Raw genomic sequence first — 57,671 nt, forward strand, 5'->3', positions numbered from 1 at the left:
GACTCTTTTTTTTATCGGTGCGGCGTGTCCCTACGGTCGAACCGCCGCCTTGTTTTTAGTGAGGCCCTTCAAGTTGAAGGGCCTCATTTTTTTTATCGGTGCGGCGCAAATGAATTATGAGTTATGAATTATGAGTTATGAGTTATGAGTTTCCATAAAGGAGCAAATAAAATTTACTAAGCTTTTTTAAAACAATTCTAAGGCACGTTCAAGGGCCATGCCACGACTTCCTTTAATCAAGACTACAGCAGGGGGATGGGTTTTAAATTGAGCTTTGAATGCTTCAAAATCAGGGTAAAAGTGAAGGTTTTTTTGGATGGTTTTAACGCTATCAAAGCATTTTCCGATAAAATGACATACTAATTCAGGCGAATCAGGAATTAATTGTACTATTTGTCGGTGTTCCTCTTCACTTTCAGAGCCGAGTTCAAACATGTCGCCTAGTATAGCAATTTTCGGAGTTTTGGTTAATTGCATAAAATTTTCTAAAGCTAATTTCAAACTACTAGGATTCGCATTGTAAGCATCCAATATGATTTCGTAGTTATTCTTTTGAATGATTTGCGAACGATTGTTTTCTGGGATGTACCCTTCAACGGCTTCTTTAATCGCTTCTGTGTCCACTTTAAAGTAGTTTCCTATGGTGATTGCTGCACAGATATTGGTGGCATTGTACAAGCCAATTAAATGAGAATAAATCACAGTGTTTTGATATGCAATGGTCACAAAAGGGTTGGCTTCAATTGGACCAAAAGTAACATTAGCATTGATTTCTTTTGCAGTAAAGATGAAGCGAGGGTGTGTCTTAGATTTTTCCCTTTGTATCACATCATCGCCATTGATGAAGGCCAATTTCTGATGGGTGAATAAATAGGTATACATTTCGCTTTTTCCTTTGATCACCCCTTCAACACCACCAAATCCTTCTAAGTGTGCTTTACCAAAATTAGTGATGTAACCGTAATCAGGTTCAGCAATTTCGCAAAGGAGTTCGATTTCTTTTTGATGGTTAGCTCCCATTTCTACTATGCCTATTTCTGTATCTTGGGTAAAACTAAGAAGCGTTAAGGGAACACCGATATGGTTATTTAAATTTCCTTTGGTAGCTTTAGTGTTGTATTTTTTCGAAAGTACAGCCAATATAAGTTCTTTTGTCGTCGTTTTTCCATTACTACCGGTAAGTGCGACAATGGGTATACCTAATTTCCTGCGATGGAATTGCGCCAATTTTTGTAATGCTACTAAACTATCCTCAACAAGAAGGGTGCGTTCGTCAATATAGTAGTCTGCATTATCGATGATGACATAAGATGCTCCAAGTTTAAGTGCATTTTGGGCAAATGTGTTTGCGTCAAAACGCTCTCCTTTTAAAGCCACAAATAGGCTGTTTTGGCCAATGGTACGCGTATCAATACTAAGAGAAGCACAGCTTAAAAAAGCTTCGTACAAGTTCGCTATATTCATGTTTTAAAAATATAAAAAAAGCCCTAAAAATAGGGCTTCTTTTGTCTAAATGATATTGTGATTAACGCTTTTTATTGCGTGCAGTTTTCTTTTGATCTGATTTGGGTCCAACACGTGACATCGCACAACGGAAACCAATATAATCTGTGGCCATATCCTGAGGGAAATAACGGCGTTGCGCTGGGTCAAGCCAATACGCTCTGTCTCTCCAAGAACCCCCTTTGTAAACACGAACATCATCGTTGATAAGCGTCGAACGCTTGTTAGAACGGTCGAATTTACGAATCATATTCCCTATGGAATCCACACTTACATTATGTTTTGGAGAATCATACATGCGTTGATCATCCTTTAGCTTCGCTTCGGTACCACCTTCAGAGCCAAAATCGAAATAACGTGTCGATTGTTTGTCCCCATCACGGTAGTTTCTGTGATCGCTTTTGTCAAAGTTTTGACGCAAATATGTCTCTTTTTCATCAACCGCTACTTGAGCAATTTGTCCGATAAAGTTTCTAGAGATTACTTTTCCATTTGGTAAGGTGTCAAAACGTTGTGTTTCAGCCGTCACTAATTCTACTTTACCATCTTCACCAATTTTGTTTTTGGTATATACGTTTCCACGATAGTAGTTGAAGTCGTTGGCCTCATCGTCTACAATAGGGCGGTATACATCAGCAACCCATTCGGCTACGTTACCAGCCATATCATACAATCCAAAATCATTTGGAGGGTACGATTTTACTTTGTTGGTAATGTCAGCACCGTCATCAGACCATCCTGCCAATCCACCGTAATCCCCTTTACCTTGCTTGAAGTTAGCCAATTGGTCTCCGCGAATTTGTCGTTTGCTTGAGCGGGTATAACCACCAGACCATGGATATTTTTTCTGTCCTTTGTAGATGTTGTATTCGCGCTGTCCGATATCAGCAGCAGCTGCATATTCCCATTCTGCTTCAGTGGGTAAACGATATTCTGGTAAGATTAACCCAGAGGTACGTTGCGCATACACGTTTTTAGCTTCTTGTGTTTCACCTTTAGCATTGGTAGTAGCTTTAGCTTTGGCTCCACGACGACCTTTTAAAACAACTTCTTCGTTACCCCCAAAAGTTTTGGTAGGTGCTGCTAAATATGTTTCAGTGTCAAAAGTCGCATCTGCTTTGGCTTCAGTCACCTTGGCATCTTTTTTCAAATAACCTTCACGCTCAAGGATAGCCTCGTTTACACGATTGGTTCTCCATTTTGCAAATTCAGTGGCTTGAATCCAATTTACACCCACTACAGGATATTCTGCATAGGAAGGGTGACGAAGATAGTTGTTGGTCATCGTTTCGTTGTAACCCAAACGATCTCTCCAAACAAGCGTATCAGGGATAGCCCCTTCGTAAATGTTTTTATAATTTTCTTCTTCTGGAGGGAAAACGCGTTTTAACCAATCCAAGTACTCCATGTACATGAGATTCGTTACTTCGGTTTCGTCCATATAAAACGATTGCACGTGCTGTTGATTTGGGGTGTTGTTCCAGTCGTGCATCGGATCATCGGCCACTTTACCCATGGTGAAAGTACCGCCTTCCACTAAAACCAATCCGGGACCGGTTTCTTGTTTTTTGAATTTAGAGGCATATTGAAACCCTCCTTTTTTGTCGTTAATTTTCCAGCCTGTGGCTTTCGATCCGGTGTTGGAGCTCGATTTCTTGCTACAACTGGAGAATCCGGCCAGCAAAATTACCGCAAAAAACCATCGCATTGCCATAAATTTGTTTACTTTCATACTCGTTAGTAGGTAATTAATTTTAGTGGCGCAATATAAGCATTAACCTTGATATTGCAACAACTTTTTTAAGAAACTGTATTTTTTTTCGTCTTTAACAAAACGTAACATTTCTTTTGATATTGTATACCTTTGAAAAAATTAATTTTACTTTTTCAAAATAAACCTTTGATTATAACGTTTGCATACTGATGAAAAAAGTTGCTATTCTACTTGGAATTTTCTCCATAGTTTTTTCGTATGCCCAAAATTCAGGGCAGCATACTCTTATTTGGTCGACCAAGCAAAACTATAAACAAGGCTTGAATTCTATTGCAATACCTCATTTTTCCAATGATGGTTTTGAATTTGACGCTGAAAAAAAAGCGGTTTATTTTACCTTTAAATTAAGTTCATCTTCAGGATTGCTCAATGCTGATGTCCTCATTCAAAATCCGGTATATACCCCTATGGCTGAAACTGAATTGGGGATTTTGGATAAATCTGTCATAAAAGAAACATTACAGAAAGAAGTTTTTAGCTACTTCAACAGAACAACTCCAATGGTACAGGTGCGTTTGTCTCCTTTTGTGAAAGTCAACGGGCAATATCAGAAATTACTCTCTTTTAATTATGTGCTTCAAAATTCCAATAAAGCCGCACCACTTCAAACCAATAGTGTTCCCTCTTTAACTAATTCAATGTTGTCTTCGGGATCTATCAGACGTTTTTATGTAGAAAAATCGGGCGTATACAAACTTACCCGCAGTTTCTTGAGTAGTTTGGGTGTGCCTGTGAACACGGATCCGCGAAAAATTAAAATTTTTGGTCATGGGGGTCGAATGGTACCGTTATCCAATCAAGTCGATTTTCCTTTTGATCCCGAGGAAAATGCCATTCAATTTGTAGGAGAAGCCGACGGAAGTTTTGATAATGAAGATTACATCCTCATGTATTGTGAAGGAATGGACAATTGGAGTGCTGAAAACGAAACCCATTTAAATCTTTATGCAGATCGGTCGTATTATTACGTGGTGGTTGGTGCTGATAATGGAAAACGCATGGCTCCAATGACCCAACCTGCTGGAGCGCCTACGCAAGTATTTACCACTTTTGATGATTATCGCTACCATGAAGTCGATTTAAATAACATAGGGCGATTGGGACGGGTTTGGTTTGGTGAAAATTTCAGTACCGATAATGAGCAAGAGTTTGAATTTTCTTTTCCAACTATTGCCCCTTCAGCCATAACCCGTTTAACCATTCATGCAGGGGGTAATTCGTTTGCTACATCCAACTTTAAGGTCGCCGTTAATGGTCAAAATGCAGGTACCCTCAACCTGTCGGCCGTGATACCCGATTCAGGAACCGAAGCTTCTCACAACTATCTAAACACCACTATTGCCACCACTCAAAATTACACGGTGAAACTAACTTACGATAATGAAGGTGTTCCAACAGCTCGTGGATTTTTGGATTATATAATTATAAAGACTCGCTCTAATTTAACGGGAACCGGCAAACAGTTCCGATTTACCGATGAGAATGCAGCGTTCACCACAGGAATTGGCGAGTTTCAAATCAGCAATGCTTCTACGGTACAACAGGTTTGGGACATCAGCGATATCTATAATGTAACGCAAGTTTCCAATACTACTGGAGCTTCGTTTTCATTCAAAACAGCATTGGGTTCACCCAAACGATTCATTGCGGTTTCTGAAGCAGACTATTTCACACCTTTGCGTGAATCTAATCCAGGAGTTGCCAATCAAAACTTGAAAGGCACTTTGTTCTTGGATGATAACGGCACTTTTCGTGATATTGATTACGTCATTGTAACGCCCGAAAATTTAAAGAGTCAGGCCGAAGTTTTGGCCAATTTTCATCGTTCCTACCATAGCTACAATGTTAAAGTCGTAACATTGCCCATGATTTATCAGGAATTTAATAGCGGAAAGCAAGATATTGGGGCTATTCGCAACCTAATGCGCTACATCTATCACAATGCTTCGCAGCCTTCCAATCGGGTAAAATATTTGAATTTATTTGGCGATGCATCGTATGATTTTAAAAATAGAATTTCCAACAACACCAATATAGTTCCTATTTACCATGCGTTAAGTAGTTATTTTTCGGGAGAAACTTCTTTTGCCTCCGATGATTTTTTTGCGTTGATGGATGCAACAGAGGGCGATCCATTGTCAGGTTTTGCGGCTGACTTTGCGGTGGGACGTATGTTGGTGTCTACTCCACAGCAAGCCGCTGAAATGGTGAATAAAGTGATTGAATATCACGATTTACAATCCTATGGGAGTTGGCGAAATAATTATGTTTCCATCTCTGATGACGCCGACAAAGATCCTGATGCTAGCCTTCAAGTGCGTCAAAACATACTCACCGATGCCATTTACACCCAAAAACCGTTTATCAACTTCAGAAAGATATTTTTGGATTCCTATGTGCAACAAACCTCTTCGGGAGGCGATCGATATCCGCAAGCCAAATTGGATTTGAGTAATGCCTTTGAAAAAGGTGCCTTGGTGTTTAATTATTTAGGCCATGGAGGAGAAGACGGTTTAACCGCAGAGCGCTTGTGGGATAAATTTGACGGATTTAATTATCAGAACCGTTTTCGTTACCCTTTATTTATCACAATTACCTGTGAGTTTTCGCGTTTTGACAATCCTTTACGACCCACAGCAGGGGAATATACTTATTGGAATCCTCGAGGGGGGGCGATTTCCTTGATAACAACCATTCGCTCTATTGGGCAGTTTCAGGCTGAAAATTTCAACGATAACTTGTCGAGTAAACTCTTTGCGTACGGTTCGAATACGTATGTGTCAATTGCCGAGGCTTTGCGTCAAGCAAAAAATATGTCCAATAATAATTCGGCGACACGGGTAGTTTTCTATTTGGGCGATCCTGCTTTGAAATTGGCCATCGCCCAACCTAAAGTAGTTTTAACCAAAATTAATGACGTTCCTATAACGCAACCTACCGACGATTTAAAAGCGCTGGCTACCATCAAATTAAGCGGTGAGGTGCAAGATGAAAACGGCCAGCTTTTATCCAGTTACAATGGAGAATTAGCCATCAATGTTTTTGATAAAAACTTTACCAAAAATGCATTAAATAACGATGGATTTACCACTCCGCTCACTTTTGAGAATTTAGGCGAAACCATTTTTCGAGGGAATGTGAGTGTGGTCAATGGCCAGTTTGAGGTCACCTTTGTTGTGCCTCGTGATATTCGTATTCCTTTGGGACCCGGGCGGGTGAGTTTTTATGCCAAAGGTACTCAAGTCAACACCGATCGTACGGGACACAGTTTTGATATTCGAGTGGGTGGTGTCAATACAGCTGCAGTGGCCGATAATTTAGGTCCCCGTGCCCGCTTATATATGAATGATGAAAGTTTTGTCGACGGTGGAATTACTAATGCATCCCCATTTTTATTAGCCTTTTTAGAGGATGAACATGGGATTAATACAGCAAGTGGAATCGGACATGATATCATTGCAATTTTGGATGGCGATGAAATGAATCCATTTGTGCTGAATGATTACTACGAAACGGAGCTGAATGATTTTACCAAAGGAAAAATTCGTTTTCCCTTTCGTGATTTAGCAAAAGGGCCCCATACCATTGTTTTCAAAGCTTGGGATGTGTATAACAACCCTGTAACTGTAGAGATTCATTTTGTGGTGGCAGACGGTAATGGGATTACCTTGACGAATGTCTTAAATTACCCCAACCCTTTTGTGAATTACACCGAGTTTTGGTTCAATCATAACCGCCCTTTTGAACCTTTAGAAGTTCAAGTTCAGATTTTTACCATCACAGGTAAAATTGTAAAAACGATCAACCAAACAGTAACCACAGAAGGTTTTTTAAGTCGCCAAATTCAATGGGATGGACTCGATGATTTTGGTTCAAAAATCGGGAAAGGGGTGTATGTATACAAACTAACGGTACGATCGACCCTCAATGGGAATACTGCGGAAAAAATTGAAAAATTGGTTATACTGTAAAAAATACTATATTTGTTAACTTTTTTAAATTGCAACAATGAAGAAGCTATTATGGGCGCTGAGCCTCCTAAGCATCACAACTACAATAAACGCACAACAACGAGTTATCACTACTGGCGTTCCCTTTTTAATGATTGCCTCCGACGCCCGAGCGGCTGGCTTGGGTGATCAAGGGGTGGCCACTTCTGCGGATGCCTATGCACAACAATGGAATCCTGCCAAGTTTGCCTTTGCTACCGATAAACAAGGGTTCTCGTTAGGGTATACCCCTTATTTGACGCAATTGGTCAACGACATTTCTTTGGGACAAGTGACCTATTACAATCGTATTAATGAGCGAAGTGCTTTTGCCGGTTCCTTACGATTTTTTAGTTTGGGAGAAATCGAGTTGCGCCAAAGTTTTGACGATCCCGCCAATGTGGTCAAACCGAATGAGTTGGCTTTAGATGGGTCGTATGCCCTTAAGTTGAGTGACCGTTTCAGTATGGCGGTGGCCGGACGCTATATTCGCTCCAATTTACGAATTCCTGATGCGACTACAGATGCTCGTGCAGCCAACACTTTTGCCTTCGACGTTGCCGGTTTTTTTCAGTCGGAAGAATTTGCACTAGATGATTTTAACGGGCGCTATCGTTTGGGATTCAATTTCCAAAATTTAGGACCTAAAATCAGTTATGACAATGATCAAAGTGATTTAAATTCCAATTTTATTCCCGCCAACATGCGTTTGGGAGGTGGATTTGATTTCATTTTGGACGAATACAATAAAGTATCTTTGAATGTTGAAGCCCAAAAATTATTGGTTCCTACGCCTCAAGTGGGTTTCGATAATGGAACATACAATGGAACGGATATGAATAATGACGGGACAATAGACTCTGTCGATATGCAATTGGCTACTGAAGAATACAAACGGATCAATTGGGTGTCGGGTATTTTCCGTTCCTTTGGGGATGCCCCTGGAGGGTTTTCCGAAGAATTACGAGAAGTGAGTTATTCGGTAGGTGCCGAGTACAATTACCAAGATGCTTTTGCTATGCGTTTGGGTTATTTCAATGAAAGTAAAGATAAAGGAGGACGTAAGTTTTTTACTCTTGGTGCTGGATTTAAGTACAATATCGTACGCGTAGATGTTTCCTACTTATTTTCCGCCTCCCGCATTCGAAACCCTCTAGAAAATACACTTCGTTTTTCGCTGACGTTTAATTTTGGCGACAAATATGAAGATTATTAATCGTTTTTAATTACCAATGATACAATCCAAATTTCACTTTGAAGTTTGGATTTTTTTTCCGCAATACCTTATGAAAGAACTTACCATTCAAACGGTTTTTACAGTCTACGATGCGCTTGACCAAACGCCGAGCGAAGTGCAAGCTTTGATGGAAAAAGCGATTGCTGCACGAAATACAGCCTATGCCCCTTATTCACGCTTTCGTGTGGGAGCTGCTTTGCTTTTGGATAATGGTGAAGTAGTTGTGGGTTCCAACCAGGAAAATGCAGCCTATCCCTCCGGACTTTGTGCTGAACGTGTCGCTATATTTCAAGCCGGTGCATTATATCCTGATGCCGTGATCACGACGCTGGTTATCACCGCTGCTTCTGAGACCAATCCTACGCTGTCGCCAATTCCGCCGTGTGGGGCATGCCGTCAGTCGATTGCCGAGTACGAGTTTCGACAAGATACACCCATAGCCATTTATTTTATGGGTGAAAAAGGGGTAGTGTATCAATCCGAGTCTATTGCCAATTTGTTGCCGTTGACTTTTGATAAAACCGCCTTGTAAGCTAAAACGATGTAGTTAATATTTCCCCCTCTAAACGGTTGCTAAAAACTATATTTTTAGGGGATTTAATTTTTAGTTCTACAATCATTATTCTATTTTTGCATTCCGATTATTCCGTGATGTAAACAATTTCGCATAATCGTGCCCACAAAATTTTGTAAAACGCAGTAATTCAGTCAAAATGAAAGAAATTACCAAAGAAGTTTACCTGCAATGGTATGAAGATATGCAGTTCTGGAGAAAGTTTGAAGACCGTCTCGCTGCTGTGTATATTCAACAAAAAGTTAGAGGTTTCCTTCACTTATATAACGGACAGGAAGCGGTATTGGCCGGTGCCTTGCACGCGATGGATTTATCCAAAGACAAAATGATTACCGCTTACCGTAACCACGTGCAACCCATTGGAATGGGCGTAGATCCTCGTAAAGTTATGGCAGAGTTGTATGGAAAAGTGACAGGTACATCCAAAGGAATGGGAGGTTCAATGCACATTTTTTCCAAAGAACATGGGTTTTATGGCGGACACGGAATCGTTGGAGCACAAATCCCAGTGGGAGCCGGAATCGCTTTTGCCGACAAATATTTTGAAACAGGTGGGGTAACGCTAACCTATTTTGGAGACGGTGCAGCGCGTCAAGGGTCACTTCATGAGGCTTTTAATATGGCGATGAACTGGAAGTTGCCGGTGGTTTTTATTTGTGAAAATAACGGGTACGCCATGGGAACTTCTGTAGAGCGAACCGCAAATCATACCGATATTTGGAAATTAGGATTAGGGTATGAAATGCCTTGCGGTCCCGTAGATGGGATGAATCCTGTAAAAGTGGCCGAAGCCATGCATGAAGCCATTGAGCGGGCACGTCGCGGCGATGGACCTACGTTTTTAGAAATGAAAACATACCGTTACCGAGGACACTCGATGTCGGATGCGCAATTGTACCGAACCAAAGACGAGGTAGAGGAATACAAAAAAATTGACCCTATCACGCAAGTTTTAGATATTATCAAAGAAAAAGGATACGCTACCGAAGCTGAAATCGAAGCGATTGATGAGCGTGTTAAAAATTTAGTGGACGAGTGCGAACGTTTTGCCGAAGAGTCCCCTTATCCCGAAGTACAACAATTGTACGATGTGGTGTATGAAGAACCGAATTATCCATTTATTCCCCATAAATTATAAGCAATTATGGCAACAGTAGTAACGATGCCCCGCTTGAGTGATACGATGACCGAAGGAACGGTAGCAACATGGTTGAAAAAAGTGGGTGATACGATCAAAGAAGGTGATATTTTAGCTGAAATCGAAACCGATAAAGCCACCATGGAGTTTGAATCTTTCAACGCTGGGGTTCTTTTACATATCGGTATTCAAGAAGGTCAGTCAGCTCCTGTTGACTCGCTATTGGCCATTATTGGTCAGGCTGGGGAAGACATTAGTGCTTTGTTGAATGGGGGAACTGCTGCTCCGGCTTCCAACGGTACTGCCGATGCTCCGGCGGCCTCACCCACTGTTGCGACGGCTCCAGCGGGTATTCAAGTGATTACGATGCCTCGTTTGAGTGATACCATGACTACAGGTACCGTGGCCACTTGGTTGAAAAAGGTAGGCGATACCGTAAAAGAAGGCGATATTTTGGCTGAAATCGAAACCGATAAGGCTACCATGGAGTTTGAATCTTTCCATTCAGGAACGCTATTATACATAGGCATTCAGGAAGGAGAATCAGCTCCCGTAGATAGTGTTTTGGCGATTATTGGGCCTGCGGGCACCGACGTACTTGCTTATGCTGAGTCGTTGAAATCAGGAGGAGTTCCTGCGGCAACTCCGACTTCTGCACCCGCTGAAATCCCAACTTCAGTTTCTGCCACACCTGTAGCTGCTCCGGTAGTTCAGGAAGGAGGTCGCATTTTTGCATCGCCATTAGCGCGTCAAATTGCGAAAGAAAAAGGCATTGATTTAGGTCAAGTTAAAGGGACAGGCGAAAACGGGCGTATTGTGAAAAGTGATGTCGAGCAATTTACAGCGGCTCCTGTTGCCACAGCTTCTGCACCAGTTGCACCAGCACCGGCCGCGGCTCCCGAAGTGAAACCTTTCGTTCCAGCGGGATCCGAATTTGCAGAGCAAATTAAAAATTCCCAAATGCGTAAAACGATTGCACGTCGTTTGTCAGAATCCATATTTACCGCTCCTCATTTTTATTTAACCATCGAGGTTGCCATGGATGAAGCGATGAAGTCGCGCGGAGTGATTAATTCAGTACCCGATACCAAAGTGTCGTTCAACGATATGGTGATTAAAGCGTGTGCGATGGCTTTGAAAAAACATCCAAAAGTAAATTCGCAATGGAGCGATGAAGCCATCACAATCAATCACCACGTGCACATTGGTGTAGCCGTGGCCGTAGAGGATGGATTGGTTGTTCCAGTCGTACGGTTTACCGATCAAATGACGTTGTCACAAATTGGAAATGCGGTTAAAGATTTAGCAGGGAAAGCGCGTAATAAGAAGTTACAACCTTCCGAAATGGAAGGAAGTACATTTACCGTTTCCAATTTAGGTATGTTCGGAATCACGGAGTTCACCTCGATCATCAACCAGCCTAATTCCGCTATTTTGTCGGTAGGAGCCATTATTCAAAAACCTGTTGTTCGTGATGGGCAGATTGTAGTAGGACACACCATGAAAGTAACCTTAGCCTGTGATCATCGAACCGTCGATGGAGCAACAGGAGCTGCGTTTTTACAAACCTTACGCACTTTCTTGGAAAATCCAGTCACTATGTTAGCCTAAAAAATTAATTGATACATACAAAAAATCCTGCTCGATAAAGCAGGATTTTTTTATAGAATCCGATTGCTATTGACTGTTACTTGTAGCAATAACAAACTTGAGTTTGTTTTTCACTCCAATCTGGAGCACATCGACTAAATCTTGTACTTGAAGATTATACGGAATACGAACCACAATGGTTTCGTCTGAACCGGGCGTGATTTTGGACATTAATACCGATTCCAATTGGTCAAATGGAACTTCTTCCTTATCCAAAAAGTATCTCTTTTCCTCGGTAACCGAAAGGCTAATTAATTGTTTGTTCGTTTTCTCATTATTTTTTGACTTGGGCAACGTCATTTTAATCACATTCGGATTCGCCAAGGTGGAAATGATTAAGAAAAACAACAAAAGGAAAAACATGATGTCGCTTAACGAGGAAGTCGCGACTTCAGCATGAAAGCGTTTATTTCGTCTTACCATTGGGTCGTTGAATTATGTTGACAAACTCTAAAACTTGTTTTTGAATGCTTAACACGAAGCCATCAATTTTACCATTAAACAAGTGGTAGGCTGCATAGGCGATGATGCCCACAACAAGACCCGCTCCTGAGCTGATCATTTTTTCGTACAACCCCCCCGAAATGTTACCAATACTAATATCTTCTGTTTGTGAAATGCTATAGAAAATTTTTATTACTCCAGAAATCGTTCCGATGAATCCCAACGTGGGTGCAATACCCGCGATTAAACCTAACTGTCCCAGTTTTTTCTCCATTTCACCTACCTCAATATTGGCCGCACGCTCCATATTGGATTCAATTTCAGAAATTGGTCGACCAATCGTTAAAATTCCTTCGCGCAACACATAACCCGAAGCGGTGTTGTTGCGTTCGGTAATGGCTACAGCACGTTGTAATTCTCCTGAATTTAACGCCTCACGCACATCACGGGTGAGATTAGGGTCAATTTTTGACCGTTTGTGGATATACAACCAACGCTCAATGATTATGAATAAGGTATAAAATAGTAAAAGTGCAATAGGGATGAGAAAAAAACCTCCTTTGGTAACAAACTCCAAAACGGAAATTTCTTTGACGGCAACCGTGTTTTCAATGACCGCCCCAGTCGCTTGGGTGATACTGTCGTTTTGAACTTGAAGAAAAAATAAATTCATAGTGTTCCTTAGTTTTATAATAGTGGAATTATTCTCAAATTTGCCCTAAAGATAAAAGCAGTTACAATACTAAACTAAAATTTTAGAAAAATATTTTATCTCAAAATTAGTTATCACAAAAGAAATGAACTACGCCGAAACTGTTGCTTGGATGTTTTCCCGTTTACCGATGTACCAACAGGTGGGAGCGGTTGCTTATAAAAAAGATCTAACCAATACGCTTGCCTTTGCCGAAGTATTGGGCCATCCCGAGCGATCCTTAACGTGCATTCATGTAGCGGGCACCAATGGTAAAGGTTCAACGTCGCATTTACTCGCCTCCGTCTTACAAGCAGCAGGCTATAAAGTAGGATTGTATACGTCACCCCATTTAAACGATTTTCGGGAACGCATACGAATTAATGGAGAACCGATTGAAGCTGATTTTGTAGTGAATTTTATCGCTACCCATCGTGCGTTTTTGGAACAACAGCAATTGAGTTTTTTTGAGTTGACGGTAGGAATGGCATTCGCGTATTTTGTTGCAGGAAAAACCGATATCAACATTATTGAGGTAGGCATGGGAGGGCGCTTGGATTCAACCAATATTATTACTCCCGAAGTCGCAGTGATTACCAATATCGGGTTGGACCACACGCAATTTTTAGGCACAACACTTCCTGAAATTGCAGCTGAGAAAGCAGGGATAATCAAAGCGGGCGTACCGGTCGTTGTGGGCGAGTGGGAGGCCGCAACACAGGCGGTTTTTGAAAGCCGCGCACAAGCCCTTCAAGCGCCTTTATATTATGCAGGGGTTTTGCAAACGTCAACTTATCCCTCCGTATTGAAGGGTGCTTATCAAGAAGCAAATAAAAAAACGGTACAACAAACCTTGGCTGTTCTTCAAGCGCAAGGGAAATTTATCATTTCTGAGGAAGCGATACAAAAGGGATTCATGGAGGTAATGGAGCGAACCGGACTGCGGGGACGTTGGCAAATTTTGGGGCATCAACCCAAGATCATTGCCGATACAGCACACAATGCACATGGACTTCGGGTAGTCATGCCACAACTTTTGGCGGAACCCTTTACGCAATTACATCTGGTGTTGGGCGTGGTCAATGATAAAGATTTGAATGAAATTCTTCCTTTGTTTCCAAAAAATGCGTTGTATTATTTTTGTAAACCCAATGTGCCAAGAGGGTTAGATGCCGAAGTTTTACGACAAAAAGCCGAAGAATTTCAGTGTAAAGGAATGGTATTCGCTTCCGTTTCAGAAGCTTATAACGAGGCTAGAAAACAAGCGGGTTCTGACGATGTGATCTATGTGGGAGGGAGTACTTTTGTAGTCGCGGAACTTTTTTGATTTTTTTTAATTTTTTCCTTGCAGAAACAAAAAACAGTCTTATATTTGCATCCGCAATCAAGCACTAATCGGGCGATTAGCTCAGCTGGTTCAGAGCACCTCGTTTACACCGAGGGGGTCGGGGGTTCGAACCCCTCATCGCCCACAAAGCAAGTCCTATGACTTGCTTTTTTTATGGACTTCGTTCTGTAGTTTGTATGGGTCATTAACTCAGCGGTTCAGAGTGCTACCTTGACAGGGTAGAAGTCACTGGTTCGATTCCAGTATGACCCACAAAAACAAAAGCCTTTCGATTTCGAAAGGCTTTTTTTATGTTTTAGATATAACTATTAAACGTTGAAGATAAGCGTCAATGGAAATTAAGGGAGCATCTACCAATCACCGCTGGCGCCACCACCACCAAAGCCGCCGCCACCGCCAAAGCCTCCCCATCCTCCAGCGGAAGAGCCACCCCCCCAACTGCCGCCGGAACCTCGTCCTAAGCTGCTAAGAATGATGATGTCGGCCAGGTCAGGACCACTGAATCCGCTGCCACCACGGCCCCCGCCGCCACGTTTATTTCGCGAGGCAATCGCGATTATAATAATGAAAACAATCAAAAAGATAAAAAAGACGATGCCACCCACTAAGGTGTCGCCCGATTTGCCTTTATGATCGTTTTTATATTCGCCTTTGAGGGTTTTGAATATCGCTTCAGTTCCCGATTGAATGCCCCCGTAATAATCCCCTTTTTTGAAAAAAGGTTTCAAGTCTCGTTCAATGATACGTCGCGACTGAGCATCAGTGAGCAAATGCTCAACGCCATAGCCCGTGGCAATCGTCATTTTCCGATCTTCAAGCGCAATAAGAAGGACGACGCCATTGTCTTTTCCTTTTTGACCAATTTCCCATGCTTGTCCCAAATCGGTAGCATACCGATTGATGGATTCCCCTTGGGTGGTTTTTACCATCATCACAAAAATCTCGGTCGAGGTACTGTCGGAGTACACTTTAAGTTTTTCATACAACGAGGCCAATTCCGCTTTCGACAAGGTTTGGGTACTATCGATGATGGGCGGAATAAATCCGGGTTTTTTGGGTATGGTAACCTGCGCCAAACTGCATTGATGCACCGCCAACATAGCCGTCAAAAGGAGGAACTGAGCGAGTTTATAGGCCAATTTGATCATCCTTTTGAAATTTCATTGGTTAATTCATTGGTGTCCTCTTCCGTGTAAGGGAAATAATGTTTTAACTGTTCTCCTACAAGGCGGATGCCCTCGCACAGTGCCATAGCATTTTTTCCCTCTCGAAAGTAGTTTTGCATCACCTCTTTGGTGCTATCCCAAAAGGTATCGGTCACCTTTTCGTGTATGCCTTGGTCGCCACAAATGGTAAACTTGCGACTTTCAACGGCGACATAAATTAGTACCCCATTGCGTTGTGCGGTAGCCTCCATTTTCAATTCGTAAAAAACTTCCAAAGCGCGTTCCATCGCTTCCTTAGTGAGCGTTTTTTCCAAATGCACACGAATTTCCCCCGAAGTCGCTTTTTCCGCTTCTTGGATGGCCATGACCACCGCTTTTTCATCGTTGGGGGTTAAAAATTGTTCTACCGTTGACATAGGTCAGAATTACTTCTTACTGTTGAAATCAAAGTTCACCTCGGGTGCTTTTTCGGCGCCTTCTTCGGCTTTGAACCGCGCCATTTCATCAAATCCAAAGAGTTTGGCAAACAGAACAGATGGGAAGGTTTTCGTGCTTTTGTTGTACACGTTTATCGATTCGTTGTAGCGATCACGTGCTACATTGATGCGGTTTTCGGTACCCTCCAATTGCGACTGTAATTCCAAAAAGTTTTGATTGGCTTTCAGGTCTGGGTATTTTTCTACACTCACCAATAAACGAGAAAGTGTGCTCGAAACTCCTGCTTGCGCTTGTTGGAATTTTGCTAATTGATCTGGGGTAATGTTTTGTGGATCAATCGTAACATCAGTCGCCTTCGCACGTGCATTTACCACAGCCTCCAAAGTTGATTTTTCAAAATCGGCTGCGCCTTGCACCGTTTTTACCAAATTACTGATCAAGTCATTTCGGCGCTGGTAGGCACTCTCTACATTGGACCAAGCGGTTTTTGCATTTTCTTCTTTACCTACGAGACCGTTGTACGATCCAATTCCAAAAAGAAATAGAATTCCAATAACGATCGGTACAATCCATTTTTTTAATGCATTCATAGTTGTTTATATTAATTAGAGTTTTACAATTAGTCCAAAAATCGTAAGCATTGTTACGTCTTACAATCCGTTTTTAATTTTCTGCAATTCTGTTTTAACCGCTTCGAGTTTGGCGATGATTTCAAACGTGTCCAAGGTTTTTTTCTGTTTGTCTTTCAAATGGGTTTTGGCTCCTTCCAAGGTAAATCCGCGCTCTTTCACCAAATGGTATATCAATTGCAGGTTTTTGACATCTTCCTGCGTAAACATGCGGTTGCCCTTAGCATTTTTTTTGGGTTTCAAAATATCGAATTCCTTATCCCAAAAACGAATCAACGAAGCATTGACCCCAAAGGCTTTGGCGACTTCCCCAATGCTGAAATACAATTTATCTTTTGATAGTTCAATATGCATAGTTCTTTGTGTTTATATGGTTAATCAAGCGATTGGTTCTCTTGGTTGGCAATTTTCGAAATGACCACATATTCTGCCGCCGAAATATTGCCGTAATAAAAATTAATCGGATTTACTGGCTTCCCGCCTTTGTGCACTTCATAATGCAAATGGGGCGCTTCACTACGACCGGTGCTGCCTACAAAGCCAATTACATCGCCCCGTTTTACCCGCTGTCCGGGTCTAACTTTTATCTTACTCAAATGGGCGTACAGTGTGAGATAACCGTACCCGTGGTTGATTTGAATATGGTTTCCGTAGCCCGATAAGCCGTTGTCTGCCCGTTTCACCACGCCATCACCCGTAGCGTAAATCGGAGTTCCCGTGCGCGCCGTAAAGTCCATGCCTTCGTGCATTTTTCGCGCTTTGGTAAACGGATCCGTGCGGTACCCAAATCCCGAGGCCATCTGCTTCAAGTCCTCATTCTTCACCGGTTGTATCGCCGGAATCGAAGCCAACAACCGCCCTTTGGTTTTCGCCATTTTCAAAATCGCATCCAACGAGCGCGACTGCACCACCAACGCTTTGGCAATCTCATCTACTTTTTTATGGGTGTTTATGACCAAGTCAGCGTTGTTAAACCCCTCCAACTCGCGGTACCGATCCTGCGTGATGATTCCCGCTCTTCGATCGGCTTGAGCAATCGGATTGGCATTAAAATACACCCGATACAAATTGTTGTCTCGCTCCTCCAAACTCGTCAACACCGCATCCAACTGTTCAATTTTTTTATTCAAAATCGAGTAGCTGATTTTCATGTTGTCAATTTCCCGTTTCATCATTTTATCTTTTGGCGTCTCTAGGTACGAGGTATTCATCACCAACACAAAGCTCAAAAAACCAAACAATGCCGAAGCGACCAGAAACAAGAGCACATACGCAATTTTCGTGCGTTTTTTAGGCTTGATTTTGCGATAGGCCAAGCTCTCGGTATCATAATAATATTTTACTTTCTTCGACATGCGGTAATTTACTATTTTTGTGGCGGTAAACGCCGAACGGTAGTTATACGAACAAATTTAGGAAATGTTTCGCGCAAACCTAAATTTTGTTGCAGTTCCACAGTGGTAGCTTGATTATCAGGAGCATAAACCCCCGAGTGCTATGTCATCCTCCTCCTGCTCCCGCCCGTCGCTTTGTCCGCTACGCTCCCAAGAGCTCCAACAAGGGCGGTATCAGGGCTATATCGAACATCCGTTTGCCAAAACCAAACCATAAACCAATTGAAATTCGCCCATGAAATCGCAGGACATTCGCAAAGCGTACCTCCAATTTTTTGAAAGTAAAAACCACTTGATCGTGCCTTCCGCGCCCATCGTTTTAAAAGACGATCCCACCTTGATGTTCAACAACTCCGGAATGGCGCAGTTTAAGGAATTCTTTTTAGGCAACGGCACGCCTAAGAGTCCCCGTATTGCCGATACCCAAAAATGCCTTCGCGTTTCGGGAAAGCATAACGATTTAGAAGACGTAGGGTTCGACACCTACCACCATACCATGTTTGAAATGCTAGGCAATTGGTCGTTTGGCGATTACTTCAAAAAAGAAGCCTTAGCCTGGGCTTGGGAGTTTCTCACCGAAGTCTTGAAATTGGATAAAGACCGTTTGTACGTCTCGGTTTTCGAAGGCAACCCTTCCGAAAATGTACCCTTCGACCAAGAGGCGTTTGATATTTGGAAACAATACGTTGCAGAAGATCGCATCATCTTAGGGAATAAAAAAGATAATTTCTGGGAAATGGGCGATCAAGGGCCTTGTGGTCCTTGTTCTGAAATTCATATCGATTTGCGTACCGACGCCGAGCGTGCTGCCGTTTCAGGACGCAGTTTGGTCAATGCCGATCATCCGCAAGTGGTGGAGATTTGGAACAATGTATTCATGGAATTCAACCGTAAAGCCGACGGATCGCTCGAAAAACTACCCGCACAACATGTGGATACCGGAATGGGATTCGAGCGTTTGTGTATGGCCATGCAAGGCGTAACCTCCAATTACGATACCGACGTGTTTACCCCTTTGATCCAAAAAGTGGAACATATTACCGGGTTACACTACACCAACAACGAAATCAAGTCCATTTCAGAGGAACAAAATAAAATCAATATTGCCATCCGGGTCATTGTCGATCACGTCCGTGCCGTAGCCTTTGCTATTGCCGATGGACAATTGCCATCCAATACAGGAGCCGGTTATGTGATTCGCCGCATTCTTCGCCGTGCGATTCGGTATGGTTTTACTTTTTTAAACCAAAAAGAAGCTTTCATTCATCAATTAGTAGCGGTTTTGGCCGATCAAATGGGCGAATTCTTCCCCGAAATCCGTTCGCAGCAAAATCTAGTGACCAATGTAATCAAGGAAGAGGAAGCCTCGTTTTTACGAACCCTCGATCAAGGGTTGCAATTGCTCGATAAAGTGGTAGCCGAAACCCAAGGCAAAGAAGTCAAGGGAGAGAAGGTATTTGAACTGTATGATACCTTCGGTTTCCCCAAAGATTTAACAGCATTGATTTTAAAAGAAAAAGGATTTACGTATCAAGAAGCGGAGTTTGAAGCGGAGTTGGCCAAACAAAAAGCGCGTTCGCGTGCGGCTTCCGAAGTGACAACCGAGGATTGGAAGGTTTTGATCGAAGGCAATGTAGAAACCTTTGTCGGCTATGATCAAACCGAAAATGAAGTAAAAATTACCCGTATTCGTAAGGTAGATTCCAAAAAAGACGGATTGTTATACCAAATCGTTTTAGATGCCACGCCTTTTTACCCAGAAGGAGGGGGACAAGTGGGCGATAAAGGTTCGCTCATTTCCGCCAACGAAGTCATTGAAATCATTGATACCAAAAAAGAGAACAATCTTATTTTACATTTTGCCAAATCATTACCTGAAAATGTCAATGCCGTTTTTGTTGCCAAAGTAAATACCGATTTACGCACCGCAACGTCCAAAAACCACTCGGCAACGCACTTGATGCATTTGGCATTGCGCACCGTTTTGGGAACACATGTGGAGCAGAAAGGGTCGTTGGTAAATCCCAATTATTTGCGTTTCGACTTTTCACATTTTGCCAAAGTTACCGATGCAGAAATTCGTCAGGTAGAAGACTTTGTCAATGCGCGTATTGCCGAGCAATTGGCTTTGGTAGAATACCGTAATCTACCCATTCAAGAAGCGATGGCCAAAGGCGCGATGGCTTTGTTTGGTGAAAAATACGGGGATACCGTTCGCATGATTGAATTTGGTGAAAGTCGGGAGTTGTGCGGTGGAATCCATGTGAAAAACACGGCAGACATCTGGCATTTCAAAATTGTTTCCGAAGGAGCAGTCGCAGCGGGAATTCGTCGTATTGAGGCAATCACCGGCACGGCAGTAGCTGATTTCTTTGCTCAGCAAGAAGCAGCCTTGGCTCAAATCAAAGAAACGTTGAAAAATCCACAAGATGCGTTGAAAGCCGTGGTGAGTTTGCAGGATGAAAATACCAAATTGAAAAAGCAAATCGAGCAGTTATTAAAAGATAAGGCTAAAAATCTAAAAGGTGAACTGGCTTTGCAATTGCAATCGGTAAATGGAGTACGGTTTTTGGCGACTCAAGTGGATTTAGATGCCAACGGAGCCAAAGATTTAGCCTATGAATTGGGGCAAAATCAAACCGATATCTACTTGGTTTTGGCCACTGTAACCGATGATAAACCTATGCTAACGTGCTATATTTCGAAAGAATTGGTGGATAGCAAAGGCTTAAATGCAGGACAAGTGGTCCGCGAGTTGGGTAAGTACATCCAAGGCGGTGGCGGTGGACAGCCGTTTTTTGCTACCGCTGGAGGGAAAAATCCGGCGGGTATAGAAGAAGCCCTTTCCAAAGCAATCGATTTTATAAAATAAATAGAGCCTCCCACACGGGAGGTTTTTTTTGACCCCTGAATTCGTATTTTTGAAAAAAAATAATCCATGCAATTACACACTCCTGTTCCTGTAAACCCTATCGAAAACCCCCTCAGTTACCAAGCGAAAGTCTTTAGTATGGGGTCGTGTTTTGCTGAACACATGAATGAAAAGTTGCGCTACTACGGATTTGATAGTGATGCGAATCCGTTTGGAATTATTTTTAATGCGCTTTCCATGCAACGTTTGGTGGCACGTATCGTTCAGGAGCAAGCGTTTACTGAAGCAGATATTTTTTTTCACAACGAACTCTGGCAATCCTATGAAGTGCATTCTCGTTGGAGTACAACCGAGGCCGAACGCTATATTCATCAGTTAAATTCGCTTCTTTTTACCGCTCATGAACAACTGGTGCAAGCCACTCATTTTATACTAACATTGGGAACGTCATGGGTGTATACCTTTGCCAATCAGGTTGTAGCCAATTGCCATAAAGTGCCCAATGCCCAATTTGAAAAGCGATTACTTACAGCCGAAGATACAGAAGGAGCTCTAGCCGAAATCATGCGTTTAGTTCGGCAAATAAATCCAAAAATTCAATTTGTTTTTACGGTTTCTCCCGTGCGTCATACCAAAGATGGATTTACAGAAAATCACATAAGCAAAGGAAATTTGTTGCAAGCGATTTACAACCTAAAACAAAACGATAACAAGTGGTATTATTTTCCTGCCTATGAAATCATGATGGATGAGTTGCGCGATTACCGCTTCTTTGCGGCTGACCTCATTCATCCCAATGCCCTTGCCATTGATTATATCTGGGAACGATTCTCTACGGAGGCAATTTCAAGTGAAAGCCATCCTATTATGAAAGAGGTTGTTGAATTAAAACGGGCATTACAGCATCGTCCACAGCGTGAACATACGCAGGCTTGGAGAAAATTTCAACAGCACTTATCCCAAAAAATCGAAACATTTCAACAAAAATATCCTACGATATGCATTTCCTTTGTTCTCGATAACAAGGACTAACCCAATTCCTTTTCCAAACGTTCCCAGCCACCGCCGTTCATCACCTCAATACCTTGTGCTTTCAATAATGAAGCAGCTTGTGCACTGCGCATACCACTACGGCAACACACAATGACGGGCTGGTTGCGTTTTTTGATTTCGGCAACTTTCCCGTTGATCACTTGTAGCGGAATGTTTTTCGAACCTTGGATATGACCCGAAGCAAACTCTTCATAGGTGCGTACGTCAATAATCACAGCCCCTTTTTGCAAAAAATCTTTCACACTTTCTCCTTTGCTCCCAAAACCTAAAATGTTGAATAATCCCATACTGTTATTTTTGACCAAAGGTAAACGACCCGTGCCTCACACAAGGTAACTCAAGTTACCAAACCCAAAAATGTGTACATTTGACTCCCATGAAACCCTCCGACCGCAAAACCGAAATTATTAATGTGGCGGCCCGACTCTTTAAAGAGAAAGGGTATAGCGCCGTAACTGTGCGCGATATCGCCCAAGCTCTAAATATTAAAGCGGCCAGTTTATACAATCATATCGCTTCCAAACAAGAAATTCTCGTACTCATCGTCATCACCATCGCTGAAGAATTTACTAACGTAATGGAAGAAGTCCAACAAAGTGACGCAACCGCAATCGCCAAAATCGACCGCATTATTCAATTGCACATCGACATCACCCTCCGCAATCCCGATGCACTCGCTTGTTTAAATAACGATTGGATGCACTTGGAAAACGAAGCCGACCTCAAATATTTCCTGAAAATGCGCACCGATTACGAAGAGAATTTTCGTCAAATCGTAAAAAAAGGAATTCATAATGGCGAAATTCAACACCGTAATCCTGAGGTAATTATTTTTTCTATCTTATCTACACTCCGAACACTCTATATTTGGTACAACAAAACCAAAAGCCTCAGCGAAAACACCTTACGCGACGATATGCGCAACGTATTGCTCAATGGCATCACCGTAAACGCACGTTAAAAATTTACAACGTTTTCGTTACCCTTAAAAAAAATCACTAAATTTGTATCGTAAACTAACGTTTGTTAGTTAAATAAGAAACGCAAATTATGGTTCAGTTTTACAAGGTAAAAGTTGCCGATATTTACAAGGAAACCAAAGATTGTTCCGTGGTGACCTTGGACATTCCTGCCGAAATCCAACCGGCTTTTCAATTCAAACAAGGGCAACACCTCACGTTCAAAACCCAGTTAGAAGGAAAAGAAGTGCGTCGCTCGTACTCGCTTTGTTCCGCACCCCACGAGCACAAATGGCAAGTGGCCGTCAAACAAATTCCGGGGGGCTTGTTTTCTACCTATGTCAACGAACAGTTGCAACCCGGGGACGAAATCGAAGTGATGGCACCCGATGGGAAGTTTTATGTAGAAACACAACCTGAAGTAGCCAAAAATTACATCGCTTTTGCCGCAGGAAGTGGAATAACTCCCATGTTGTCGATTATCAAAACGCACTTGGCCAACGAACCCCACAGTACTTTTAAGCTGTTTTACCTGAATCGTAGCGTAAAATCCATTATCTTTAAAGAAGAAATTGAACAATTGAAAAACACCTATTTCAACCGTTTTGAGATTTTTCATTTCTTGACCAAAGAACACCGCCACGCCGAATTGTTCAACGGTCGTTTTACCCAAGAAAAAATTAAAACCCTAACCGAAAGAATCATCGATATTCCCAATACACACGATTGTTTCTTGTGTGGGCCCGAAGAGATGATTCACTTGTTGCGTGACGAACTCACGGCAGCAGGTTTACCTAAAGAATATATTCATTTCGAATTGTTTAACACCGGAATCTCCGAAGCCGACAAAGCACGCATCAGCAAAATTGTCGAGAAAAAAGTCGAAGGTACCGAAGTGACTATCATCGATGGCGGTAAAGAATTCCACTTTGTGATGGGCGATGATTTTGACAATATCCTCGACGGAGCCATTGCCGCCGGTGCCGATTTACCGTATGCTTGTAAAGGAGGGGTGTGTAGCACCTGCCGTTGTATCGTCAAAGAAGGATCGGTCGAAATGAAACTGAACTATTCGCTGGAAGAAGACGAATTGGCCAAAAACTATACGTTGAGCTGCCAAGCCGTGCCAACCTCCAAGAAAGTAGTGGTCGATTTTGGCGTGTAATTTTTGGGAGCAAGAACCCTTGGTTTCAAAAGAAGCACTGTCCCGTCGTCCGCTGTATCCCTCCACTTCGTTGCGGGGATGCCGCTTCCACCGGGGCTAAATAAGAATACTGAATTTCAAAACATAAAATCCCAAAAAGGGATATAATTAAAAACAAAAAAACGATGTGCCTTCGGGATCATCAAGTTGTCAAACGAAAAGGATACAGCTATGTCAGAAAAAGAGATTAAAAACTTAGAAGAACTGTTTCAACGTCGCATCGATAACGACGAGAAAATTGAGCCCAAAGATTGGATGCCGGAGAAATACCGCCAAACGCACATTCGTCAAATTTCACAACACGCCCACTCCGAAATCGTGGGGATGTTGCCCGAAGCCAATTGGATTACCCGCGCACCATCCTTGCGCCGTAAAGTAGCCTTGTTGGCCAAAATCCAAGATGAAGGCGGACACGGGTTGTACTTGTACAGCGCCGCTGAAACTCTCGGAATCTCCCGTGATGAAATGTATGAACAATTGCATACGGGTAAAGCCAAATATTCCAGCATTTTCAATTATCCTTCGCTCACATGGGCCGATATCGGTGCCATCGGTTGGTTGGTTGACGGTGCCGCCATCATGAATCAAGTCGCGTTAATGGGAACGTCTTACGGACCCTATTCTCGTGCGATGATTCGCATCTGTAAAGAAGAAAGTTTTCACCAACGCCAAGGCTACGAAATCTTATTAACGATGTCCAAAGGAACGCAAGAACAGAAAGACATGGTGCAAGATGCCTTAAACCGCTGGTGGTGGCCGTCTTTAATGATGTTTGGACCCCGCGATGCCGAATCACCCAACACCGAACAATCGGTGAAGTGGAAATTGAAACGCAAAACCAACGACGAACTCCGTCAGCAGTTTGTGGATCAAACGGTACCGCAAGCCGAAATCTTGGGAGCAAAAATTCCAGATGCGCACCTAAAATGGAACGAAGCGCGTAAACACTACGACTTCGGTGAAATCGATTGGGAAGAGTTCTGGCAAGTCGTTAACGGCCACGGAAAATGCAACAAACAACGTTTGGAAGCCCGTCGTTCGGCTTGGGAAAAAGGAACCTGGGTGCGCGATGCCGCCATGGCCTACGCCGAAAAACAAACCCAACGCAACCTCGAAAAAGCAGTGTAACAACGCATAATTCATAATTCATAACTCATAATTGTATGAACAACTGGCCTCTTTGGGAAGTCTTTATCCGTAGCAAAAACGGATTAGAACACCGTCACTGCGGTTCCCTACACGCAACCGATGCTACGATGGCTTTAGAAAACGCTCGTGATGTCTACACCCGCCGCGGCGAAGGGGTAAGTATCTGGGTCGTACCCTCAAGTCAAATTACAGCTTCCAATCCAGAGCAAAACGGAGAGACCTTCGAACCCGCTTTGGATAAAGTATACCGTCATCCCACATTCTATGAATTGCCGGATGAGCTAAAGCATATGTAAATGAGACATTAGACATTAGCCGTTAGTCTTTAGAAACGTAAAGGAGTAGATCTAAATTACAAAGTCTAAAGTCCAAAGTCTAACGTCTAACGTCTAAAGTCCAAAGTCTAACGTCTAACGTCCAAAGTCTAAAGTCCAAAGTCCAACGTCTAACGTCTAACGTCCAACGTCCAACGTCTAAAGTCTAAAGTCCAACGTCTAACGACTAAAAAAAACATGAGCAATTCAAAAATCAACTACATCCTCGGAATCGCCGACAACGCACTCAACCTTGGCCAACGCTTAAGTGAATTATGCGGGCACGGACCGAGTTTGGAAACCGATATTGCCACGACCAACATCGCACTCGACTTGTTGGGTCAAACCCGTAGCTATTATCAATATGCAGCCGAACTCCAAGGGGGTGAAGCTACCGAAGATACCTTGGCCTTCTTGCGCAAAGAACGCGAATACAAAAACGTCTTGTTGGTTGAACAACCCAACACCGATTTCGGCTATGTGATGGCCCGTCAATACTTGTTTGATGTATTCCATCTCTTGTTGTTGGAACAATTGCAAAACAGCAACGATGAGGTACTTGCTGCCATTGCCAAAAAGAGCATCAAAGAAGTAAGTTACCACAAGCGCTTCTCCGGCGATTGGATCAAACGCTTGGGCGACGGAACCGAAGAAAGTCATCACCGTATGCAAGAAGCCTTCGACAATTTGTGGACGTTCACCAACGAATTATTCCTAATGACCGCTGATGACACCGCCATGGTTGAAGCGGGAGTAGGGGTGGATGTGTCCCAATTGAAAGACACTTGGATGCAAGAAATTACCGCCTTGTTGACAGAAGCGACCTTAACCGTGCCTGATTTGAAGTATTTCTTAAAAGGAGGTAAAGAGGGAATGCACTCCGAACACATGGGCTTTATTTTGACCGATATGCAATACATGCAACGCACGTATCCAAACATGACTTGGTAAGACTATGCTGATTGAAATGAAGACCATTACACCGCAGATAACGGCCATTCTCGAGTCGGTTTCCGATCCTGAGATTCCCGTCCTCTCCATTATGGACATGGGCGTAGTGCGTGATGTGGCGGTCGAGGGAACCGAGGTTTTCATCAAAATCACACCCACCTACAGCGGTTGCCCCGCCATGGATACCATCGCCGATGATATCAAAGCGGCTTTCGCCAAAGAAGGGTACCAAGCGCAGGTCAAACTCGTATTAGCCCCCGCATGGTCTACCGACTGGATTACCGAACGCGGACGAAAAGCACTCGAAGCCTATGGCATCGCAGCGCCCTTAACCGAGGAAGCCGACAAAGAAGCCTTACTCGGAAATAAAAAAATAGTAAAGTGCCCGCAATGCGGTTCCACCCACACTCGATTAGTCAGTCAGTTTGGTTCGACCGCCTGCAAAGCCTTGTTTCAATGCGAGGAATGCCACGAACCCTTTGACTATTTTAAATGCTTAAAATAATGCCCACCTGCACAATTTCGGTTGCTGCAGGTGTTTATATAATAAACCATAACGTAAGTTCGCTTACAACTAACCAATATACCGATGAGTACAACTTCAATTGAAAAAAAGATTGAAAACAAGGTCGCGTACCTACATTTGAACCGACCCGAAGTATTCAATAGCTTCAACCGCGAAATGGCTCTTTCCATGCAATCCGCTTTGGATGAAGTGGCCCAAGACCCTGAAGTGCGCGCCATTGTGATTACCGGAAACGGGAAAGCTTTTTGTGCCGGTCAAGACTTGAAAGAAGTGACCACACCCGAACTCAATCCGGGATTCCGAAAAATCTTAGAGGAACACTATAATCCCATTATCGAACGCATACGCGCGATCGAAAAACCCGTCGTGGCTGCCGTTAACGGTGTTGCCGCAGGAGCAGGAGCGAATATCGCTTTGGCCTGTGATATTGTGGTGGCCAACGAACATGCTGCTTTCATCCAAGCCTTTAGCAAAATCGGTCTCGTGCCCGATAGCGCGGGAACCTTTTTCTTACCTCGATTAATCGGATTCCAAAAGGCCTCCGCCTTGATGATGCTCGGCGATAAAGTGTCGGCGACCGAAGCTTATGAAATGGGAATGATCTATAAATGTTATCCCAACGCTTTATTCGAAGAGGAAGTACAAAAGTTAGCCATAACGTTAGCCGACATGCCAACGCATGCACTAGCGCTTACCAAAAAATTGTTGAACCGTTCCATGATCAATAACCTTCAAGAACAATTGGCTATGGAAAGCGACTTGCAAATCGAAGCCAGTTCGTCCAACGATTACCGCGAAGGCGTAGCCGCTTTTGTCGAAAAACGCAAACCAGAATTTAAAGGAAACTAAAGATTAACGATTGTTGATTAACGAATGAAGATTAACGATTTTTGATTGATGAATATGAAGCCGAGTAGTTTAGAAGAACGATTAATTCAATTTGCAGTTGATGTGATACATCTTACGCAAAAGAAGAATCCTACTTTCGCTTCAGAACATTTAACAAAACAACTAATTCGTTCCTCAACATCAGCAGCACTGAATTATGGTGAAGCAAGAAGTGGAGAGTCACCCAATGATTTTCTTCACAAAATGAAAATAGTTTTGAAAGAACTTAGAGAGAGTTTGATCAATTTGAAAATACAACAAAGAGCAGCTTTAATTGAAAAAGAGGAAGATTTGAGACGATTAATTAATGAAAATGATGAGTTAGTCTCAATATTTGTAGCGAGTATTAAAACCGCTTCCTCAAAAAAGCAATACCATGATAGAAAGTAAAAATCAAAAATCAAAAATCGTTAATCTTCATTCGTTAATCAATGTGGCGATTATCGGTTCGGGAACCATGGGCAGTGGTATCGCACAAGTGGCGGCTACCGCCGGATGTGCCGTCAAATTGTTTGATGTGAACCAAGGCGCATTGGATAAAAGCAAAGCCGCACTTGAAGCCACTTTGTCAAAATTGGTGGAGAAAGAAAAAATCACCGCCGATACGAAAGCCGGTATTCAAAGTAGAACTGCGTATGTGACTGCGTTGTCCGATTTGTCCGATGCGGATTTGGTGATTGAAGCGATTGTGGAAAATCTAGAGGTAAAACGCAAGTTGTTTGCCGAACTCGAAAGCATCGTGGCGCCAACAACTATTTTAGCCTCCAATACTTCCTCACTGTCGATTGCCTCAATTGCAGCTTCTTGCCAAAAATCGGAGCGCGTCATCGGGATTCACTTTTTTAATCCCGCACCGTTAATGCAATTGGTGGAAGTCATTCCTGCCGTACAAACTTCAGAAGCCGTGTTGCAAACCGCCGTGGACACCATTCGTTCTTGGAAAAAAGTAGTAGCCGTAGCCAAAGACACGCCCGGATTCATTGTGAATCGTGTGGCCCGACCCTTTTACAGTGAAAGTTTGCGGATTTATGAGGAGGGAATGGCCGACTTTGCTACGATCGACTGGGCGTTGAAAACCGTAGGCGGTTTCCGTATGGGGCCGTTCGAACTCATGGACTTCATCGGGAATGATGTGAACTATGCCGTAACCGAATCGGTGTTTACCTCGTTCTATTTTGATCCACGGTACAAACCGGCGTTTACCCAAAAACGGCTAACGGAAGCCGGTTTCTTCGGAAGAAAATCCGGTCGTGGGTTCTATGATTACAGTGCAGCAATGCCTCTTCCCCAAGAAGATACAGCAATGGCACAATGTATTTTTCAACGGGTCATCGTCATGCTTATCAATGAGGCTGCCGATGCCCATTTCCTGAATGTAGGTTCGGTACAAGACATCGACAATGCCATGACCAAAGGGGTGAATTATCCCAAAGGTCTCCTCGCTTGGGCCGACGAACTCGGATTGCAATGGTGCGTCGACAAACTCGATGCCCTCTACGACGAATACCGCGAAGACCGCTACCGCTGCAGTCCGCTCCTTCGTAGAATGGCTAAAGCCAACCAGCGGTTTTATATAAGTGATTAGTAACTAGTGACTAGTAATTAGTTGGATGGATAAACTATTGAAAATAATGAAGAATGGTAAAAATACAAACCACCTGTCACCCCCAAGTTTCGGGGCTAGCCAGTCACTAGTCACTAATCACCAGTCACTAATCACCAGTCACTAGTTACTAATCACTAGTCACTAATCACTAGTCACTAATCACTAGTCACTAATCACTAGTCACTAATCACTAGTCACCAGTCACTAATCACTAACAACTCATAACTCATTACTCATAATTCATAACTCCCATGACGCCTGCCGAAATCGTCCATACCATGCTCTCCAAAGACGCCTTTAGCCAATGGCTAGGGATCGAATTGGTACATATTGATCACGGGACCTGTACGCTGTCACTCACCGTTCGCGAAGAAATGCTCAACGGTTTTGGCATCGCACACGGAGGCATCACCTTTGCGTTGGCCGATAGTGCTCTAGCGTTTGCTGCCAACTCGCACGGACGCCAATCGGTAAGTATCGATACGTCCATCAACCATGTGGAAACCCTCAAAGCCGGGGATGTCATCACCGCCACCGCCACCGAGGAAGCCCTCAAAAACCGCTTCGGATTCTATGCCGTTGCCCTAACCAAAAACGAAACCACCGTCGCGCTGTTTAAAGGAACGGTTTTCCGTAGCGAACGCGAATGGTAGTTTTTTTTGGAGCTATTCCCTGCGAAACCTGCCTGCCGTAGGTAGGTCGGGGCTAGGGGCTCCTGCTCAAATGAAGTAAAACACTAAAATCGATTGCCTTGTGCAATCCAGGAATAAAAATATATGGAATCTTACATCATCGACGGCCTTCGAACGCCCATCGGAAATTACCAAGGAACGCTTGCAGCCGTGCGCCCAGACGATCTAGCGGCTCACGTCATCAAAGCCTTGGTGGAACGCAATGCACAAATCCCCACAGACGCTTATGCCGATGTGATTTTAGGCTGTGCCAACCAAGCCGGGGAAGACAACCGCAACGTAGCGCGTATGGCGTTATTGTTGGCGGGCTTACCCTATACCGTTCCGGGAGAAACCGTCAACCGTTTGTGTAGCTCCGGACTCTCAGCAGTCATTCACGCACACCGCGCCATTCAAGCCGGTGACGGAAAAGTGTTTATTGCAGGTGGTGTGGAAAATATGACCCGCGGACCCTTAGTCGTGTCCAAGCCTTCAGCCGCTTATGGGACCGACAGCAAAATGTATGATTCCAGCTTCGGATGGCGTTTCATCAACCCCAAAATGCACGAAATCTACGGCACCGACGCCATGGGGGAAACCGCTGAGAACTTAGTGGATTTGTATCAAATTTCGCGCGAAGACCAAGATGCCTTCGCCTTACATAGTCAGCAGAAAGCCACCGCAGCCCAACAAAGCGGTCGCTTGGCACAAGAAATTGCTCCCGTAACGATTCCGCAACGCAAAGGCGATCCCATCGTGTTTGCCAAGGATGAGTTCATCAAACCCAGTTCGTCCCTAGAAGGATTGGCCAAACTCCGTCCTGCCTTCCGCAAAGACGGTAGCGTAACCGCTGGAAATGCTTCTGGATTGAACGATGGTGCGGCAGCCTTGATTGTGGCTTCGAGTGAAGCTGTTGCGGAATACGGATTAAAACCCTTAGCCCGAATCGTGAGTTCGGCCGTAGTTGGGGTTGAACCGCGTATTATGGGTATCGGACCCGTAGAGGCGAGTAAGCAAGCCTTAGCGAAAGCGGGTTTAACAGTAGAACAAATGGATATTATCGAATTGAACGAAGCCTTTGCTGCACAAAGTATTGCGTGCATCCGTGCTTTGGGATTAGCCGATAACGATCCACGCATCAACCCGAATGGAGGGGCTATTGCAATCGGTCACCCACTAGGGGTAACGGGTGCGCGAATTGCCTATTCTGCCGCATTAGAATTGCAGCAAACGGGTAAACAATACGCCTTAATTACCATGTGTATTGGTGTAGGACAGGGGTATGCCGTGATTATTGAGCGCGCTTAAAAAGATAAACGTTCATATTAGCCCCGATGGCAGCGGCATCCCCGCAACGCAGTGAAGGGATACAGCGAACAGCGGGACCAAACATACCCAAAAGCACCGGAGTTTGTGCTTCAAAAAAAATATAAAGACGCTCAGCGTCAAAAAAAAATGATATGAATAAAATTCAACATTACGTTTTAGGTCAGTGGACCAGCGCCACCGGTTCGGGTATACCTACCTACGATGCGGTGACGGGCGAGTTTATCGCAGAAACCTCTGTAGAAGGCTTGGATATTCCGGCAATTTTGCACTATGGTCGTACCAAAGGCGGTGAAAAATTGCGTAAAATGACGTTTCAAGAGCGCGGGAATATGCTCAAAAGTTTGGCGCTCTACTTAAACAAACGCAAAGAACAATTTTATGACCTCAGTTACCGCACCGGGGCAACGCGTGTCGATAGCTGGATTGATATTGAAGGGGGATTTGGAAACCTATTTGCCAATGCTTCCCTTCGTAAATTATTCCCGAATCAACCCTACCACGTAGAGGGCGATCCCATCGACTTATCGCGTGGCGGTCGTTTTATGGCGCATCACATTATGGTGCCCAAAAAAGGGGTGGCGATTCACATCAATGCGTTCAACTTCCCGATTTGGGGAATGTTGGAAAAATGCGCGGTCAACTGGATGGCGGGAATGCCTGCGGTAGTTTTACCCGCTCCTTCTACGTCGTATTTGACCGAAGCGGTGGTGCGTGAAATTATTGCATCGAACATCCTCCCGGAAGGTGCATTGCAACTCATTTGTGGTACCGTTACGAACATCTTTGATACGGTTGAAAGTCAGGACGTGATTACTTTCACGGGTTCGGCAGCTACCGGACGTAAGTTGAAAGCCCATCCACGCATCATCGAAGAAGCCGTTCCGTTTACAATGGAAGCGGATTCGTTGAATGCCTCTATCTTAGGCGCAGATGCCGTGCCGGGAACCCCCGAATTTGATTTATTCATCAACCAAGCGCGTAGCGAAATAACGGTGAAGGCCGGACAGAAATGTACCGCCATTCGCCGTATGATTGTTCCTGAAAACTTGATGGATGAGGTACAAAATGCCTTGGCCAAATCTTTAGATAAAGTAACGATTGGTGACCCACGCCTCAAAGAAGTGCGCATGGGGGCTTTAGTAAGCAAACACCAAGTTGAAGTACTCAAAAGTCGTGTGAACGAACTGGCGCAACACAGTCAGTTGGTGTACGGTGGCGATTGGGATAACATTGCCCTTCAAGGTGCCGATTTACAAGGGGCTTTCGTGGCGCCCGTTTTGTTGCGTCAAGACCGACCTTTCGAACATACTGCAGTACACGAAATCGAGGCCTTCGGTCCGGTGTCGACGCTTATGCCCTATAAAAATTTGGATGAAGCCATCGAATTGGCCCAAATGGGGAAAGGTTCGTTAGTGTCTTCTATTGTAACTAATTCCGATGAAATTGCGAAAGACTATGTAGTCAATGCTGCGTCACACCACGGACGTATTTTAGTGCTTAACCGTGAAAACGCCAAACAAAGCACGGGTCACGGTTCGCCCCTTCCGCTATTAGTACATGGCGGTCCCGGTCGTGCGGGTGGCGGGGAAGAAATGGGAGGCGTGCGCGGAATCAAGCATTATATGCAACGCTGTGCGATTCAAGGTTCGCCCACCACATTAACCGAAATCACCGGAATCTACCAAGCGAATGCGAAGTACAAAGAAGCCGACCAACATCCGTTCCAATACCATTGGGAGGATATCCAACCCGGAATGTCGTTGAAAACGCACAAGCGTACGATTACCGATACCGATATCATCAACTTTGCGAATTTAACCTGGGATCATTTCTATGCCCATACCGATATCACCTCGTTGGATGGAAGTATTTTTGAAAAGCGTACGGCCCACGGCTACTTTATATTGGCAGCGGCAGCGGGCTTGTTCGTCTACCCCAACAAAGGACCGGTGGCGGCCAATTACGGTTTGGAAGAATGCCGTTTCTTACGTCCGTTGTACCATAATGATACAGTGTATGTACGACTCACGTGCAAACAGAAAATCGAGCGGGATGTGGCTTCGGCCGAACATCCGAGTGGGATTGTAAAATGGTTTGTTGAAGTCTTTGACAGTGAAGACGAATTGGTAGCGGTGGCTACGATTCTGACCATGGTGCAGAAAAAACAAACCGTATTTACCGAAATGACTTCCGCTAAAATCCAAGAATGTTTGGACAAATTAACGGAAGCCTCGCAACCGAAATGGGGGATTCTTACGGCCCAACATTTGATCGAACATTTGGAAGAAGGCTACCGTATCCTATCGGGTGAAAAGCAAGATTTCGAGATTGCGACACCAGAGAAGATTTTGGATAAAGTGCACCACTCGTTATACAATTACGAACCGTTCCCGAAAGGAACCGCTTACCCAACGATGAAGAAAGGCGAGTTGGAAGACTTAATCCATCCGGATTTAGCGACAGCCAAAGCCAAATTCTGGGAAGCGCGCGAGGCGTATGTCGCGTTCTTCAAGCAAAACCCCGAAGCGGTGATGAAGAATAGGGTCTTCGGTCATTTGAACCGTTACGAGAGTTATTTACTCGAACGCAAACATTTGAACCACCATTTTGAACAGTTTGATCTACTGTAAGAATTGGGAGCTATTTCCCGCTTTCGCCTTTACCTGCCTGCCGTCAGGCAGGTCTCTCCGCTCCGCTGCGAGGATATCGGCTCTATCGGGGCTAATGCTTTAGCGAAGCAAGAAGATAGATGCTATTAACTGAATACTGAATACTGAATACTGAATACTGATCACTGTATACTGTATACTGTATACTGAACACTGAACACTGAACACTGAAAGAAATGGAACCTTACGTAAAACATACCTTACAAGAAAATATAGCTACGATTGAGTTTTTTCATCCGGAGCAGAATTCGTTGCCCGGAGCGGTATTAGCTGAATTGGCGCAAACGATTACCGAAGTGGGCCACCGCGACGAGGTGAAAGTCATTATTTTACAAAGCGGTGGCGACCGTACGTTTTGTGCGGGAGCGAGTTTCAAGGAACTCATCGCCATCAATGATGCGGCTACGGGGAAAGTATTTTTCTCGGGTTTTGCGAATGTCATCAATGCGATGCGCAAATGTCCGAAGTTGATCATCGGACGTATTCAAGGGAAAACGGTAGGTGGTGGCGTTGGAATTGCTGCGGCAACCGACTATTGTATGGCCACCCAGTTTGCCGCGATTAAGTTGAGCGAACTCAACGTGGGGATCGGACCCTTTGTGGTGTCACCCGCCATTGAACGCAAAATGGGCGTTTCCGCAACTTCGCAGATCGCCATTGATGCCAATACCTTTTATGAAGCCTCGTGGGCGCGTGAGAAAGGTTTGTTTGCACAAGTTTTTCCTTCGTTGGAAGAATTGGATGCCGCCGTTTGGGCATTTGCACAACACCTTTGCACCTACAATCCCGAAGCCATGCTGGAGATGAAGAAAGTCTTCTGGCGCGGCACCGACGATTGGGATACCTTACTCGCCGAACGCGCAGCCATCAGTGGCCGTTTGGTATTGAGTGAGTTTACGAAGCAAAAATTGGAGAAGTTTAAGTAAGAGTGACTAGTGACTAGTGACTAGTCTTTAGTCGTTAGAGTAAAAAGTGACTAGTGATTAGTGACTAGTCGTTAGTCATTAGACGTTTGAGTAACTAGTGACTAGTTTTCAAACAATGGACGGAGTAAATAGTAAACAGTGAACAGTATGTAGTAAACAGTAAACAGTAAGCAGTAAGCAGTGGACAGTAAGCAGTAAGCAGTGGACAATAAGCAGTAATTAGTTGGTAGTAATCACTAGTTACTAATCACTAGTCACTAATCACTAGTCACTAATCACTAATCACTAATCACAAAAAATAACCAATCATTACTATGATATACGCATTCAAAGGGTTCATCCCCGTTATTCACGAGAGTAGTTTTATTCACCCGCAGGCTTCGGTGACGGGGAATGTGATTATTGGGAAAAACGTATATGTTGGACCCGGGGCTGCTATCCGTGGGGATTGGGGCGAAATCATCATTGAAGACGGGTGCAATGTGCAAGAGAATTGTACGCTACACATGTTTCCTGGAAAGACGATGGTCTTGAAAGCGGGTGCGCATATTGGTCACGGTGCCATTATTCACGGTGCTAATGTGGGTGCGAATTGCTTGATTGGGATGAATGCCGTGTTGATGGATGATGTAAACGTAGGCGATGAATGTATCATCGGGGCGTTGGCGTTTGTCAAAGCGGGGATGCAGATTCCGAATCGGAAGCTGGTGGTGGGGAATCCGGCTGAAATCATTAAAGACGTTTCGGATGAAATGATTGCTTGGAAAACCAAAGGAACTAAGTTGTACCAACAGTTGCCCCAAGAATGTTATGAAACGCTACAGGCGGTTGAACCTTTACGAGAAATCCCTAAAGACCGACCCACGCAAGAAGCGTTTTATGCCACCTTACAAGAATTTAAAAAGAAATAAATACGGGTTCCAATTGTAATCGTTATCCCTTCAATAGGAGAATAACTTGAAACTTGAAACCTGAAACCTGAAACAAAAACAATGGTTGAATTCAAAATGCCCAAGCTGGGTGAAAGTATTGCAGAAGCCACCGTTATCAGTTGGTTGAAAAATGTCGGGGATTATATCGCGGCCGAAGAGACCCTCTTGGAAGTCGCTACCGACAAAGTAGACAGCGAGGTGCCGTCACCCGTTTCGGGAGTTATTAAAGAAATTCGTTTTCAAAAAAACGATGTGGTTGCCGTGGGCACCGTGATGGCGTTGATTGAAGCGACGGAGCAGTCTACAGTAAGCAGTGAACAGTCTTCAGTAAGCAGTGAGCAGTCGACAGTAAACAGTGAACAGTCGACAGTAAACAGTAAACAGTCAGCCGATCAAGGCAGGTCGCAGGCGCAGGCTCCAACTCAGGCGAAGCTGCGTCAGGGGGGGACTACCTTTTTGTCTCCGCTGATCATTAGCATTGCACAAAAGGAAAACCTCTCGATTGAGGAACTGCAATTGATTCCGGGGTCGGGTGCTGACGGACGTTTACAAAAAAGCGATGTGTATCAGTATTTGAGCAACCGCAAATACCCCGTGCAAAGTAAACCGGTGGTTGCCAACCCATCGACGTCTTCTTACCCTAAACCGAAAATCAATTATACCGAAGGGAAAGATTATATCATCGAAATGGACCGTATGCGCAAGATGATTGCCGACCATATGGTGTATTCGAAGCAAACCTCACCACACGTAACTTCGTATTTGGAGATTGACGTGACCAACTTGGTGGCATGGCGTACCGCTCATAAAGATACGTTTCAAGCGAAGACTGGGGAGAAGTTGACTTTTACTCCCTTGTTTGTGGAGGCCGTTGCCAAAGCGATTCAGGAGTATCCGTTGATTAATGTGGCGGTAGAGGACACCAAAATCTATGTACGAAAAGAGATTAATATCGGGATGGCTACCGCACTTCCTACTGGGAATTTGATTGTTCCGGTCGTGCGTAATGCCAATGAAAAATCCCTTGCCGCGTTGGCGCAAGAGGTCAATCACTTGGCGGAAAGTGCGCGCAATAATAAATTAAAACCCGAAGAGATTCAGGGGAGCACTTTCACGATTTCCAACGTGGGTACCTTCGGAAGTTTGATGGGTACACCGATTATCAACCAACCGGAAGTGGCGATTTTAGCCTTTGGAATTATCAAAAAGCGTCCGGAGGTGATTACTACGGAAAAAGGAGATGAGATCGCGATTCGCAGTATGATGTTTCTCTCGCTCTCGTTTGACCATCGGGTGGTGGACGGCTTCTTAGGGGGTTCGTTCCTACGCAAGGTGGGCGATTATCTCGAACAATTTGATACCAACACAACCTACTAAAATAGCATGATACCAATGACGCAAGAAATTAAAATTACAAAAGTAGCCCAGTCGCAAGCGGCCGGTGTGGACTTTCACAACATCGTGATGGGCACGCGCTTTAGCGACCATATGTTTATTTGTGACTATGAAAATGGGGCGTGGCACAACCCGCGTATCGAACCCTTAGCCTTGATTCCGACGCATCCAGCCGCCATGGCGTTGCATTACGGACAGGCGATATTTGAAGGTATGAAAGCCACCTTGGGTCAAGACGGTACACCGTTGTTGTTCCGTCCGGAGGAGAATGCCAAGCGGTTAAACCACAGTGCTGATCGTATGGGGATGCCTGCCTTTCCTGAAGATTTGTTTGTGGAAGCATTAAAACAATATGTAGCTATTGAGAAAGCATGGATTCCGACACAAGAAGGTAGCGCCTTGTATTTACGTCCGTTTATGTATGCGGATGAGGCGTTTATCGGGATGCGTGCGGCTACCTCGTATAAATTTATCATCATGGCCTCACCGGCGGGTCCTTTCTTTAGTCGCAAGATTAAACTGTATGCGGAGAAGAAATACGTTCGTGCCGTAAACGGAGGAACTGGAGAAGCGAAAGCGGCTGGAAATTATGCAGCAGCGATTCGTCCAACTGAGTATGCCAAAGCAAAAGGGTACGACCAAGTCTTGTGGTTGGATGCCCATGATTTTAATTATATCCAAGAAGTGGGAACCATGAACATTTTCTTTAAAGTGGATGGGAAGTTCATCACCCCGAGTTTGAGTGGTTCTATTTTGAATGGAATTACGCGCATGAGTGTGATTGACTTGTTGCGTCACAAAGGCTATGAGGTGACGGAGCGTCCGATTACGATGGATGAAATCAAAGCGGCTCATGCGGCCGGACTTTTAGAAGAAGCCTTTGGTACGGGAACTGCTGTGGGTATTGCGATGGTGGAGGAAATCGGGAATAATGATTTCACGTTGACCTTGCCCGAAGCCAATCCCGTTTCGCATATGGTCAATGACACCTTGAATGCCCTTAAAGTTCAACAGGAAGCCGATCCGTTTGGATGGATTGTGCCCGCTCGTTAATTCGCGCTTGACGCGCCCCCTCATTATGTTAGATAAAAAAATACTTGAAAAAGCGTTTACGACCTTAGTGACTGCCAAAACAATGGCGGAATGGTACGAAGCGAATTTTAAAACCGTTTCCAAATATGTGCATGCAACATCACGCGGTCATGAAGCGATTCAGATTGCGGTGGCGATGCAATTGGGTCCCCAAGATTATGCCTTCCCGTATTACCGTGATGACGCGATGTTGTTGGGGATTGGCATGCAGCCCTATGATTTGATGTTGCAATTGCTGGCGAAGCGTGACGATCCGTTTTCTGGGGGTCGCACGTACTACTGTCACCCGAGTTTGCGCGATGCTGACAAACCCAAGATTCCGCACCAGTCGTCTGCGACGGGGATGCAAGCGATTCCCGCGACGGGCGCTGCGATGGGATTTTGGTACAAAGAGAATTGCCCCCCGACCCCCGAAGGGGGCGGATTCGAAGCAGAATTACCCCCGTTGGGGGAAAGGGGGCTGGTGGTTTGTTCGCTGGGTGATGCTTCGGTGACAGAAGGAGAGATTGCGGAAGCGTTTCAAATGGCGGCGTTGAAGCAGTTGCCGATTTTATATTTAGTACAAGATAACGGCTGGGATATTTCGGCGAATGCCAAAGAAACCCGTGCCCAAAATGCGTTTGAATATGCGAAGGGCTTCCATGGTTTGGAGGCGATTAGCATTGATGGCGCGAATTTTATAGAAAGTTATACCGCACTGGAGCAGGTCATTCAAACGATACGTACCGAGCGTCGTCCGTTTTTGGTACATGCGAAAGTGCCGTTGTTGAACCACCACACTTCTGGGGTGCGCATGGAATGGTACCGGGACGACTTGGACGAAGCGCGTTCGCGGGATCCATATCCGGTGCTATGGCAACAAATGCGGGAAGCGGGTTTCACGGAAAGCGATTTGCAAGCGATTGAAGCCGCCGTTTTAGCAAAAGTGGAAGCGGATTACGAAAAGGCGTTGGCGGCAGAAGATCCACGCCCGGAGGATTTGTTTACGCATGATTTTGCCCCTACACCGATTACGGAGGAAGTGGGCGAGCGCTGTCCAGAGCGGGAGGATAAAGTGGTGATGGTGGATTGTGCTTTGTTTGCCGTCGAAGAACTGATGAAACAGCATCCCGAATGTTTGTTGTACGGACAAGACGTAGGTGGACGCTTGGGCGGTGTATTCCGTGAAGCGGCGACCTTGGCGCAGAAGTTTGGCGACAACCGGGTATTTAATACGCCCATTCAAGAAGCCTTTATTGTGGGTTCGACCGTGGGGATGTCGGCGGTAGGCTTAAAACCGATTGTTGAGGTACAGTTTGCCGATTACATTTGGCCGGGCTTAAACCAGTTGTTTACCGAGGTGAGTCGCTCCAACTATTTAACCAACGGAAAGTGGCCGGTGAGTATGATCTTGCGGGTGCCGATTGGGGCGTATGGTAGCGGCGGACCTTATCACTCGTCTTCTGTGGAGAGTGTGTTGACGAATATTCGTGGGATTAAGATTGCGTATCCGAGTAACGGGGCGGACTTGAAGGGCTTGCTGAAAGCGGCTTACTACGACCCGAATCCGGTGGTGATTTTGGAACACAAAGGGTTGTACTGGAGTAAGGTGAAAGGCACGGAGATGGCGCGGGTGAACGAACCTTCGGAAGACTATGTGTTACCGTTTGGAAAAGCAACTATTGTACAAGAAATATGGCCGCAAGAAACCCAAGAGACCGTTACGGTGATTACCTACGGGATGGGGGTGCATTGGGCATTGAACGCTTCGGCGGGGATGGCAACACAGGTGGAGATTGTGGACTTGCGTACGCTGTATCCTCTGGATGAAGAAACGATTTTCAAATCAGTACGTAAGGCGAAGAAATGTTTGGTGGTGACGGAAGAGCCGGTGAACAATTCGTTTGCACGGAGTTTGGCGGGTCGTATTCAAGAGGTGTGTTTCCGTGACTTGGATGCGCCGGTGATGGTGATTGGTTCGGAAAATCTTCCGGCGATACCGTTGAACAGTACGCTAGAGCAAACGATGATTCCTAGTGCGGAAAAGGTGCGGGTGAAGATTGAAGAACTTTTACGGTATTAGTTTAAAGTTTCAGGTTTCAAGTTTCAAGTTTTGGAACGTATAGAATCCCGAGGATGATCAGGTGTGGTTGTTCTCGGGGTTTTGTTTTTGTTTAAAGTTTAAAGTTTAAGGTTTCAGGTTTCAGGTTTATCCCGGAATTTCGGGATCAGGTTTCAAGTTGTGGTGTAAAAGCTTAATTCTCTTAATGGTTAATTTAGTATATAGCGACTTTTTTTAACCGCAAAGTGGCAAAGAATTCGCAAAGTTCGCGAAGTTTTTAAAGGGGAGGAAGGCGCTGCGCTTTTGGTAAGTTTCAGGTTTGAAGTTTCAAGTTTCAAGTTTCAGGTTGGGGTGTAATGAGGACGTATGTGGGATTGCGGGAGGAAAAGTTTAAAAAAGTGTAATGGAGTAAATTGTCGTTTCGATTACTAAGGAGCTCTACAACGTCCTGTTTGTTTCATTTCGACGATAGGAGAAATCCCATTCCATTCTTCACGCAACGATTGAAACCCATGGTAAAAATTAAATCCATCAAAATAAAAAACCACTTTTTTGGGAGGTATTTGTTGGATTTCTTCAGCTTGTTTTATTTCTTCAGTCATAAGTGCATATAAAAAAAAAGCTCCCAGTAGGAGCAGGTTCATAATACTGAGATTATGAGGTGGCGTTAATAGGTAACAAAAATAAAACTATTTTTTATAAAAACAATTTTTTTGTTTCAGGTTTCAAGTTTATTCCGCTTCGCTCCATCAGTCGGCTAAAGCCTCGTGTCAGGTTTCAAGTTTAAAGTTTTAGGTTGGTGGGTTGGTGGGAGGTATGTGGTTCTAGTGGGGTTTTTACTTTTTGTCTTGACACAAAAAGTAACAAAAAAGTCAAGGCATTTGCAGTGAACAGTTGCAGTATTCAGAAATCAGTATTGCTAAATAAATCTAGATGCTTCAATTCATTTATTCGGTGCTCCTATGCAGATGCTGTTTTTTGAACTTGAAACCATTCATAATTTATAATTCATCATTCATAATTATAAAAATGTGGGTTGCTCCTTGCCGCTCCAACCCTTGAAAAGATACGCTTTTTTCTATTAGGCCGAGGACGTCCTACAAACGTATGTGCACGAATACACTGAAAACCGTCCTGTTTTGATCGTTCTTCAGTTATCGGTTGGAATTTTGAATTTTGTTTTTTTTAAAATTTAAGGTTGTTGTGTTATATGAATGCCTGTGGATTAGTGGAGGAGGGTAAAAGTTTATGTAGCCTTCCCTAAAAATGTTAGGGAAGGCTACACTCAGTTTGATTAATCAGATTTTCAAAAGCTTTTGTAATTCTAACTAATTGCGTCTGCTCTTCTTCAAATAAAGTGTTAAGGTCTGGCACATTATCTTTCCAACTTATTCTAAATTTTAATGGCTGTTCAGAAAGTAAAGCCTTAATGAAATTGTCAGGTAAATTTTTATCAATATGAGAAAGTCTATTTAAATCGAACTTATATCTGGAATTTGCAGGAATAGCATTTAAGTGAACACCTCTGCGATTACCAATTTTCAAACGTCTTTGTAGTTCTGTTAAAAGTTTCTCTGTTAATTCCATATAGTCTTATAGTGCGTTGAATAAAATTAGCTGTTTAGTTTTTATTATGCATTGTTTTGTGAGTCATGCAAATCCAAAAGGGCTTCTACTTTAATTTATATTAAATCTCATATACTGTGACATAATTTCAATCCACAAACCTGATTAGGTGGGCAAAGAGATAATTAGTATCCTGTCTAATTTAAAACTTTCCCTGTGAATTTTAAACATTTATTTTAAAAATATCTAACATAACTCACATCTAAATCTAACATTTTTACAACAAGTCATCAATTATATCACAAAAATCAAATTCATGAATTAGAACTATTGTATGTCCATCTTTTCGCATATTTAGTGCTTTCTCTACTTTTCTACCATAACAAGCAAATGCCCATGCAGGATTACCATTATCACCAACAATTAAATAATCAGTTTTTTTATTTACAGACTCTGTAGGGATTCCTCCAAGTTTTAAGATGTCATTATGCAATGATTCTCTGTTTCCTCTTTTTAGTACACCAGTAATACAGAATGTTTTACCCTTAAATTCTACATTAGGTTCACTTGAACAAAGACCAAAAATATTTATACCTGATGTTTCATTTTTAATTTTTTCAGAAACTTCTTTATCATTAATTTTAATGAATTGATTGAAATAAGCCTTAAGTACAAGAATTTCTTCTTCCTCAATTTTTCCATCAGATACAATTGAGAGAATTATACTTCTTAATTCATCATATGGGTAATATGTGTTGAGATGATCATTATCTTCTAACCATTTATGTAAATCATGTATTTCTCTTTCATTTATCTCTCCATCGGCTAGAATTCCATGACAAAGTCCTTGTAGAGTTTGAAGGTCAGTAGTTACTACATTGTAATAATAATTATCGGCTTCATATTTTTGACAAAGCCAATACAAGTCTTCAATGGCTTCTGATGAAGGTATGCTATTGGTGCTTGTAGCTGCAATTATTGACATGAACTCGTTAAATGGATTTCTCGAAATTAAATTATTGTGAGTTTGAGCCCATTTTTTTAATTCATTTATTTCTTTCTCATTTACCTCACCATCGAGATTTATACCTACTAGAATTCCTTTTAAAGAATTAATTGCTTTGTCAGCTTGTGATTTTGCCGTTAAAATATTTAGTGTTATTTGGTCTATATTACTCATAAGTTTGATTTAAAATTTGTTGTAATGTTTAGATTTTCAGAGAGGGAGATTTCAGAGCATAAAACTGTCAATATACCACAAAAGTTGAAGTGAGATTAAATCTTCAATTAACTGCTGAACCCGCCATTTTGCCAAACTGCTGTTATGCCTTGCTATTTTCTTCGCTTTCGTATTTCCGCTACATAATTCTCTAAAATAGTTAAGTCCGCAAGAAATTCATCAGAGTCTGGCATTTCTTCAATCAAAGATCCTGCTGTATCGTGACCAGTAAAGTAAGTAGAACATTTGCTCATATTGTCATCAACTATTTTGTAATCATTATCTGTTAAATCAATAATCTTTGATAACCTTTGAGTTTGAATTGCTCTACCAAATCGTTGGATTGCACCATTTAAAAAGACTTCTTCTATAAATCGTTCCCAAGTTTCTCGAAGCTTACCATAGAGAGCTTTAGCTCGTTCTTTATATACTTCCTCTGTTTCGGTTCTTTCAATTTTCTCTAGTTGTTGATATGCACTTTTCAATAGTCCAATACGTTTTCCAACAGGTAAAGCATCCCAAGGTGGGTTGCTGGCTATTAACCCTGTTTCCTTTTTTTTCCTTGTTAGACTTTTTATGTCTAACGCACAATTTATACTTTCCGAATGTTCTTGAATCATTAGAAGAAAGGTTATATCGTGCGTAAACACTATTACTTGTCTTTCTAGAGCTTCTTCTGTAATTCTTTTCGATATTTTATTTCGCCATTTGTGGTCAAGCGAAGAAACAGGGTCATCAAAAATGATTGCACTTTTATGTTCTGAAATAGATAACTCAGAAAAGAAGGTAGCTAAAGAGATACATCTATGTTCTCCCTCGCTTAAAATATCTTTTAAAGCAACATTATTTGAGTTGTTTTCATCAAGTCTTAAATAGTGATACTGTTTTCCTCTTTGTCCTTTTGTTTCAGTTTCTATTTTAATGTTTTTAAAACCGAGTTTACCTAATTCCTCTTTAAAATTTTGCTTAAGATTCTGATTTACATAACGTGTTGTCAGCTCATTGCTTAATGTGGTAATTGTTCGGGTATTACATTTACTGATACATTGATTAAGCAAGGCAACCTTTTTTTGTCGATAAATTTCTCGACCTAATTTTGGTTTATGCTCGTAAATTTTCTTTTCACCATATAATTGATTAAGTTCTTTCAATAAAGGCTTTAAATCTTCGTCAATAGATTGAACTTTCAATTTTTCATTTATTTCAGATAAGGAGTTAATTAAGTCTTGAATTAAAGTCTTTGGCGTGATGTCAACCTCAATGGCATTAATGTTTTCAATGGTTTTCATTGAATTAAATAATCCAACTATGTACGCCTTTTGCTGTGAAAGTAAGGTTAAATAATCTAATTGCATTTCCGAATAATTTTTAATTAGTTCATCTAATTCAAGAGAAATAGGGGCTTGTTCTTCAAAATCAAAATCAAGTTTGTACAAACTTTCAATTGCTAAATCATACCTTTCTTTGGCTTCGTCAAATGTTTTTTGAATGTCATTTTTTACAAAATCTTCAAATTTTGTGAACCTTTCTCGTGCCTGGACTTCCAAGGCTTGAAGACAAAGAGGACAACTACTATTATCTGACACATTTGGAAAGTTTTCTGATTGAGTGCTTTCGTTATAAAATTTCCTTGCACTTTCCCATAAAATTTTCCAAGCATTATTTCCAACACCTTGTATTGGTAAATCTGAAAATGCTGTATTTGAGGATTCCTCTAAAGCCTTTTTAGCGATACAAAAACCATTTAAAATCTGAGTTAGATTGTTAAGGGATTGACCTGTTAAATTGTTCTCTAAATTTTGATATTTATTTCTCAAAATTTCAAATCGCTTGATTTTCTCCTCATTAGATTTTAAACTTGTCTTCGGGTCTGTTGCTTTTAATTTTTCTACATCCTTAACAAGAGTTTCAATTCTTTCGTTTTTTGTAGCATTCCATTTTGATTCAGCTCTTAATTCATCTAAAGTTGAGTCTGCATTTAGGTTATCAAGAAATAATTTTGCAGTTGATTCTTCTGGAACTTGTAAAAGTCCGTAATCAAACTTTTGCATGGATGGATTGGAAAGCTCTTGGGTTAGTTGTGTTTCAATATTTTTTACAGCTTCTGCCAATTTCTCCACAATTGAGAGACCTAGAGGTATAAAAGCTATTTCATCTTCACCCTCTATATAATGATTTGCACTGTATGTGTCGAATACATCAATTTTTTTTAAAGTGTTTTCACTTACTGCTTCATTGATAAGATTAACAGTTGAGAAATTTATTCCATCAGAAGTATATTCTATGCTTGCTTTTTTATCATTTCCAGCACTAGTTGGGTCATATAAATTGGAGTTTATTTTAGGTTTGAGTCCTCTCGTGTTGCAGGAATGCTTTAAAATACTAACATAACTTGATTTACCTGAGCCATTATCTCCATAAACAATAGTTAGTCCACTTGGTGCGAATTTTAATTCACTTGACTTACATAAAGCATTTATATTATCTATGTTAGTGATTTTGGATAGTATGATATTGTCAGCATTTGTAGAGTTGTCAGCAAAATCTCTTAAATCATCAAAGTCAACGACATCAAACTCAAAATGAGAAAGTCCAAAATCAACCTTACAAATTTCCTTTAATTCAGAAATATCGGTTTCAGTAAGTTCATTATTTCTAATTAATCGGTCAACAGCTACTTGCCAAAATAAAGGCTTGTTAACTACCCAATCTATTATGTCATTCAGTATAGGCATATGTGTTTTAGTGTCTGTTTTTTATAAAAAGGCATAACGGCTGGCTAAGTCTGATTTTCTTAATCTAATCGCAAATTAAAAATAATTCTACAACCGTCACTAGGATTTTTCCTGTTTTACGTAAGTATTTTTCCTATACCTCAAAAATAAGACGTGGTTAAGGAGTAATTTTGCGGGTTTCCGCAAAAGGGCAATAAAAGATTTGGGGAGGTGGGTGTAATCCTATTTCGGGATGAAGTAGTACGGTGTAAAGTTGGGATAGGATTTAGCGTAAAATACTGTGGCATGGTGTGCAGCGCGTAGGCCTGTTATGTATACCAAATTCCGAGGCCCTAGCACTCAAAATGCGGTGCGCCTATCCTCCTCCTACCATGCGCCATAGATACGCCATAGATAGTCCATGAGGAGTCCATGAAAATTATTTTAAAAACAACCCTCAAAAACCCTCGAAAAGCATAAAAAACCATCGAAAAATGATGACTCGTTATGCGGTAAAAACGCGTTGGGAGGAACTATATTTTTTTTGCATTGACTGAGTTCCGTTTCGTTTTTTCGATGTGATAGGAGCTAACAGTGAAAGGGGTTGCTAAGCTGCTGAGTTGCTGAGCTGCTGAGTTGCTGAGCTGCTGAGCTTCTGAGCTTCTGAGTGGCTAAGCTTCTGAGTGGGTGGGGTGCTACGAAGTCAGGAGATTTCGCAGAGTGGGTTGCTAAGCTGCTGAGAAACTGAGTTGCTGAGCTTCTGAGTGGGTGGATTGCTGGGGAGTTGGGTGATTTTGCAGTATGGAGAGTATTACAGTTACTGATGTTGGGGGTGATTTTTATTTTGAATTTAAAACTTCTTCAATACTATTATATGCAGTTAGGACATACTCAATATTTGGGTTGTCATTATGGTATAATAAAGAAGTATAAAGCAAGTATGTTTCTCCATTAACTTCAAAATTAATAACATTATCAATTTTCGTTACAAATTTGTTGAAAGTGCTATTTAAATACCATCTATCAAATACATTAAATCTAATTTCTGCCTTTTCTTCATCTTCAGAACATATATAAATTAATGAATTTTGAGCATTCTCAAAGAAAGATTTTATGATGTTATCAATTGTTCGTCCAACAGCACTATCAAAGGGTTCAATAGCATCACTAACTTTTTCTATAATTACCTGATATACATTTTCAATAGCATTTTCAGATACAGAATCAAGAGTTTCATCAATTATAAATACAACTTTATATTCGATGTTGTTTTTAGTAGTAAAATTATAAGTGCTTGTATCTTCGTTAAAAGTGTAGCTATAACGGTTTGGCAAATTTGATACCTTTTTGAGTTACTGCTTCAATAGAAGTATTTCCTTTCAAAAAAGAACGAACAATAGTTTTATCTGCAACCATTTTGGTTATAGATTTCATTATTGATTCTTTTGTGACTATTCTTTTCATACTGCAAATATATTACTTTCTCTTAATCAATCATCTAGCTAGGTAATTTTTTAACGATCGTAATTTCTCTATTACAATTGTTGTTTTTTTGCTTAACACTATCATTATAAAAATTAATTGTTTTAATTAAATCAGATGTTTTTGAAAAATCACCGATAGTGGTTGGATAAGTTGCTTCTGTAAATTAACAATAATTCTACAATCGTTACTGGGATTTTTTAGAGCTGATAAGCTACTGAGCTTCTAAGCTTCTGAGCGGGTGGGTTGCTTATCAGCGCGGGAGACTTCGCAGAGCGGGTGGGCGGGGTGGTATTAGGTAAGGACTTCAGAAATTTGTTGCTTCATGTTGGGTATTTTATTTTTTATAACATCCCAAACAATAGTATAATTAACCCCCATGTAATCATGAATTAAGCGGTCTCTCATTCCTGCCATATTCTTCCATGGGATTGTATTCGATTTAACTTTAAAATCGGCAGGGATTTTCTTAGTTGCTTCACCAATAATTTCATAGCTTCTGACAATAGCTCTTTAAAGGGTTTCATCATTTAAAAAAACATCGTATTCCAAATCGCTACTAACAGAAATGATATAGGTACATTCATCAAGAATATGTCTTAGGTATTCTTTTGGTTCTTTAGACATATAGAACTTCATTTAAGATTTTCGGACCAATATAGGGACTCAATCCATTTTTAGTTACCACTTCAATTTTTTCATTCTTGAATATTTTTTCAAACAAATCACAGGCTGCCATATAGTTGTCGAAGTTTTCTTTCTCTGGTTCAAAATCAATCAACAAGTCGATATCACTTTCTTTTGATTGTTCTCCATGGAGGTATGAACCAAAAAGGCCAACGCTACGAATACCAAACTTCGTAAGTTTTAATTTGTTGGATTTCAACGTTTTTAATATGTGCTCTTTTGTTGTCATGAGTAACTTTGTTCAAATATACAAAAGATTGTTTTCTGAATAAGAAGGTGGTTAAAAATTACCAAGAGCGTTGCATAAGGAAATAAGTGGCTGAGCTACTGAGCTTCTATGCTTCTGAGCGGGGTAGGGCTACAGGCGAAATCAGGCGTTTGTTCATGGCGTGGAATGGGTACTTAAAAGTACAAAAAAAACCGAAGCAGGGGTGTGCTTCGGTTGCTCTTTGGTATTGTACTTATTTGGTTTTTAACTGCGGGGGGTATTCCGCCAGGATTTGAGTCACAAACTCCTTAATGTTCTCGTCCTTTTTCTCCGTACGTTTGGTGAGTTCGCCTTCGCCGACGCCCTGCCAAATCAGTTCTTTTGTTTTGGCATCTCTGAAGTCAATGGTCAGTTTTCCCTCGACATACTGGTACACATTGTTGAAGCCACCGCCCCAACCCCAAGCGCCCCAGCCCCAGCCCCAACCCCAGCCCCACATGGGTGATTGGATAACATCGACTTGCTCTTTCTCTTGAGTGAAAATGGACACAATTAAATCGGGCGTCTCACTTTTGGTAAAGCCTTTCGTAGCCATCACCTCGTCGATCGAACGTAAAATACGCCGCTTGTCCAAGTCCGAAATGGCCGCTTTGTCAATGGCCGCTTTTTGATAGGCATAGGTCTTGTACTGACTAAATGTGACATTCTTATCATAGTCAGCATTCACCCGAATGGTACTACAGGACGTTAAGCATAACGCCAAAACTGCGGTGAGTAAAAATAGTTTTTTCATAACAATTGGTATTTAAAGTGCAGCTTCTTTCCAAGTGGAAATAGGCTACAACAAGGTTTCGTCTACCAAATGGGGAAGCGTCACTTTCAAAAGCGGTTCCACTTCCATGGCGCGTTTAATCGCAAAAATAGCGCCTTCATTGCGGGCCCAACTGCGGCGGGAAATTCCGTTGTTCACGTCCCAGAACAGCATGGATTTCAGGCGTCTATCGCTATCGGCAGTCCCATCAAGAACCATACCAAAGCCCCCGTTCATTACTTCGCCCCAACCGACACCGCCACCGTTGTGAATCGATACCCAAGTCGCCCCTCGGAAACTGTCGCCAATCACATTGTGAATCGCCATGTCGGAGGTAAAACGGGAACCGTCATAAATGTTGGACGTTTCGCGATACGGCGAATCCGTTCCTGAAACATCATGGTGGTCGCGGCCAAGAATGATGTAGCCAATCTCGCCACGCGCAATCGCTTGGTTAAAGGCCTCGGCTATTTTCATACGCCCTTCGGCATCAGCATACAAAATCCGGGCTTGTGAACCGACCACTAATTTATTCTCTTGTGCTCCTTTGATCCATTGGATGTTGTCAGCCATTTGTTGGCGAATCTCCTCGGGAGCGGTTTCCATGATTTTTTCTAACACCGCACAAGCTAGGGCATCGGTTTTCTTTAAGTCTTCGGGATCGCCCGAGGCACAAACCCAACGAAAGGGGCCGAACCCATAGTCAAAACACATCGGACCCATAATGTCTTGCACGTAGCTTGGGAATTTGAATTCACGACCCAACGTCGGATGGTCGTTCATCACATCAGCCCCAGCACGAGACGCTTCAAGTAAGAACGCATTGCCATAGTCAAAGAAATAAGTGCCTTTGGCCGTGTGCTTGTTAATGGCTGCTGCATGGCGACGGAGTGTTTTTTGGACTTCCTCGCGGAACTTCTCGGGTTGGTGGGCCATCAAGGCATTGGATTCTTCAAAGCTGTATCCCATCGGGTAATAACCGCCCGCCCACGGATTGTGTAGCGAGGTTTGGTCAGAACCCAAATCAATGTGAATGTTTTCGGCATCAAAGCGTTCCCATACATCCACAATATTCCCAAGGTAAGCGATGGATACCACTTCTTTGGTTTCTTGGGCTGTACGAACGCGGGTTACAAGTGCGTCGATATCTTCGATAATCTCGTGAATCCAACCTTGTTCGTGGCGGATGCGGGTGATTTTGGGGTTGACTTCAGCGCAAACCGTAATACAACCCGCAATAGTGCCTGCTTTGGGTTGCGCACCACTCATGCCTCCCAACCCCGAGGTCACAAACAAGTTGCCACTCGGACTCTTTTTGATTTTGCGGAAACCGTTGAGTACGGTAATGGTGGTTCCGTGTACGATACCTTGGGGTCCGATGTACATATAACTCCCCGCTGTCATTTGTCCGTATTGGGTAACGCCCAGTGCGTTAAATTTTTCCCAGTCATCGGGTTTGGAGTAGTTGGGGATCATCATACCGTTGGTCACCACCACGCGCGGGGCATCTTTGTGCGACGGGAAGAGTCCCATGGGATGACCGGAATACATGACAAGCGTTTGCTCGTCGGTCATTTCGGCCAAATATTTCATAGTAAGGCGGTATTGTGCCCAGTTTTGGAACACAGCACCATTACCCCCATAGGTAATTAATTCATGCGGGTGTTGTGCAACAGCATAATCCAAGTTGTTTTGAATCATGAGCATGATGGCTTTGGCCTGCTCGCTTTTGCCAGGATATTCCGAAATCGGACGCGCATACATGCGGTAGTCGGGACGCAAACGGTACATGTAAATGCGGCCGTAGGTTTCGAGCTCCTCTTTGAATTCAGGAATAAGCTCGGCATGATGCTGCGGTTCAAAATAACGTAAGGCATTTTGGAGCGCCAACTTTTTCTCTTCTTCGTTTAAGATTTCTTTGCGTTTGGGCGCGTGATTGATTGCCGGATCATACGGTTTCGGTTGGGGTAAAACCTTAGGGATTCCCTCGAGTAGTTGTTCGTGAAAGGTCATTAATCTAATGTCTTGGTTTGTTGGTTTGTTTGTTTTGTCGAATGTCGCCCGTACTTTTATCAAAACCATAAGGGCAATGACGGCAACCCGATTTGCAACAATACCCACGCTTCAAATGGTAGCGTTCGGTAAAAACACGAAATCCTTCGGGACTGAGATAAAAATCTTCGCCTTCTTTGAGATTATTCGGATGGAGAGCGTCATTCATACCTACAAAATTAACAACTTTGCAAGAATGAAAGTCATCGTTGCCAAATATTTAACGCCTGTTGGATTTCGGGCCATTACCATTTTCCCTTTTGTTATCGTGCGATCAAAAGATGCTTTGTTGGATCCGCATTTGCTTTCTCACGAGCGCATACATATCCATCAACAACGCGAATTGCTCGTGGTGTTTTTTTATGTCTGGTATGTCCTGGAGTTTTTAGGGCGTTGGATGGTGCTGCGCGATCGAACGGAGGCGTACCGAGCCATTTCTTTTGAACGTGAGGCTTATGCAAACGAAAACGACCCTCACTATCTCAAGCGAAGGTCGTTGTATTCCTTTTTATTTTATTTTAAAAAATAATCTTTGTAGCGGTAATGATTCCGTTGGCCAATCGAGTTTGCACTAGCAATGGGGTTTGGTTGCGTGTCAGATGGGGAACTTCAAACTGTGAAGCATTGATTTGATCATATTGACCAATAACGCGACCCAACATATCCAAAACGGTGACGGAGGCAATTACTTCGCGGGCAGAACTTACTTGTATAGTCTCTTGAGTGATAACGGTTACTTCATCTTCAGCCGCTACTGATTGTTTCATACCGTTGTTGTAAATAATGATAAAGCGATTTGAACGAGTTCCCGCTGTGGTCGTAAAGCGATACGGACTTACTTTTAAATTGTGTACTACATTCAAATCCTTATCACGGATAAAAATATCTTGATCGGCAAACATTCCGTCAACGGCGGCCAGGGCAATGTGATATTGTCCTGCGGCGGGTGCATGGAATCCAACGGGAACTTCATCCATCGGGTTAAACGGTAAAGCCCGTCCTTGAATTTGGAATTTTTCAGTATCGATGAGTGAAAAGATACTCATGGATCCCAAAATCGCTGTGTTGCTGTCAAAGAAGTTATCTTTTCCATTGCTGGCGCTTTGTACATACCCCACCAATGTTCGTTCCGATTGTCGGCTGCTGTTCACAATGTCGAGCCAGAAGCGATGGCGTTCAAGTTCAACATTTACGGGAGGTTCAATGATATAGTCACTGCTTCGGTAGAAGTTGGTGTTGTCAAAGGTATTGCTTCGTAATCCATTGTTGAAAGCAACGGTGTCGGTCGTCGCAGGGCCGTCAATCATTTGAACAAAGAATCCTTGGCCTGCACCTATGAAATAATCGCTAGAAGCAGCAGGACAACACGATGTACCGGTAAAATTGTACGTCAAATAATCCCCGGGACTGTAATTATAAATATACGTATTGTAAAACGGACTCGCGATTTGTGACGGTAAAGTACCATGGGTCCAAATTTTGATGTTCCCCATGATTTTTGTTCGGTTATTGAACAAAAACTGACTTGCGCGAATCGCCGAAGGATAGGGGTTTCCAACCAAATTCCAGTTGTCACTGTAGTTGGTGATTTCAGTCCCATTCAATCCTGTATGATAAGCCGTATTGGTGTCAGAGCCCCGCGCTATAGCGGTAGTGATATTTCCATTATTGGGAACGCCCGTGAAAGTGTTGACTAACGTTTGTGGCGTCACATTACCAAAGGAGTCAGGACCCCGAACAATATACCCTCTACCCGCAGTCATCGTATTGCCCACAGCCATTTCCCAGTTGCCTTGCCCACCGTTGGGATTAGCAATGGTAGGGTTCCAACGCCAGATTAATCCCGAGGTGGTAGGCGCACCAATGTTACTCGTGCTAAAACCGGCTACAGGGGAGGACCAATACACGTAGTCTTGACGACGAATGTTGGCATTGCGGGTATAGTTGATGGAGCCCGTATTGGCTACGTTGTTGATTTGTACCAAACTAGAATTGTTTAACAGGTTGAATTGCGCCCCTGTTTGAACATTAACCCAATCGGTAACCGTAATGGTATTCGATGCATTTACGGTTAAGGTAGCTCCTGTTTGTACAATCAAGTTTCCAGCAAAAGCATGATAAGAACTGCCTGAAATGACAGGATTATTTGCAGTAACAGGGATGATAACACAATCGGCATTGTTAGGGATACTCGTGTTTGGAGTCCAATTATTTACTTTATTCCAATCCGTATCGACCGAACCGTTCCAAATTTTACGACTATTGACTGTAATGGTTGCATCGTCGGTGACATCCATAATCACACCATTACAGAAAGTATAGCGAATACGAGCGGTATAAGTAGTTGTTTGGTTTGGACAAACAGTAAGGGTGGGAGAGGTTCCCACGACAGGACCTGATGTTCCCACACCTTCAAACCAAGTTATCGTTGTAATCGAAGGTCCAGCAGGCATAAAACGCCAAGCCTCGTTTGTGGTGGTCCAATCAGGATCCAATGAGTTGCGATTAGGAGCTACCACACCTGCAGTTCCCGTATTGTTTTGAATTCCAATAACGGCATTACCACTATTCCAAGAGGCACAAACCCGTTTTTCTTTAATGTACACTTCAATGATATTCGTATTTTCATACAAAACTATCATTCCGGTATACATTAAATTGTTACAAGCAAACGAGAACATGGGTACTTCGCTCCAGCCAATAATCATGGCACGACATCCCGAAGGCATAGTGACCAATTCCCAACTTACTTCTCCACCCACGCTGGGGTCGATATCGTGATAAGCTCCAAATATTGTATTTAAGAATAGGGAGGGGCTTGGCAAGTTGGTGCTAAAGGCCCAGTTATTATAGCCTCCAGGGGTATTGTTGGTGGTGTTAAACGAAACAACCCCATTGGAACCAATCAACATTTGGTTGTAGGTGTTTCCGTAGTAACAAAAGTTGAACGGAATAGATACCAAACCTGACCAAACATCATCTACGTTAATACTTACCGAATTGGCTAAACAACCAAATTGATAAGGGGGGGCGTAGGGTATAGATTCAACCGTATAATTGGTGGTATCGCCTAAGTTCTTATAGGTAGCTTCCAAAGTGGTGCAAGTAGAAGCGCCACAAGTTGTAATGGGCGCGGGGTCGACGCCCCCTAATCCTAAACCTCCAGCGACGTTGGTCGGACATCCTGTAGAATTTGTTCCCACTCCACCTCCAGGGGTACATGCGGTAGTAACACAAATACTAAAAGTTCCTTGACCAATACCATTGGCAAAACTATAGACTCGAATATAATAGGTAGCTCCAACCGTGAGACCTGTAAGTGTCGTGGTTTCGTTCAAGCTCCCCGTAGTAGCGTTTATACAAGCCAAAGAGGTTAAACTCAAACATGAGCCACTATACACTTGAAGTACCGCATTTGCTAGTGTGCCTGGAGTAACAGTGACTGTATGTGACGTTTCGTAAGCTTCAAAAGTATACCAAACATCATCATCGGCGTTACCAACGCAACCCGCTAGTGAATTCGTTGCAAGTACAGTTGTTCCACTGGTAGAAGAAGTACAAAAGGTGGTTGGATTTGTATTTAAGGCTACAGCCGTAGCACAGCTATCATTTACAGGGGGGCCAGGAGTAGTCACACAAATACCAAAAGTGCCAGGACTGTCATTGCCATATTCCCAAACACGAATAAATAAGGTAGCCCCAGGGGTTTGACCGGTCAAGTTGATACTAGACATCAAACCATTAGCGCTAGAGTCATCATCGCAGGTGACAAGGGTTAACCCCCCACAGGTTCCTTAATATACTGCCATACCGCTATCGGTAATACCGCCTGTTTGCGTATCTATAGATAAAATACCCGAAGCAGGAACCGTTACGCGAAACCACACATCACCGCCAGCATAACTTGCACAGCCAGGAGCTGGAGGTCCAACAGAATCAGAAGCACCAAGGGTCGTGTAAGTTGCGTAAGTGCAATTCGTTGCGGGGGTTAGTGTTATGGCTCTACTACAATTATCATTTGCAGGGGGTGTCACACAAGTTCTTGAAATGGTGAAACTCCCTGTTGCATTAGAGGCAGCATCCCAATTGGCAATATATACAAAGTAAGTGGTCCCTAGTGTAGTATTAAAAGTATAGCTTTCCGTTCCGCCACCAAATCCAGAATCTTGACAAGTAATATTGGTTAAGCCGAGGCATGATCCGCTTGCAATGGCCATTTCATGATCAAAACTACCATTTGCAGTTGATGTGATTGTAGTTGTTGATCCGTCGCCTGTAAAGGTATACCAAACCCCATTGTTACTCATGCTGCATCCCGTATTATGGTTGGTTGAACCATTTGTACCAAAAGTGGTTCCGTTCATATTTGTAGTGCCACATGGGAGTGTAGTAGCGGTAATACAACTATTATTGGAAGGAGGACTGGCGGTAACACACAGCGAGGATAGATTCATGTTGTTGTTGTTTCCAATGTTTACAACTTTAATGTAATAAATACCATTGGCTAAAGGTCCTGTAGTAATCGTTTCTGTTTGAGCTGAATTGGTTGCATTATTGGCATTGGCACACGAAATAGTCGATAAACCAGCACATGAACCCGTTGATCCAATAAGTTGTAATAACAAGTTTTGATTGGTTGTGGTACCCACAATTGTAACAGATGCGGGTCCACCACTGACAGTGAAAGTATACCAACGATCTCTGTGAAAAGTTAGCCCAGTACTACAAGTATTTATCAGCGGGGCATCATCAGTACCGTTTGAAACCGACCCGCTAAGGCATGGGCCATTGACAGTAATAGGTAATGCCACAGCACAGTTATTCTGTGCATTTATCTCATGAGTAAAACTCAAAAGAGTAATAAGCATTAAGTAATTGTAAATTTGTTTCATACCTTGCTGTTTTTTGTGCTTTTTTCGATTACAAAATTTCTACAAAAAATTGGGATTCAATGATAAAGTCGATTAACTGTTAGATTTTCTGTTGAAATGCAAAAAATACGTTTTTTCTCACAAAAAAGTCGATATACAACCATTTGTTTTTTACTAAATTGCTGAAAAACAATGGATAACTTCTTTGGTTGTTTTTGCACTCGTTGAACTAAAATCATTAACTATAGATTTTTCATTTTGATTTACGTAAAAATTGTTGTGAACAGTTTTTTCCAATGGCATCCATTTTTACCTCAAGTCCCTCGATTATTGAAAAAGGGAATATAAAATCGGATAAAACCTTCATTTTCAATCCTTATTTTGTTAAATTTGAAATCGAAGTTACATAAGGAAAGTTGAAAAACCCAAGTTTTTTGTTAAAAAAACATGCATTTCATCGATTTTTTTGGTATTTACGTCGATTATAAGAAGTATATTCCTACATTTACAACATAAACTTTTTGATTATGAAAAAAATAGTACTATTATTTATTTGTTTAGTGTCGTCTGCGACCTATGTTAGTGCACAATTGTATGTGTCTAATAATAGCTATGTTTTCAACAAAGGTGCTTTGTTGTTTGCACGTGGAAATTTAGAGCTCAATGGAGCCAACAGTTTTTTATATCTACGGAATGAGGCGCAATTCCTTCAAGGAACTGCCGGATCATCAACCAATAGAGGTTTGGGCCGACTGTCGGTTTTTCAAGAGGGTACAAGCAATGCTTTTGCCTACAATTATTGGTGCGCACCCGTAGGAAATGCTTCAGCAGGTTCTGGAAATGAAAATTTTGGGGTGAGTATGTTAGGTACCCCCACAACATTAACAACCACTATTCCTGCTGCCTTATCTTCAGCAACTTACAATGGGTCGTCGTCTGCAGCTGCTCTAACTATTGCGACCTATTGGATTTGGCGATTTTTATCTTCTAACAATTATTCACAATGGGTGCAGTCCGCAGGAACAACCAATATCGCACCTGGCGAAGGTTTTACCATGAAAGGGGTTTCGGGTACCGATGCAACCAATCCTGGAGAAACCGTTGCTAATAATCCTGGGAATGCCCAGCGCTATGATTTTCGGGGAAAACCCAATGATGGAACCATTGTAATCAATGTTGCCAATGGGGCTTCAACCCTTACAGGTAATCCCTATCCTTCAGCGATTGACTTAAATTTATTCTTGAATGATCCCGCCAATTCTTCTTTAGACGGAACGGCTCTGTTTTGGGAACACGACAAAACTGTCAACTCACATAACATTGTAGATTACCGTGGAGGTTATGGTGTATACAACGGTACCACAAGTGTTTACACTCCAGCTACTTTTTACACCTATGATTTGGGAGGTAACCAAGGCTCCGTTTTCAGTTCCCCCAACAACATGTACCAACGTCGATTTTCCCCGATAGGACAAGGTTTTATGGTACGAGGCGTTTCCAATGGTTCAG

49 protein-coding genes, 2 tRNA genes and 1 pseudogene (1 of these 52 running past the window's edge) are annotated in these 57,671 nt (G+C 42.8%); 29 read left to right on the forward strand and 23 right to left on the reverse strand.

All coding sequences use genetic code 11. The annotated features are described in order from the left end of the window. Positions 1–186: 186 nt before the first annotated feature. On the reverse strand, positions 187–1,464 hold the full coding sequence (gene murF, locus O9316_RS09240) for a UDP-N-acetylmuramoyl-tripeptide--D-alanyl-D-alanine ligase (RefSeq protein ID WP_298203859.1): 1,278 nt from the start codon (positions 1,462–1,464) through the stop codon (positions 187–189). A 61-nt stretch (positions 1,465–1,525) separates the two neighbouring features. After that, positions 1,526–3,235 (reverse strand): gliding motility lipoprotein GldJ, encoded by a 1,710-nt coding sequence (gldJ, locus tag O9316_RS09245; protein WP_298203860.1) that lies wholly within the window; start codon positions 3,233–3,235, stop codon positions 1,526–1,528. A gap of 191 nt (positions 3,236–3,426) precedes the next feature. On the opposite strand from gldJ, the gene porU reads away from it, so the two are divergent. The 5 genes from porU to O9316_RS09270 all read left to right on the forward strand — a co-directional run bounded on the left by porU (position 3,427) and on the right by O9316_RS09270 (position 11,826). Next, entirely contained in the window at positions 3,427–7,248 is a 3,822-nt protein-coding gene (porU, locus tag O9316_RS09250) for a type IX secretion system sortase PorU (RefSeq protein WP_298203861.1), read from the forward strand. A gap of 37 nt (positions 7,249–7,285) precedes the next feature. Beyond that, on the forward strand, positions 7,286–8,482 hold the full coding sequence (porV, locus tag O9316_RS09255) for a type IX secretion system outer membrane channel protein PorV (RefSeq protein WP_298203862.1): 1,197 nt from the start codon (positions 7,286–7,288) through the stop codon (positions 8,480–8,482). Positions 8,483–8,552: 70 nt separating this feature from the next. After that, complete coding sequence (gene cdd / locus O9316_RS09260; protein ID WP_288041282.1) at positions 8,553–9,035, forward strand: cytidine deaminase; 483 nt, start codon at positions 8,553–8,555, stop codon at positions 9,033–9,035. A gap of 181 nt (positions 9,036–9,216) precedes the next feature. Beyond that, positions 9,217–10,215 carry a pyruvate dehydrogenase (acetyl-transferring) E1 component subunit alpha gene (gene pdhA, locus O9316_RS09265; protein ID WP_288041279.1) on the forward strand — a complete coding sequence of 333 codons (999 nt, stop codon included), beginning with the start codon at positions 9,217–9,219 and terminating at the stop codon, positions 10,213–10,215. A 6-nt stretch (positions 10,216–10,221) separates the two neighbouring features. Beyond that, positions 10,222–11,826: a pyruvate dehydrogenase complex dihydrolipoamide acetyltransferase gene (locus tag O9316_RS09270; protein ID WP_288041278.1), complete on the forward strand. Its 1,605-nt coding sequence runs from the start codon at positions 10,222–10,224 to the stop codon at positions 11,824–11,826. 66 nt (positions 11,827–11,892) lie between these two features. Here O9316_RS09270 and O9316_RS09275 read toward each other — a convergent pair whose 3' ends face one another. Both O9316_RS09275 and O9316_RS09280 read right to left on the reverse strand, forming a co-directional pair. Continuing rightward, positions 11,893–12,288: a biopolymer transporter ExbD gene (locus tag O9316_RS09275; RefSeq protein ID WP_073364112.1), complete on the reverse strand. Its 396-nt coding sequence runs from the start codon at positions 12,286–12,288 to the stop codon at positions 11,893–11,895. Then, the gene (locus tag O9316_RS09280; protein WP_298203863.1) at positions 12,272–12,982 is read right to left on the reverse strand and encodes a MotA/TolQ/ExbB proton channel family protein; all 711 of its coding nucleotides are present in this window, start codon (positions 12,980–12,982) and stop codon (positions 12,272–12,274) included. The genes O9316_RS09275 and O9316_RS09280 overlap by 17 nt, the downstream gene beginning before the upstream one ends. Positions 12,983–13,106: 124 nt before the next feature. Here O9316_RS09280 and O9316_RS09285 point away from each other — a divergent pair, with 124 nt between their 5' ends. The 3 genes from O9316_RS09285 (at position 13,107) to O9316_RS09295 (ending at position 14,600) form a co-directional block, all read left to right on the forward strand. Next, positions 13,107–14,327 carry a folylpolyglutamate synthase/dihydrofolate synthase family protein gene (locus O9316_RS09285; protein ID WP_298203864.1) on the forward strand — a complete coding sequence of 407 codons (1,221 nt, stop codon included), beginning with the start codon at positions 13,107–13,109 and terminating at the stop codon, positions 14,325–14,327. Between the two features lie 70 nt (positions 14,328–14,397). Next, positions 14,398–14,472 (forward strand) — tRNA-Val (locus O9316_RS09290). A 54-nt stretch (positions 14,473–14,526) separates the two neighbouring features. Then, positions 14,527–14,600 (forward strand) — tRNA-Val (locus tag O9316_RS09295). Between the two features lie 98 nt (positions 14,601–14,698). Here the strand turns inward: O9316_RS09295 and O9316_RS09300 are convergent. The 5 genes from O9316_RS09300 to O9316_RS09320 are packed head-to-tail and all read right to left on the reverse strand — an operon-like array spanning position 14,699 to position 17,936. After that, positions 14,699–15,496, reverse strand: coding sequence for a YgcG family protein (locus tag O9316_RS09300; protein ID WP_298203865.1), 798 nt, complete (start codon positions 15,494–15,496; stop codon positions 14,699–14,701). Then, entirely contained in the window at positions 15,493–15,930 is a 438-nt protein-coding gene (locus O9316_RS09305; protein WP_298203866.1) for a TPM domain-containing protein, read from the reverse strand. Before O9316_RS09305 ends, O9316_RS09300 begins: the two co-directional genes overlap by 4 nt. A gap of 9 nt (positions 15,931–15,939) precedes the next feature. Beyond that, positions 15,940–16,542, reverse strand: coding sequence for a LemA family protein (locus O9316_RS09310; RefSeq protein ID WP_298203867.1), 603 nt, complete (start codon positions 16,540–16,542; stop codon positions 15,940–15,942). A 60-nt stretch (positions 16,543–16,602) separates the two neighbouring features. Continuing rightward, positions 16,603–16,935, reverse strand: coding sequence for a MerR family transcriptional regulator (locus tag O9316_RS09315; protein WP_073364290.1), 333 nt, complete (start codon positions 16,933–16,935; stop codon positions 16,603–16,605). 20 nt (positions 16,936–16,955) lie between these two features. Continuing rightward, the gene (locus O9316_RS09320) at positions 16,956–17,936 is read right to left on the reverse strand and encodes a M23 family metallopeptidase (protein ID WP_298203868.1); all 981 of its coding nucleotides are present in this window, start codon (positions 17,934–17,936) and stop codon (positions 16,956–16,958) included. Between the two features lie 274 nt (positions 17,937–18,210). On the opposite strand from O9316_RS09320, the gene alaS reads away from it, so the two are divergent. Then, positions 18,211–20,847 carry an alanine--tRNA ligase gene (gene alaS, locus O9316_RS09325; protein ID WP_298203869.1) on the forward strand — a complete coding sequence of 879 codons (2,637 nt, stop codon included), beginning with the start codon at positions 18,211–18,213 and terminating at the stop codon, positions 20,845–20,847. Positions 20,848–20,913: 66 nt separating this feature from the next. Beyond that, positions 20,914–21,879: a GSCFA domain-containing protein gene (locus tag O9316_RS09330; RefSeq protein WP_298203870.1), complete on the forward strand. Its 966-nt coding sequence runs from the start codon at positions 20,914–20,916 to the stop codon at positions 21,877–21,879. Here O9316_RS09330 and O9316_RS09335 read toward each other — a convergent pair. After that, positions 21,876–22,187, reverse strand: coding sequence for a rhodanese-like domain-containing protein (locus O9316_RS09335; RefSeq protein ID WP_298203871.1), 312 nt, complete (start codon positions 22,185–22,187; stop codon positions 21,876–21,878). The genes O9316_RS09330 and O9316_RS09335 overlap by 4 nt on opposite strands. A gap of 89 nt (positions 22,188–22,276) precedes the next feature. Here O9316_RS09335 and O9316_RS09340 point away from each other — a divergent pair, with 89 nt between their 5' ends. From O9316_RS09340 to O9316_RS09420, 17 genes and pseudogenes are all read left to right on the forward strand, one after another. Then, complete coding sequence (locus tag O9316_RS09340) at positions 22,277–22,861, forward strand: TetR/AcrR family transcriptional regulator (RefSeq protein WP_298203872.1); 585 nt, start codon at positions 22,277–22,279, stop codon at positions 22,859–22,861. 89 nt (positions 22,862–22,950) lie between these two features. Next, positions 22,951–24,024: a 1,2-phenylacetyl-CoA epoxidase subunit PaaE gene (paaE, locus tag O9316_RS09345; protein ID WP_298203873.1), complete on the forward strand. Its 1,074-nt coding sequence runs from the start codon at positions 22,951–22,953 to the stop codon at positions 24,022–24,024. Positions 24,025–24,234: 210 nt separating this feature from the next. Next, complete coding sequence (gene paaA, locus O9316_RS09350) at positions 24,235–25,191, forward strand: 1,2-phenylacetyl-CoA epoxidase subunit PaaA (RefSeq protein WP_298203874.1); 957 nt, start codon at positions 24,235–24,237, stop codon at positions 25,189–25,191. 35 nt (positions 25,192–25,226) lie between these two features. Beyond that, complete coding sequence (gene paaB / locus O9316_RS09355) at positions 25,227–25,508, forward strand: 1,2-phenylacetyl-CoA epoxidase subunit PaaB (RefSeq protein WP_297515969.1); 282 nt, start codon at positions 25,227–25,229, stop codon at positions 25,506–25,508. Positions 25,509–25,721: 213 nt separating this feature from the next. Next, positions 25,722–26,477: pseudogene (paaC, locus tag O9316_RS09360) on the forward strand (1,2-phenylacetyl-CoA epoxidase subunit PaaC); the annotation flags it as partial. A gap of 16 nt (positions 26,478–26,493) precedes the next feature. Continuing rightward, the gene (paaD, locus tag O9316_RS09365; RefSeq protein ID WP_298347124.1) at positions 26,494–26,982 is read left to right on the forward strand and encodes a 1,2-phenylacetyl-CoA epoxidase subunit PaaD; all 489 of its coding nucleotides are present in this window, start codon (positions 26,494–26,496) and stop codon (positions 26,980–26,982) included. Between the two features lie 84 nt (positions 26,983–27,066). Then, positions 27,067–27,852: an enoyl-CoA hydratase-related protein gene (locus tag O9316_RS09370; protein ID WP_298203877.1), complete on the forward strand. Its 786-nt coding sequence runs from the start codon at positions 27,067–27,069 to the stop codon at positions 27,850–27,852. A 54-nt stretch (positions 27,853–27,906) separates the two neighbouring features. Next, on the forward strand, positions 27,907–28,281 hold the full coding sequence (locus O9316_RS09375) for a four helix bundle protein (protein WP_298203878.1): 375 nt from the start codon (positions 27,907–27,909) through the stop codon (positions 28,279–28,281). Then, positions 28,268–29,476, forward strand: coding sequence for a 3-hydroxyacyl-CoA dehydrogenase NAD-binding domain-containing protein (locus tag O9316_RS09380; RefSeq protein WP_298203879.1), 1,209 nt, complete (start codon positions 28,268–28,270; stop codon positions 29,474–29,476). The genes O9316_RS09375 and O9316_RS09380 overlap by 14 nt, the downstream gene beginning before the upstream one ends. A 272-nt stretch (positions 29,477–29,748) precedes the next feature. Then, the gene (locus tag O9316_RS09385) at positions 29,749–30,150 is read left to right on the forward strand and encodes a hotdog fold thioesterase (protein WP_298203880.1); all 402 of its coding nucleotides are present in this window, start codon (positions 29,749–29,751) and stop codon (positions 30,148–30,150) included. A gap of 123 nt (positions 30,151–30,273) precedes the next feature. Further along, complete coding sequence (pcaF, locus tag O9316_RS09390) at positions 30,274–31,476, forward strand: 3-oxoadipyl-CoA thiolase (RefSeq protein ID WP_298203881.1); 1,203 nt, start codon at positions 30,274–30,276, stop codon at positions 31,474–31,476. 152 nt (positions 31,477–31,628) lie between these two features. Further along, complete coding sequence (gene paaZ / locus O9316_RS09395) at positions 31,629–34,127, forward strand: phenylacetic acid degradation bifunctional protein PaaZ (protein ID WP_298203882.1); 2,499 nt, start codon at positions 31,629–31,631, stop codon at positions 34,125–34,127. Between the two features lie 215 nt (positions 34,128–34,342). Next, entirely contained in the window at positions 34,343–35,092 is a 750-nt protein-coding gene (locus O9316_RS09400; RefSeq protein WP_298203883.1) for an enoyl-CoA hydratase/isomerase family protein, read from the forward strand. A 314-nt stretch (positions 35,093–35,406) separates the two neighbouring features. Further along, on the forward strand, positions 35,407–36,003 hold the full coding sequence (locus tag O9316_RS09405; RefSeq protein ID WP_298203884.1) for a transferase hexapeptide repeat family protein: 597 nt from the start codon (positions 35,407–35,409) through the stop codon (positions 36,001–36,003). 81 nt (positions 36,004–36,084) lie between these two features. Then, complete coding sequence (locus O9316_RS09410; protein WP_298203885.1) at positions 36,085–37,401, forward strand: dihydrolipoamide acetyltransferase family protein; 1,317 nt, start codon at positions 36,085–36,087, stop codon at positions 37,399–37,401. A 6-nt stretch (positions 37,402–37,407) separates the two neighbouring features. Further along, entirely contained in the window at positions 37,408–38,472 is a 1,065-nt protein-coding gene (locus O9316_RS09415; RefSeq protein ID WP_366941539.1) for a branched-chain amino acid aminotransferase, read from the forward strand. 25 nt (positions 38,473–38,497) lie between these two features. Further along, positions 38,498–40,573 carry a thiamine pyrophosphate-dependent enzyme gene (locus O9316_RS09420; RefSeq protein WP_298203886.1) on the forward strand — a complete coding sequence of 692 codons (2,076 nt, stop codon included), beginning with the start codon at positions 38,498–38,500 and terminating at the stop codon, positions 40,571–40,573. Between the two features lie 407 nt (positions 40,574–40,980). Here the strand turns inward: O9316_RS09420 and O9316_RS09425 are convergent, their stop codons facing one another. The 11 genes from O9316_RS09425 to O9316_RS09470 all read right to left on the reverse strand — a co-directional run bounded on the left by O9316_RS09425 (position 40,981) and on the right by O9316_RS09470 (position 51,460). Further along, complete coding sequence (locus O9316_RS09425) at positions 40,981–41,154, reverse strand: hypothetical protein (RefSeq protein ID WP_298203887.1); 174 nt, start codon at positions 41,152–41,154, stop codon at positions 40,981–40,983. Positions 41,155–41,821: 667 nt separating this feature from the next. Then, positions 41,822–42,139: a hypothetical protein gene (locus O9316_RS09430; RefSeq protein WP_298203888.1), complete on the reverse strand. Its 318-nt coding sequence runs from the start codon at positions 42,137–42,139 to the stop codon at positions 41,822–41,824. A 256-nt stretch (positions 42,140–42,395) separates the two neighbouring features. Next, a complete protein-coding gene (locus tag O9316_RS09435; protein WP_298203889.1) occupies positions 42,396–43,298 on the reverse strand; it encodes a BRCT domain-containing protein in 903 nt (300 codons plus the stop codon). Positions 43,299–43,450: 152 nt separating this feature from the next. After that, the gene (locus tag O9316_RS09440) at positions 43,451–46,072 is read right to left on the reverse strand and encodes an AAA family ATPase (RefSeq protein ID WP_298203890.1); all 2,622 of its coding nucleotides are present in this window, start codon (positions 46,070–46,072) and stop codon (positions 43,451–43,453) included. 818 nt (positions 46,073–46,890) lie between these two features. After that, a complete protein-coding gene (locus tag O9316_RS09445; RefSeq protein WP_298203891.1) occupies positions 46,891–47,385 on the reverse strand; it encodes a DUF6169 family protein in 495 nt (164 codons plus the stop codon). Next, the gene (locus O9316_RS09450) at positions 47,369–47,515 is read right to left on the reverse strand and encodes a hypothetical protein (RefSeq protein WP_298203892.1); all 147 of its coding nucleotides are present in this window, start codon (positions 47,513–47,515) and stop codon (positions 47,369–47,371) included. The genes O9316_RS09445 and O9316_RS09450 overlap by 17 nt, the downstream gene beginning before the upstream one ends. 312 nt (positions 47,516–47,827) lie before the next feature. Further along, positions 47,828–48,040: a HepT-like ribonuclease domain-containing protein gene (locus tag O9316_RS13080; RefSeq protein WP_366941540.1), complete on the reverse strand. Its 213-nt coding sequence runs from the start codon at positions 48,038–48,040 to the stop codon at positions 47,828–47,830. Between the two features lie 112 nt (positions 48,041–48,152). Next, positions 48,153–48,449: a nucleotidyltransferase family protein gene (locus O9316_RS09455; protein WP_298203893.1), complete on the reverse strand. Its 297-nt coding sequence runs from the start codon at positions 48,447–48,449 to the stop codon at positions 48,153–48,155. A 232-nt stretch (positions 48,450–48,681) separates the two neighbouring features. Continuing rightward, a complete protein-coding gene (locus tag O9316_RS09460; RefSeq protein WP_298203894.1) occupies positions 48,682–49,221 on the reverse strand; it encodes a DUF4136 domain-containing protein in 540 nt (179 codons plus the stop codon). A 45-nt stretch (positions 49,222–49,266) separates the two neighbouring features. Next, a complete protein-coding gene (locus O9316_RS09465; protein ID WP_298203895.1) occupies positions 49,267–51,252 on the reverse strand; it encodes a urocanate hydratase in 1,986 nt (661 codons plus the stop codon). Between the two features lie 4 nt (positions 51,253–51,256). Next, complete coding sequence (locus O9316_RS09470) at positions 51,257–51,460, reverse strand: DUF5522 domain-containing protein (RefSeq protein ID WP_297518134.1); 204 nt, start codon at positions 51,458–51,460, stop codon at positions 51,257–51,259. 27 nt (positions 51,461–51,487) lie between these two features. On the opposite strand from O9316_RS09470, the gene O9316_RS09475 reads away from it, so the two are divergent. Then, entirely contained in the window at positions 51,488–51,820 is a 333-nt protein-coding gene (locus O9316_RS09475) for a hypothetical protein (protein WP_298203896.1), read from the forward strand. Here O9316_RS09475 and O9316_RS09480 read toward each other — a convergent pair. Continuing rightward, positions 51,810–55,025, reverse strand: a complete 3,216-nt coding sequence (locus O9316_RS09480; protein WP_298203897.1) for a hypothetical protein — start codon at positions 55,023–55,025, stop codon at positions 51,810–51,812. The two genes, O9316_RS09475 and O9316_RS09480, sit on opposite strands and share 11 nt — an antisense overlap. Positions 55,026–55,085: 60 nt before the next feature. Further along, positions 55,086–56,183, reverse strand: a complete 1,098-nt coding sequence (locus O9316_RS09485; protein ID WP_298203898.1) for a hypothetical protein — start codon at positions 56,181–56,183, stop codon at positions 55,086–55,088. 506 nt (positions 56,184–56,689) lie between these two features. On the opposite strand from O9316_RS09485, the gene O9316_RS09490 reads away from it, so the two are divergent. Further along, a protein-coding gene (locus O9316_RS09490) for a T9SS type A sorting domain-containing protein (protein WP_298203899.1) crosses the window boundary here: on the forward strand, positions 56,690–57,671 show its 5' portion. The gene runs 848 nt beyond the window's last position; 982 of the gene's 1,830 nt are visible here — the first part of the coding sequence; the start codon lies at positions 56,690–56,692; the stop codon falls past the right edge of the window.

Source organism: Flavobacterium sp., assembly GCF_027533505.1.
Classification (GTDB): domain Bacteria; phylum Bacteroidota; class Bacteroidia; order Flavobacteriales; family Flavobacteriaceae; genus Flavobacterium.

What these genes read in the sequence shown, in the direction of transcription:
- murF (WP_298203859.1), bottom strand. Translation starts at nt 1,464, where the DNA reads ATGAATATAGCGAACTTGTACGAAGCTTTTTTAAGCTGTGCTTCTCTT.
- gldJ (WP_298203860.1), bottom strand. Translation starts at nt 3,235, where the DNA reads ATGAAAGTAAACAAATTTATGGCAATGCGATGGTTTTTTGCGGTAATT.
- porU (WP_298203861.1), top strand. Translation starts at nt 3,427, where the DNA reads ATGAAAAAAGTTGCTATTCTACTTGGAATTTTCTCCATAGTTTTTTCG.
- porV (WP_298203862.1), top strand. Translation starts at nt 7,286, where the DNA reads ATGAAGAAGCTATTATGGGCGCTGAGCCTCCTAAGCATCACAACTACA.
- cdd (WP_288041282.1), top strand. Translation starts at nt 8,553, where the DNA reads ATGAAAGAACTTACCATTCAAACGGTTTTTACAGTCTACGATGCGCTT.
- pdhA (WP_288041279.1), top strand. Translation starts at nt 9,217, where the DNA reads ATGAAAGAAATTACCAAAGAAGTTTACCTGCAATGGTATGAAGATATG.
- O9316_RS09270 (WP_288041278.1), top strand. Translation starts at nt 10,222, where the DNA reads ATGGCAACAGTAGTAACGATGCCCCGCTTGAGTGATACGATGACCGAA.
- O9316_RS09275 (WP_073364112.1), bottom strand. Translation starts at nt 12,288, where the DNA reads ATGGTAAGACGAAATAAACGCTTTCATGCTGAAGTCGCGACTTCCTCG.
- O9316_RS09280 (WP_298203863.1), bottom strand. Translation starts at nt 12,982, where the DNA reads ATGAATTTATTTTTTCTTCAAGTTCAAAACGACAGTATCACCCAAGCG.
- O9316_RS09285 (WP_298203864.1), top strand. Translation starts at nt 13,107, where the DNA reads ATGAACTACGCCGAAACTGTTGCTTGGATGTTTTCCCGTTTACCGATG.
- O9316_RS09300 (WP_298203865.1), bottom strand. Translation starts at nt 15,496, where the DNA reads ATGATCAAATTGGCCTATAAACTCGCTCAGTTCCTCCTTTTGACGGCT.
- O9316_RS09305 (WP_298203866.1), bottom strand. Translation starts at nt 15,930, where the DNA reads ATGTCAACGGTAGAACAATTTTTAACCCCCAACGATGAAAAAGCGGTG.
- O9316_RS09310 (WP_298203867.1), bottom strand. Translation starts at nt 16,542, where the DNA reads ATGAATGCATTAAAAAAATGGATTGTACCGATCGTTATTGGAATTCTA.
- O9316_RS09315 (WP_073364290.1), bottom strand. Translation starts at nt 16,935, where the DNA reads ATGCATATTGAACTATCAAAAGATAAATTGTATTTCAGCATTGGGGAA.
- O9316_RS09320 (WP_298203868.1), bottom strand. Translation starts at nt 17,936, where the DNA reads ATGTCGAAGAAAGTAAAATATTATTATGATACCGAGAGCTTGGCCTAT.
- alaS (WP_298203869.1), top strand. Translation starts at nt 18,211, where the DNA reads ATGAAATCGCAGGACATTCGCAAAGCGTACCTCCAATTTTTTGAAAGT.
- O9316_RS09330 (WP_298203870.1), top strand. Translation starts at nt 20,914, where the DNA reads ATGCAATTACACACTCCTGTTCCTGTAAACCCTATCGAAAACCCCCTC.
- O9316_RS09335 (WP_298203871.1), bottom strand. Translation starts at nt 22,187, where the DNA reads ATGGGATTATTCAACATTTTAGGTTTTGGGAGCAAAGGAGAAAGTGTG.
- O9316_RS09340 (WP_298203872.1), top strand. Translation starts at nt 22,277, where the DNA reads ATGAAACCCTCCGACCGCAAAACCGAAATTATTAATGTGGCGGCCCGA.
- paaE (WP_298203873.1), top strand. Translation starts at nt 22,951, where the DNA reads ATGGTTCAGTTTTACAAGGTAAAAGTTGCCGATATTTACAAGGAAACC.
- paaA (WP_298203874.1), top strand. Translation starts at nt 24,235, where the DNA reads ATGTCAGAAAAAGAGATTAAAAACTTAGAAGAACTGTTTCAACGTCGC.
- paaB (WP_297515969.1), top strand. Translation starts at nt 25,227, where the DNA reads ATGAACAACTGGCCTCTTTGGGAAGTCTTTATCCGTAGCAAAAACGGA.
- paaD (WP_298347124.1), top strand. Translation starts at nt 26,494, where the DNA reads ATGAAGACCATTACACCGCAGATAACGGCCATTCTCGAGTCGGTTTCC.
- O9316_RS09370 (WP_298203877.1), top strand. Translation starts at nt 27,067, where the DNA reads ATGAGTACAACTTCAATTGAAAAAAAGATTGAAAACAAGGTCGCGTAC.
- O9316_RS09375 (WP_298203878.1), top strand. Translation starts at nt 27,907, where the DNA reads ATGAAGCCGAGTAGTTTAGAAGAACGATTAATTCAATTTGCAGTTGAT.
- O9316_RS09380 (WP_298203879.1), top strand. Translation starts at nt 28,268, where the DNA reads ATGATAGAAAGTAAAAATCAAAAATCAAAAATCGTTAATCTTCATTCG.
- O9316_RS09385 (WP_298203880.1), top strand. Translation starts at nt 29,749, where the DNA reads ATGACGCCTGCCGAAATCGTCCATACCATGCTCTCCAAAGACGCCTTT.
- pcaF (WP_298203881.1), top strand. Translation starts at nt 30,274, where the DNA reads ATGGAATCTTACATCATCGACGGCCTTCGAACGCCCATCGGAAATTAC.
- paaZ (WP_298203882.1), top strand. Translation starts at nt 31,629, where the DNA reads ATGAATAAAATTCAACATTACGTTTTAGGTCAGTGGACCAGCGCCACC.
- O9316_RS09400 (WP_298203883.1), top strand. Translation starts at nt 34,343, where the DNA reads ATGGAACCTTACGTAAAACATACCTTACAAGAAAATATAGCTACGATT.
- O9316_RS09405 (WP_298203884.1), top strand. Translation starts at nt 35,407, where the DNA reads ATGATATACGCATTCAAAGGGTTCATCCCCGTTATTCACGAGAGTAGT.
- O9316_RS09410 (WP_298203885.1), top strand. Translation starts at nt 36,085, where the DNA reads ATGGTTGAATTCAAAATGCCCAAGCTGGGTGAAAGTATTGCAGAAGCC.
- O9316_RS09415 (WP_366941539.1), top strand. Translation starts at nt 37,408, where the DNA reads ATGATACCAATGACGCAAGAAATTAAAATTACAAAAGTAGCCCAGTCG.
- O9316_RS09420 (WP_298203886.1), top strand. Translation starts at nt 38,498, where the DNA reads ATGTTAGATAAAAAAATACTTGAAAAAGCGTTTACGACCTTAGTGACT.
- O9316_RS09425 (WP_298203887.1), bottom strand. Translation starts at nt 41,154, where the DNA reads ATGACTGAAGAAATAAAACAAGCTGAAGAAATCCAACAAATACCTCCC.
- O9316_RS09430 (WP_298203888.1), bottom strand. Translation starts at nt 42,139, where the DNA reads ATGGAATTAACAGAGAAACTTTTAACAGAACTACAAAGACGTTTGAAA.
- O9316_RS09435 (WP_298203889.1), bottom strand. Translation starts at nt 43,298, where the DNA reads ATGAGTAATATAGACCAAATAACACTAAATATTTTAACGGCAAAATCA.
- O9316_RS09440 (WP_298203890.1), bottom strand. Translation starts at nt 46,072, where the DNA reads ATGCCTATACTGAATGACATAATAGATTGGGTAGTTAACAAGCCTTTA.
- O9316_RS09450 (WP_298203892.1), bottom strand. Translation starts at nt 47,515, where the DNA reads ATGAAAAGAATAGTCACAAAAGAATCAATAATGAAATCTATAACCAAA.
- O9316_RS09455 (WP_298203893.1), bottom strand. Translation starts at nt 48,449, where the DNA reads ATGACAACAAAAGAGCACATATTAAAAACGTTGAAATCCAACAAATTA.
- O9316_RS09460 (WP_298203894.1), bottom strand. Translation starts at nt 49,221, where the DNA reads ATGAAAAAACTATTTTTACTCACCGCAGTTTTGGCGTTATGCTTAACG.
- O9316_RS09465 (WP_298203895.1), bottom strand. Translation starts at nt 51,252, where the DNA reads ATGACCTTTCACGAACAACTACTCGAGGGAATCCCTAAGGTTTTACCC.
- O9316_RS09470 (WP_297518134.1), bottom strand. Translation starts at nt 51,460, where the DNA reads ATGAATGACGCTCTCCATCCGAATAATCTCAAAGAAGGCGAAGATTTT.
- O9316_RS09475 (WP_298203896.1), top strand. Translation starts at nt 51,488, where the DNA reads ATGAAAGTCATCGTTGCCAAATATTTAACGCCTGTTGGATTTCGGGCC.
- O9316_RS09480 (WP_298203897.1), bottom strand. Translation starts at nt 55,025, where the DNA reads ATGTCTAGTATCAACTTGACCGGTCAAACCCCTGGGGCTACCTTATTT.
- O9316_RS09485 (WP_298203898.1), bottom strand. Translation starts at nt 56,183, where the DNA reads ATGAAACAAATTTACAATTACTTAATGCTTATTACTCTTTTGAGTTTT.